The following is a 57,671-nucleotide window of genomic DNA, read 5'->3' as shown; positions in this document are numbered from 1 at the left end:
GCACCCCGGTAAGCTTCTTATCAATTCCACTGTCATTATCAAGTGAAAATGCAATTCCCAGCTCTGACACACTTAATTCTTCCCGAAGCACACCAAAATGTTCCTCATTGGACTGTACAAATACATTCATAGCATTTTCGTGACCTGCTATGGCATCAACATAACCTTTTCTCATACTAGCATATAATTCTTCCATCGTTGACATACTGTACAGCACACCAACCTGCGGCGTATTCGTATTAGATAGTATGTACTCCGGCTTGGAAGTTACCTGCACCGCCACTCTTTTGCCGTTAAGATCAGCAAGGTTTTCTATCCCGCTGTCTTTATTGACAACTACTATCTGACGGCTGTACATATATGGACCAGCCCAGTTGTACTTATCCTCCCTGCCGGTCATTGTAAAACAGCCCCACAGGCAGTCTACCGCTCCCTCTTTAAGATATATGTCTTTGTTATCCCATACAATCTGCTTGAATACTGGCGTATAACCCATACGCCTGCAAGCCTCTCTTGCTATCTCAACATCAATTCCTGTAAAGTTGCCATCACTGTCAAGATAACTGTAAGGCACATAATTATCACTGCCTATTATAAGAGGCTTTAAATCATTACTTGAACTCTTAGAGCCGTTATTATGTATATTACTGCACGCCATAAGCCCTGCTGATACTATGACAGACAATATACATATAACTAATTTTAAATAACTAATTATATTATTACTTTTCATTTTTCCCCCACTCTTTAATAAATACACTCTTAAGTATTTCTGCCTGATGTCTGTATATATCCTTTTATATATTTATCAATGTTTTTAATCATATACTCTACTAATCTTACATAACTTTTATGTATTTAATTATATAGCCTGATGAACTATAAGTCTATGTTTATATATTTTAAAATTTTTAATTTTGATACCTACAATTCTTTAACACCTAACTGGTATTATAAAGTGTTACGATAAAATCCGCAATGCCTTGATTTTACTACAGTTTTGGCAAGTGAGCTTTCCCTTAGACTTTCCCTTATGTTATATCCTTTTCCCTTGTGTTACGACACCTCATAAGGGCAAAAACAAGGGAAGCAAAATCCGGTAACAGCTAATAACATTATATAAATCACATAATCGGCTGGAACTGGTCAAGATGCTTCTACAACTGAAACAGATAAGAGAAAGGACTTTGCAATATGAATATCGTTCATGCAGAATATAATAAATATCACAACATCATAGACATCAATTATTACAATGGCTACATACTTCGGATTGACTGTGGCAAGGCAGAAGATGGATTGATTACTACTCCTAACTCTCAACGAATGTTGGATGCACTGGCGATTGACAATCCACTAGAATATGCCCGTTTGTATCTTGATTCAGAAATGCAAGATTGGGTGAATGCGATGAATATGGAATGGTATAGCACTTGATAAAAGAACATAAAAATGAGAAGAAATCTGTCAAAAGTATTTCTATAAAATACGATATTTCTTTAGCCCTTCCATAAATAATGAAATAGAGCCGATAACTCACAATCGAAATAACGAGTGATTCATCGGCTCTATATTTTATGGTTATGGATATCATGAGTATCGCTTTATATGCAATTGCTATTTTGTTAATTCCCAATATTTATGACCCATAAAGAAGATTGTTAATTCGTTTTGATCTACTTCTATCTCAAAATTCACGCTATTATCTCTCTGTTCCACAAAAATCATATTTGAGGAAGATATGCTATATAATGCATTGCCACAGGTAATACCCAATTCGGGCATATCTTTGTTTACAACAAGTCCTCCATTTTCTTGAAAGGTAAACACTTCCTCTGCATTTGCATTCTTCCATGTACCAATAATATTTTTTTTATTCTGAATGTGCTTTATTTTTCCAACACATACAACGATAAGTATAGCTACACTTACAATTAAAGCAATGCCTACAACACTCTTTGCCAATTTCTTTTTATTCAATTTCTATTATCTCCATTTTTAGTTTCTTTAAGATTGAATGATTCCATATTGCTTAATTCAGTATCTCCATGAATTTCTAACATTGATACGCTTCTCACAGGAAATAGAATAGGAGAGATTCATTCATAAATAATTAAATCATTCATACTTACCTGAATTTGTAATGTTTTTCCATATTTTCTCATAATTATCTACTATAGTTTTTTCTGAGGTCAAAAATGCAAACATAGATATACTTGAATAGAGAGTTTCCGCCGAATCAAAAACCACACAACTTTCATCATGAGTTAGATTTCTCTTTGAATATATTTCCGATACAGGCATAAATGAATTTTCTTCCTCTTTGGTGTATTTATACCCATCAATACATCCTAGATTTTTTAAAAATATTAAATAAGTATCTTCGGTCTTCAGATATTGCCATCCGTTAGTGTAAAATTCTTCACCTCTAACAAATGATACAGGTTCTATAATGTAAATACAGTCACCTACTGAAAGATTAGCAGAATTATCCTTATAGATTTCCTCTATTTTTACCATTGTTTTTGTTGATCGTAAACTCATTTCACGAGAATTTGTTACAGTTATACGAGCTATTAAAGAAGAATCTTTTTCCATATCATCCAATGAGTAATTACTTTCATTGTTAAAGTAAGAAGTTTTCTGCCCTCCTGTATAGAAAATTTCCATAGCTGTATTTTCTGATAAAGCAATATCAGGATCATGAACCCCTGTAGTTGTTTTTATCCCAGTCTTTCCATAGAATAAGGCTGTCACCATACAAATGATTACAACACAGATAGTTAATACAAATTTCTTCATTACATCAACTCCTTAATTTTACCAAATTCCATGCATATCTTCTCATCCGCTAATATTTCAATATCTTCTTTATTATGGCTTGTCAGTATAGTAATGGTATCATTCTTTTTTTCTTCCAATATACGTTCACGAAATAAATCAATGCTATGCTGATCCAATGCGTTAGTTGGCTCATCCAAAAGCAAAATTTTTGGATGTTCCATCAGTGCTTGACAAAGAGCTAGTTTTTGACGCATTCCTAATGAATATTTATTTACTTTTTTCTTTGATTTGGGATCAAGACCAAAGTATATCATTATTTCATATATTTCTTCATCTGATACAATTCCTTTTATATTGGAAAGCATTTTCAAATTTTCAAATCCTGAATACATACTCCAAAAAGAAATATTTTCAATAACAGCTCCTAAATCTGGTAAAACATCCATATCTTTATGTAATGCCTTGTGATTATATTTTATGTATCCTTTGTCTGTATTTATAAAACCTGCAATGGCTCTGAGTAGCATTGTTTTACCTGAACCATTTTTACCATATATTCCATATATTTTACCAGATTCAAATGTATAACTGATATCATCAAGCACTTTTTCACCTTTAATTGACTTTGAAATAGATTTTACATATAAATTCATGGATATCATTCACCTCACAATATTTGTTTTTTTTCGCAAAGAAATTTACCTATCCACACCAAAACAGCGGATGATATAACTGAAATGAGACAGCTTGACTTAAAATTCAATAAATCTATATTGCTTGTAGTCCATTCGTAATTTTCTTCGACATAATATATAATAAGCTTGTTATGCCAATTAAATAAAGGAATATGTAGCAAGGAATAATGCCAAATTTTCCATATAACATTTCCCATTGAAAAATAAAATCCACACACCATTACTGGAATAAAAAATACAATAAATGCAACGATGTATCCTATAATTGAATCTTTCCAAAATGAAAACAAATAACTAATCATTTGCAAATGAAAAATCTCTATCAATAGCATAAAAATAACTTTGAAATCTTCTAAGCCATTAGAGGTATGCTCTACAAAAAGAAAAAACAAATAATCGGAAACAACTACAATACAGTCACGTAATATCATTTTTATTAATATATCCTTATAAATTATGTGTTTTTTCCCATAACGAGGAAGTAGAATTACCATGTTATCATTTGCATCATTAAATAAGTCCATTGTAAGATAACAAATCTCAAGGATAAACAAAATCGCAAAAAATGATAAAGATATAAGGTCAAACGAATGATCTATTAGTATTCCCCCAAAATATATTTGTGAACGTACTCCTTCTGTTATTGTAACCAGACTATTATGAAACCCCAAGTACACATTAGCATAAAAATATCTAATTACAAATGTTATAAGTGATACTAGTAAGCATTTTCCAACATTAACATTCAAAATTTTTTTCTTATATAACTTCATAATTTTTTATTTTTCTCTGTATAATGCCAATACTTAATCCAAAAATAAGCAATATCAGAACAATTTCTCCTATTATATTTCCATGAACATTAGGCATAATATAACCTTGTATAGAGAATTCATTTAGCCCAAAGACAGAAACAATCAAATTAAAAACAATATAGAATATAAACAAAGCACCAGGTATCTTTGCGAAATATAGAACTTTCATTTTGTTATAATATGAAAGAGCATAAGCTAAGATAGCTAATCCCGAGCCAAAAATTCCGTAATTAAAAATGTATATTAGATTATATAAAGTTGGATGTTGCAATCTCACCATATCAAGAAAATTGTCAGCGTTATATGATACCAAACCTATAGCGTAATCAGGTTCTCCCCAAGCACTGTCATATCCATGTATTGGATATGTCAAGTGGCATAATAATAAATTTATGAGCATTGGTATTGTTATTGTCAAAAAGGTTACAATCAGAATGCCAAATAATTTTCCTGCTAAATATTTCTTTTTCCCGATTCTTTGAATAAGTAGGATTGAACTATTGCTTTTTTCTTCTCTTATTAAGGAAAGTGATGCAATAATTGTTGCATAAACAGGCAATAACAGATACATTATATATGGAATATATGCCGCTTCAGTGCCCTGTAATACGAAATTTTCATTTGCTGAACGAATAAATTGATAACTTTTTCCTATATCATTTTTTACACATAAAATATACGAAGCAATATTTAAAATCATTAGAGCAATAAAAACAACTTTATATTCTGCACGATCAATACAATGTTTGATTTCTATAAGAACCATTTTTTTCATAATCTTTACCAAAAGGGCATAAACCCACGAAGAGGTTTATGCCCATCCCTTCTGTTATCTAAAATCTACATTTCCACTTACAAATGCAGTTGATAATTGAGATTGATAATTTTCCATTCCCATACCGACCTGTGTGTTAGTAGAATTATAACCGCTCTTGGTAAAGATTAAATTACAAGATCCTGTTCCAACACCCTGCTTATACTTATTAGATATTTTACTCTTGCTGTTATTGACAGCCCAGAAATTTGCGTAAGAGGTATTGGTAATTGCTGTTACCTCATTTGTGATGTAATCATCGGATGTTGTTTTTGCATGCATAGAGGTAAAGTTATTAGTCTTATTCAGTTTAAGTGCATAAGCGGTGTAAGATGCCGCCTGAGAATATGCTGCTGAAGAAAGAAATACACATCCTGCACAAAACAAACCAATACCTACTTTTGCAATCTTCTGTTTTAAACTTTTTAACATCATAGTCAATTCCTCCCAATCTTATTTTTTTAACTGCGTTGGTACTTTTGGTTCATACAACAAACCACGGCACAATGAATTTGCATTACTTCGAGCAATAGCAGTCACTGCCTGAAGTACGAGACGGGCACTTTTCTGGGGTGCCTTGTTTACTTGCTTATTGTCCATCGTTTTCACCCCCCCCTCCTTAATTGTCTGACAATTACAGACAACTTTATTTGTTTACCATGGTATGTGCTTAATATAACAGAGTATTTAATTTTTTTCAATCCCTCTATGCACGAATGGTAGCCCAACATGCACGAACTGTTCTACATATAGGTATAAAACCGAAAAGATGGCAGATAGGTTAAGCACCTACCTGCCATCTTTAATCTATATATTTCAGAAATAATGATTAATTATTGTCAGTCTCATATATAGATTTATAACGCTCTCGATCAACTGGAATAATCTCATTATCATTAGCATCTTTATATGTAATAAACTCATCGTATTCTGTAACTGATTTTTCCTCTGAGACAGAATTAATAGAATACATATTCGAATCGTTACACATTACATTTGAATTTGGACCAGAAATTAGTAACGAACCATCCTCTTGTGCATATGCCAAAAAGATATAAATGGAATTTTCGGAAGGCAGTGAATCATTCTCAAACAGATAAATAGCATCTTGTTTTTCTGAAATTCCGCCTTGTTTAACAATAGGAATAGGTTTATCTGTAATAAGTTCACCTTTTATATTTTCGAGAACCTGAATAGTATAATTAGTGTAAGGCGAACCGACCTCCTTAGGATTTCCTTTTTCATCTTCAGTCGTTATAACATTTCGATACTCGGTTCCATCGCAACTGACAACCTTTGCTACAAATACGTAATCACAGATACCAACAGCTTCGCGAATGTTATCAGTATCATATACAAAAGATGCGTGCATCTGGTGGATTGGCAAGTTAGATACATTTGTATTCAGTTGACTTGCATTATTTTTGGATGCACATCCTGTAAAAAACATTCCTACGATAAGAACAATAGACAAAATACCATAGATACTTGATTTTTTCATAGCGTTCTCCCTCCCCTAATAATTATTATATGCGGCATCATATGAATCTTTATCATTTTGAGATAATGCCTGCGTACTAGTATGTCCCGTAATTGCTGCATCCATAACATCTGTTGAAGTACTGTGATCCAACCCTAATGCATGTCCCAATTCATGTGTCGCTACATTCTGTTTTTTACTATTACTATAACCGCTCATATAATAGGTATTGAGTTCAATTTTACCACTAGAATATGTCATGCCTGCCCATCCATTCGAAGCATTGACATCGCTTACGTATACATCTTCTACAACAAAAGCACTGTCTTTTCTGATTACTCCAGATTTATATGCATTCCATGTGGCAGCCCCAGTGTTAATATAACTCATGTAAGTGCTGTTTCCGTCATAGTCTAGATGTTTGCCAGAATCAACAAGATCCCATGTTTGTACATAAGCTTGTGCAAATGCCGTAATAGGAAATAGCATTGCTATAGCCATTAAAGTTATAATGCTATACAATAAATGATTTTTTAAAACAGATTTTTTAAAATGCATACTCCTTCACTCCTTTTCAATCATGTAACAACGGTTATCTTCAATTATTCTTAAAGGTTATCTTTATGAAAATTGAAACGCAACACATACTAGTACACATTATATATCCTGTTAATATTCCTAAAGTACGACATCTTATCATCTCCACTCCATATTATAGATTCTCAGAATACTTAAGATGTAGTAGTATACCTTGAATATAACAAAATCTTTATACTTTTCAATACCTCTATGCATGAATGGTAGCTCACTATGCACAAACGGTAGCATATTATGTTGTGTACCTACTTTATTGATGATAAAATATGACGGAGAATGATTAAAGGAAGTGGTAGCTATGCTATATATTGACTCAATATGGGAATATATTGTTAATTTCTTAGAACTGGCATTGTTTATAATATTTATCCATAAAAAATTGCGTATTCGAGCAAATTATAAACATCAAGCAGTTTTGATGTTTCTTTTCGTATCATTTCAGTTTGCTGTGTTATGCACGCTGAATAAAATGGGAATATCATCCTACAGCACTTTGATGTCATCTTGTGTTTTGGACATTGGATATGCAGTATTGTTCTATCGTGATAGTATAATTCGCCGTATCTTTTGGGGCTTTTCGTATTCCATCATTTGCTTAGTTGCAGAACAGATTTCGTTCTTTATTCCCGTTACTCTTTATAAAGGAGCGTCTCTGGAGCTATTATTAGGTGGAACATTACGGAAGCCATATACCATGTTATATTTGGCAATGATAGCTGTTTTTGTCTTGTTATTTCATTCTATTGGAAACAAAGACATATCTCTTTCACCGTTCCAAAAAGTTGCATATATTTTCATCGCAATTTCTGGACTTGCAATCGGGCACTACATATTAAGGCTGACTTTGGAATCTGTTGATAAATTTGGTGATTCATCCTTTTCAGCTAGGCTATCATTGGTTGACTTGTTTTTTATTATTTTATTTTTAGTATTGATGCTATACATATACCAGCTAGGTTATTCAAAAGAAGAAAACATACGATTACTGGAAGAACAAAAGATTTATGAGCTGGAAAGGACTGAGTTCAATAGCTTATCTGAGACAACTGAACGATTACGAAAAATGAAACATGATATGCAGATTTATGTGGATGCAATCAACGTATTAGCAAAAGACAAGAAATGGGATGAACTTATAGCATATACAGAGCAATACCATAACACTCTTGCAACTACGCAAAGTGCCATAGCAACGGGAAATATTGCTATTGACTGCATACTTACCGCAAAACTTGATTATGCTGAAAAACACGGAATTAAGACAGAATATTCTATTATGGCTCCTGAAAATTTTCCGCTTGATTCTGTTGAGCTTTCATCCATACTTGGAAATATATGGAATAATTCCATTGAAGCAGGAGAAAGACTTATAATCTCTGATCCAACCGAGCATCCATACATTTATTTTTATATTAAACCTTACCAGAATATGATACTGATTCACATTGAAAATAATTATGATGGTGTGATAAAAGGTAGCATTGATGGAGACATTTTGAGTGTTAAACAAGGAAAAGAACATGGACTTGGGATAAGACGAGTAAAAGAGCTTGTAGAAAAGGCAGATGGCGTATTGCAGATTACATCTGATAACAAAATTTTTTCCGTACATATTATGATACCGGATAAGGAGAATAACAAACTACTATGAAAATGAAAATAACCATACTTGAAGATTCTGTGATCGAATCAGAACGGCTGAAAAATGGAATAAGAAAATACGGGCAGCAATATGATTGGGATATTGAAATTGACGAATACGAATCGGGCGAAGAATATTTTTCAAAAAATTCTGAAGGCACAACTATACAGGCTTCAGCATTTTTCCTTGACATACAAATGGGGCAAATGAATGGAATTGAGGTTGCTAAACGCCTTCGTGAATCTGGTTATCAAGGTATTATTGTATTTTTAACAGCTTTTAGAGAATATGTATTCCGAGGATATGAAGTCAGAGCTTTAAACTACTTGCTAAAACCCGTCAAGGAAAATACTCTTTTTCTGTGTTTGGATGAAATCGCGAAGGAGTTATCTAATAATACCTACATATACCGAAACAAGCAGGAAATTGTAAGTATTCCCTATGCAGATATATTGACATTTTCGAGCAGATTACATTATGTGGATATATTGACCGTAGACGGCAAATGCTATGAACAAATGTCTACCCTAAATAAGATTATTGTCCATTTGCCAAGTGAATTTATCCGAACCCATCGTTCTTATATTGTAAATATGGCACATATCTATCGTATTACATCAGGAACGATTGAATTGTCAAATCATCTAACTACACAAATCGCACGTTCTTATTCCAAAGACGCGATAAGTGCTTTTGCCAAATATACAACAAGATTTGATACAAGCGGGGATTTTGAATGATTACGAAGTGGGCTACATCTATTGCTAATAAGTTAGCAGAACTATCCGGGGAGGATGTTTCTGCGGATCAATTAGAAATATACATATATGGCTTAGAATGTTTTTTGAATACTTTTATAACCATAGTGTTATTGTTCGTATGGGGAGTTTTATCACATACACTCGGCTATACCCTAATTTGGGTAATTACCTTTTCATTGTTACGACATTATACCGGAGGTGCCCATGCTCCAACGCAGTTAACATGTATCTTAGGCAGCTTTTTTCTCGGTTGTCTTGATAAGTGGGCTATAATCTATTTAAAGCCAACTGTACTAGGATATTTGATACTTGTCCTTATGTGTATATTATTTGCACCTATAAGTAACCATAAAATATGTTTAACCACCAAACAAAAATGGATACATAAACTTATTTCTGTGATAATTGTTAGCATTGGATTTCTGCTGTTTTATAAAATTGGAAACACGAAGATGAATACCACATTGTTTTATTCCTTTTTCTGCGTAATCATTCTTATGATAGTCGAAACAATTAAAAATCTAATGAGACACTTTAAATAGCAGGATGACTTTTCATAAATATTCAAAAAAGATAAAGAATTTGATGGTCTTTATCTTTTTTGAATTTAATTAGATTATCTAGCTCCTCTGTCTGATGGCGAACGATAGTTAAAATCTCTGTCCTGTTCCCGTTTCTGAACTTCTGCCTGTTTTTCTGCCAGCTTTCGATGGATTGAGTTTTCTCCATACTTGGAGTTCCATTCCTTGTTTGCTTTGACATAGGATTCATACTCGGACTTGCCTTGTTTATAGACTTGCAGGAACGCATCTACCGTTGGATATTTGTAATCCTGCACGATATGGGATAATCCCTGCTTCATAATCTTAATCGTTTCTGCGTATTTGTTAGACTGTGCCTGCAATTCCTTTCGTTTCTTTCCTTGGAATAATCCTGTACAGTTCTTCAAATCCTCGTCAATAAGGTCTTTTTTCACTTCCTGCGTATGAATGGCTCTGTTTTGTCGTTTAAGTTTCTCCATAATCTCTTCAAGTCGCATCTCATAATCGTGTGCCAGCTCAGACATTCTTGGTCTTGGCGGAATAACGGTCTTTTCTGCGGTAGTAGTAGCAGGTGCTTTGAATGGTTGGGTCACAGCAGGAATTGTCTGATTGTCTGTCTGTGTAACGGATGGAGCTGGTTGTTTCTCTTGTTTTTCATTTCTTCGCTCCATAAGGTCGGAGATTCTGGCTTTCTGTTGTTCCTGTTTCTGTATCAGCAACTTTATGAGTTCTTTTAACAGCTCGATTGCCCGAAAGATAATCATAAACAAAAGCTCCGGATGATTGCCATACTTGTGAATGGATTCCTTAATCGGAGTTGAAATCTGTTCCTGCTTTACCTTTAAGATTTCCTTTCGCTCCATCCCCGATACCAAAGCGTGATCCACAGTACGATTCCAGTCCTGTATGACCTTATTATTGAGTGTAATCTTATCTGCCTTTGGATTGTTCTTACCGATTTTCTTAGTGGCAAGATAGACATCCCCACGCTTGAATGCAGACAGCTTTTCTTTCTCATCTTTGACAAGTCCGTTGATGACATCGGTATAAAATACCTTGACCTCATCTAAGAAATGTTCCTGCTTAAAGCGAGCGTCCTTGATGGTAAACATCTGTCTTTCGTAGACCTCACCTTTCTTGATCACCTTACACCTTTTACGGATAGTTCCATTCTCGTCTAGGATTTCTTTCTTGGTACGAACATGATTACCTTTCTCATCATAGAACATATTTCTGGTGGCAATCTTTTCTATCGGTTCGTCAAGATAATTTCGTTCTGCAAAGATAAGATGGATATGATAATTCGTCTTTCGTTTGTTATGATGGAGTGCTGCAATACAATCAACACCATACCGACTTTTGAATTTATCCGTCATATATTTTAATAGTCCGTCTGGCGGATAATCCACAAAGGATTCCGGCAGGGCAATGATAAATTCTCTTGCTTCGATACATTTTCCCTCTGTACCGCTTTTCTTAAATTCTGCCTGATTGCACTTGGCAAGTTCTGTCCAAAATTTTCGGTCTGTGGTTTCATATACCGCATAGAGATTTTCCTGTTTTTTGTCACTGGAGATATAATAGATTCTTCCACGAACATTATGGAGCTTTGACATCTGCACAAATGAATTTCTTGGCATAGCGATTTCCTCCTTTCCCAGTTTTGATTTTGGAAAAGAGGACAGATAAGATAGATGAGATGTGAGTAGTAAACTTTCCCTGTGAGCGAGTGCATAGGCACTCGTCTTGCGAACACATCCGCCTTGTGGCGGCTAAGCCTCGCAGAGCGAAATACACAGAGTACAAAACGAAGTTTTGTGCGATGGGTGTATTTCGCTCTCAAACGCCGAGGGCTTGCTTATGAAGTTCACTTTTAGCTGTAACTGTTCCCTCAGCACCTAATTTTGTGCCTTTAATGGCACACTTTTTATGTGCCGTATCCGGCACTCCCTTTTCTTAACAGAAATGCTAGAAGATTGCTATGAAAATCAGCGAAACAATAGACGAATCCGTTAGCACTTTTGCCTTAACAATAGCATTGTTCTATTATTCAGACTTTTTAGCAAAAACCGTAGAAACAGTAGAAGTCTGCTATTAAAATCGAAAAAACAATAGCACGATTCGTTAGCATTTTTGCCCTGACAATAGCATTGTGTTACTTCGCTTACTTTTAAACTGTGTCTGGCAAGGAAGTGGTAGTAAAAGTTCCTATTAAATTTCATTTTTAATAGTGCATTGTTTTATTACATTTTGATTTTAATAGAGCTTTTTACTATTAACTCTTTGAAAATGTACCCCATAGATTGGACACTCAAAATCATAGTAGCGTACACTTTTTGTCATAGGTCGGACAGCTTTTTTCATAGCTACACTTGGTATGACTTCTCACAGCACTTTTTGTAAGTTGGGTGGACTTGTCCTACCAGTCGGCTTCACTTGGGTGGATGGTTGCACCCACTTCATTTTCTGGCTTGGGTGGACTATTCATAACACCTTTTGCATCTTGGGTGGACTTGTCCTACCAACAAGCTATAACTGGGTGGACGATTGCACCCATTCACATCCATCTTGTCCTCATTTTCCAAAAGTTCTGGTTGTATCTGAGGACTTGTCCGTGATATAATCTATTTGCGTGTAGGTATATCATGGCTTTTAGTCAGATACATACCAGAGGGATGGTCTTAGGACTGTCCCTTATTCATTTTTCATTGTTCCCTTGACCGCTTTTACTGCGTGTCTGTCTCGTAAATCCTTCCCCTCATTGAGAATCAGAAACTCGTCTAATCGTTCCCTGCGGATTAAGATTTTTCTTCCCACTCTAAGGATAGGCAGCTTTTCCCATTCCACAAGATTTCTAAGAGTGTTTCTTCCGATACCTGTATAGTCGGCAGCTTCTTCAATGGAGAGAGCAAACTTTAATTCTGTCATTCGATCACCTCATTCCTGCGTAGGATTACAAGTCTTGTATATCAGAGGATGTTCCTTTTTGAAGAAAGGATTAGCCTTTTTTAAAACTTGCGTTACGCAATTCTGATTAAAGTATATATCTTTTATAACGCTATGTCAAGCCTTACGAAATTCTATCATCTTTTATAGAATTGCGTATTGCAATATATCGTGTTATGTGGTATAGTAATGACATACCGAAAAAGGAGGTTCGCAAGTATGTTAAAAGATAAAGAATTGCGAAAGACAATCGGTAGCAGAGCAAAAAGCCGTAGACAGGAGTTAGGATTGAACCAGCCTTATGTCGCTGAAAAAATGGGCGTGACAGCCTCAACCATTCAGAGATACGAAGCAGGAACGATTGATAACACCAAGAAAATGACCTTAGAAGGTCTGGCAGATGCACTTCATGTATCTGTGGAATGGCTGAAAGGTGAGACGGACGAATACGAAACAGACATTACGGATAAAAGAGAATTACAGATTCGTGATGTGATGACTTCCATTCTGAATAAGCTCCCTTATGATATGGAACAGTCCGAAAGTGATTTTTCCAAAGACCTGCTACTACTGATGTTACGGGAATACGAGCTGTTCGTGGATTCGTTCCAGTTCGCTTGTAAGAATTTCAAAGGAAATACAGATAACAAAATGCTCGCCCAGACAATGGGGTTTGAATCCAATAAGGAATACAATGAGATTATGTTCCTTAGAGAAATCACCCACACCGTCAACGCATTGAACGATATGGGCGATATTGTAAGACTGTATTCTAAGAATCCTGAGACAGCGAAAAATCGACTAGCCAATCTTTTATCAGAAAAAGATCCCGATTCGGTATAGATAGGCAGACGGAGCTATGATATACTTACACGCAAGAAGCATTTCACCAGTTCCGATTGCCGATATCGAAAGGAGAAACGATTATGGCAAAAGGTTCTGTAAGGAAGAAAGGCAAGAAATGGTACTACCGCTTTTATGTGGAGGATGCAAGTGGTAACTTGGTTCAGAAAGAATTTGCAGGTACGGAGAGCAAATCAGAGACAGAGAAAATGTTACGCAAGGCTATGGAGGATTATGACGCAAAGAAATTTCTAGCCAAAGCGGACAACCTCACACTCGGACAGATGCTAGATGTATGGGCAGAGGAAGATTTGAAAACGGGTTCACTTAGCAACGGTACAGTCGGTAACTATTTACAGGCAGTAAACAGGATTAAACAACACCCAATCGGAAACAGAAAACTAAAGACAGTCACTTCGGAGCATTTGCAGAAGTTTATGGATTTACTTGCATTTGGCGGTGAGGAAGGAAATTTTAAGTCAAAGGGTTACACCATCGACTATATCCGTTCTTTCCACGCAGTCCTGCAACAGTCCTTCCGATTTGCAGTCTTTCCAAAGCAGTACATCACATTCAATCCAATGCAGTATGTGGTAATGCGTAGGAAAGCCGAGGAAGATGTGGATTTGTTTTCTGATAATGATGAGGATGCAGAGGTTATCAACCCGATTACACCAGAGCAGTATCAAACGCTTATGGAGTATCTGGAAGAAAGAAACAAGCCTGCTGTCCTGCCGGTACAGATAGCGTACTACACAGGTCTTAGACTTGGAGAGGTATGCGGACTGTCTTGGAGTGACATTAACTTTGAGGAACAGTATCTGACAGTACGAAGAAGTGTCCGTTACAACGGAGCAAGGCACAAGACCGAGATTGGTCCGACAAAGCGAAAGAAAGTCCGTATCGTGGATTTCTGTGATACGCTCGCTGACATCTTAAAGAAAGCGAAAAAGGAACAGAGAAAGCAGGTATTCAGTTACGGAGAACTCTATCAGAGGAACTACTACAGGGAAGTTAAGGAAAAGAATCGTATCTACTATGAGCTTTATCATTTGGATGGCACAGAGGACATTCCGCTTGATTACAACGAGATTAACCTTGTATGTATCAGACCGGACGGAGCATACGAAGCCCCTGCAACGGTTGAGACAGCTTTAAGGACAGCAAGGAAACGATTGTCGGAGCTTGATGATAATTTCCACTTCCACACCCTGCGACACACTTATACCACAAACCTGCTCTCAAATGGAGCAGCACCAAAGGATGTACAGGAATTACTTGGACACTCGGATGTAAGTACCACTATGAATGTCTATGCACACGCTAACCGAGAAGGTAAGCGAAACTCAGCCCGACTACTTGATAAGGTGGTTGGAGAATAAAATCGAATAAGAAAAACTTTCCCTTGTAGATACCTCATAAGGGCAAAAACAAGGGAAAAGGATACATATAGAGTGGCAAGGCATACCGCCAAGTCGCATAAAATAAGGAAAGTTGAGATTTTAGTTATACAAACAAGAATTTATTTATATAAAATAAATTGTTCCGTAGCTTATACTATATATTAATATTAAAAACAGCAGGAAGATATTATGAATTTCCAATATCTTCCTGCTGCTTATATACATCAGCTTATATGCTTTATTATTCTATTATAATTGTATGTTACTCATTATTGCTGTTATTAAATATACCTGGCTTTTCTACGTTAACAGTGCTCTTCGCAGTATCTTTATTATCTGCATTCTCCTGCTTATCAGCTTCCAGTGTACCATAAGCTGTTGAAGAAGTATCTGCCTGAGTTCCATATTCTGAAGAACCCAATGATGTATTATCCGCTCCAGATGAAGCTGAATTAGATGATGTATCTCCTATTCCCTTCCATATATCACTCTCTGTAGGTCCGTTAAGTGTAGATGAATAACTTCCGTCTTCATTAAATGTTACACTCTCGGCGACCTTTTCAGAATGTGTAAAACCTGTTGTATCAACTGGTTCTGGAATACCTTTGACCTCGCGGAATATCTTCATAAATTCCTTACCTGTAATTGTTTCGTGATCATAAAGGTAATGGGCAATCTTGTCAAGGACATCTCTGTTCTCTATAAGAAGCTGCTTAGCTTCCTCATAACATTCCTTTAACATATTCTTGACTTCTTCATCAATCTGTGCGGCTGTTTCATCAGAACAGTCAAGTCTTGCATTACCATTAAGATAAGGGTCATCAACTGTTGCCAGATTCATAAGTCCGAATCTGTCTGACATACCATACTGTGTAATCATAGCCTTGGCTATCTTAGTAGCCTTTTCTATATCATTAGCAGCCCCTGTTGTAACTTTGCCAAAGACAATCTCCTCTGCCGCACGTCCAGCAACTAAAGTTACAAGTCTTGCCATAAGCTCATCTTTGTTCTGTAAGTACTTTTCTTCTTCTGGAACCTGCATTACATAACCTAATGAACCCATAGTTCTTGGTACAATAGTAATCTTCTGTACTGGCTCTGAGTCTTTCTTTAAAGCTGTAACAAGTGCGTGTCCTACCTCGTGGTAAGCAACTGTCTGCTTCTCTTCCTTGCTGAGCACCCGGTCTTTCTTCTCTTTACCAGCTATGACAACTTCAACTGCCTCAAATAAATCTTTCTGTGATACATACTTTCTTCCTGCCTTAACTGCAGCGATAGCAGCTTCATTAATCATATTGGCAAGATCTGAACCTACTGCACCACTTGTTGCAAGTCCGATTTCTTCAAAATTAACTGTATCGTCCATAAGCACATCTTTAGAATGTACTTTAAGCGTTTCAATACGTCCCTTAAGGTCTGGCTTGTCAACTATAACTCTTCTGTCAAGACGGCCTGGTCTAAGTAACGCCTTATCAAGAACTTCTGGTCTGTTAGTAGCCGCAAGTATAAATATACCCTTTGATGAATCAAAACCGTCCATCTCTGCTAATAACTGGTTAAGTGTCTGTTCTCTTTCGTCATTACCGCCGCCATATCTTGAATCACGGCTCTTACCAATAGCATCAATCTCATCTATGAATATGATACAAGGTGCCTGCTTGGTAGCTTCTTTAAAAAGGTCTCTTACTCGTGAAGCACCAACACCTACAAACATCTCAACAAAATCTGAACCTGCAAGTGAGAAGAATGGTACATTAGCCTCACCAGCTACTGCCTTTGCAAGAAGTGTCTTACCAGTTCCTGGAGGTCCTACTAAAAGTGCACCCTTTGGAAGCTTGGCACCAATCTTTGAATACTTATCTGGATTATGAAGAAAATCCACTATCTCTGTAAGCGACTCCTTCGCCTCATCCTGTCCTGCTACATCTTTAAATGTAACACCTGTCTTCTTCTGTACATATACCTTAGCGTTATTCTTGCCGACACCCATGCCGCCCATCATACCGCCGCCTTTGGATATTCTTCTATATACAAAGGCAAATATTACATATATGAATAAGAATGGTAATACATATGCAACCAGAAATTCTACTATTGATGAATTAGAATCTGGTATATAACCTGAGAATTCAATACCTTTTCTCTTGAGTAATGGAACAAGTGTGTCATCATTAACATATCCTGTATAGTATGTGTAGCCTAACTTGTTCGCTTCCGGAGTATCCCCTGCACTGTCAACTGGTGTAATAAGAATTCTATCCTGTTCAAGTGCAACGCTCTTTACTTCATCATTATTAACCATCTCTATGAACTCATTATAAGTTATCTCCTTATAAGTAGCATTCTTTACGAGATTGTTAAGCATTGTTATTCCAATAAATGTAATAACCGCAGCAATTATAATAAAGACAATAAGACTGGTGTTCTTAGGCTTTTTATTATTGTTATTATTGCCGCCACCATTATTCCTGTTATTATTATTACCACCACCGTAATTATTACCGTTGTTGTAATTATCCATTCGGCTTCTCCATTCCTAGTTCTTTATACTCTCATCGTCTGATAACTTATCATTAACAGACAATACCCATTATAAAGAAGGAATATTTATAAATCAACCTTTAATAAAAGGTTTCATACTATTTATTTTTTATTAAGATTTAGTTATTCTTTTCCTGATACTCAAGTGCCGCGCCAATAAATCCTCTGAATAATGGATGTGGTCTGTTAGGTCTTGACTTTAATTCTGGGTGAGCCTGTGTTGCTAAGAACCAAGGGTGCTCCTTAATCTCTATCATCTCAACAATTCTTCCGTCTGGTGAAATACCTGAAAGCTGCATACCATTTTCAACAAGAACTTTTCTGTAGTCATTATTTACTTCATATCTGTGTCTATGTCTTTCATTAATAGTTTCTTCGCCATATAATTCATATGCCTTAGAATCCTTGGCAAGCACACAAGGGTATGAACCAAGTCTTAAAGTTCCACCGATATCGTCAATACCTTCCTGATCTGGCATAAGGTGAATTACTGGATGTGTTGTATCTGGCTTTAACTCAACACTGTGCGCATCTTCATATCCAAGAACGTCTCTTGCAAATTCTACGATTGCAAGCTGCATTCCAAGGCACAGACCTAAGAATGGCACGTTATTCTCTCTTGCATATTTTATAGCCTGAATCTTTCCTTCTACACCTCTGTCACCGAATCCACCTGGTACAAGAATACCTGATACATCTGATAATAATTCAGCGGCATTATCCTTAGTAACTGTCTCTGAGTCAATCCATTTGATTGTGACATCAGCAGAATTATATACACCGCCGTGCTTTAATGCCTCAACTACTGAAATATAAGCATCGTGAAGCTGTATATATTTACCTACTAATGCAACTGTAACCTTCTTAGTTGGATTTTTCCAAGCCTTGCACATAGCTCTCCACTCATCTAAATCTGGTTCTGGACAATCAAGCTCTAGACATTCGCAGGCTACCTGTGCAAGATGTTCTTCTTCCATAGCAAGTGGTGCATCGTAAAGTATCTCAACATCAAGATTTTGTAATACGTGTGTCTTTGGCACGTTACAGAATAATGCAATCTTATCCTTAATACCAGGTTCAAGTGGGTGCTCTGTACGGCATACTAAGATATCTGGCTGAATACCCATTCCCTGTAATTCCTTAACACTTGCCTGAGTAGGCTTTGTCTTCATCTCGCCTGAAGCCTTAAGATAAGGAATAAGTGTAACGTGTATAAGAATAGCATTTTCGTGTCCAACTTCGTGCTGGAACTGTCTGATTGCCTCTAAGAATGGCTGTGATTCGATATCACCTACTGTTCCACCAACCTCGATAATTGCAATCTTAGTTTCATCAGTTGAATAATCTCTATAAAAACGGCTCTTTATTTCATTAGTTATATGAGGAATTACCTGAACTGTTCCTCCACCAAAATCGCCACGGCGTTCCTTCTGTAATACAGACCAGTATACCTTACCTGTTGTTACATTAGAATTCTTATTAAGACTTTCATCAATAAATCTTTCATAATGTCCAAGGTCAAGGTCAGTCTCCGCACCATCATCTGTTACGAATACTTCACCGTGCTGGATTGGGTTCATTGTTCCCGGGTCAATGTTAATATATGGGTCGAACTTCTGCATAGTCACCTTAAATCCACGTGCTTTTAATAATCTACCGAGTGAAGCTGCTGTGATTCCTTTACCAAGACCTGAAACTACACCACCTGTTACAAATACATATTTTACAGACATTATTCCTCCTATCCGCCTTTCGGCTTACACATTAATCAACATTCCTACATTATTTTCAACATTATACAGTCATAAATTGCAAATTTCCACATTTTTTTATAATTAAATCTGTATTAATTCTGATACATTTATTTCATTTTATAATCGTTAATAAAATGTCTTTTCTATGGCAGATATGACGTATTCTGACTTAATATTATTAAGCTGGACAATATTAATATTAGTTATCTTATCTTTATTAATATAACCATTAATAATATCCTCCCCTTTATCATTCTTCTCATATCTGAACTCAGTATCTGATATGGTGAGAGCTATTCCCTGTCCTGTATATTTGGAATATGCTTCCTTTAATGTCCATATTCTAAGAAAACGGTTCTCATCTTCGCCAATCCACCGACATTCATTATCAGTAAAAAATCTTCTGGCAACCTTTAAATAATTCTTTCTTGTATGCTCTATATCCACACCAACTGCATTTTCTGATATGGCACATACAACATAATCTCCTGTGTGGGAAAGATTAAAATGTATATTCTTATCCGCATACTCCGGCTTATTATTCGCAGTAAGTTTGATATCATAATCATAAGCCTTATCATATCCGCTGATAAGCTTATTTATATCTATATCATATTCCGAATTACTTTCCCATAAATGTCCTGCGTGGATATTCTCTCTTTCCCGCTTGGAAGCCTCAATTAGATAATTCTTATCTACACAATTCCCAGTTATATAATTATGAGCTATATAATTCCCAGCTTCATAGTCCTTTGTCGCATAATTAAGAAGAAGCCCTGCAACAAGGCTTCTCCTCTTATCTTCCATATATTGATATCTGTCAATCTTCTCCTGCCTGTACTCTGGCACAAGCATTTTCCCAGTGTTAAACATATCCTCGGTTACATCAGATATGTCCGTTATATACAATCTCATATTCTTCCTATGCTGTTGCTGTATCGAACTGGCTCTCATATAAGTTCTTATAAAATCCGCCAGCCGCAAGCAGTTCTTCGTGATTACCCTTTTCTATAATATGTCCGTCTTTCATAACAAGTATAACATCTGCTGACTGTATTGTAGAAAGTCTGTGGGCAACTATAAAGCTTGTTCTTCCTTCCATAAGCTTGTTAAATGCGTTCTGAATTTTTATTTCAGTTCGGGTATCTATAGATGAAGTTGCCTCATCAAGAATAAGCATTGGTGGTCTTGTAAGCATAATTCTTGTTATGCACAAAAGCTGCTTCTGCCCCTGTGAAAGACTTCCTCCGTCCTCACCAATCACTGTATCAAACCCATTAGGAAGACGCTTTATAAATCCGTATGAGTATGAAGCCTTAGCTGCCTCAATAATCTCTTCTTCTGTGGCATCCGGCTTTCCCATAGTGATATTCTCCCTGATAGTTCCTGCCTTAAGCCATGTTTCCTGTAATACCATACCAAAACCGTGTCTTAATGAATATCTTGTCATATCCCTTATATCAACACCTGATACATCTATGCTTCCTGAATTAACATCATAAAACCTCATTAAAAGGTTGATTACTGTTGTCTTACCACAGCCTGTAGGACCTACAATCGCAATCTTCTGTCCCTTCTTAACGTGAAGTGTGAAGTCCTCTATAAGCTTTCTGTCTGGTGTGTATGAGAAGTATACGTTATTAAGGTCTACCCTGCCATCAATATCTGTAACACTAACTGCTGATGGTGCATCTGGAATTTCTGGTTCTTCCTCTATAAGCTCGAACATTCTTCCTGCACACGCAATGGCATTCTGAAGCTCTGTTATAACGCCTGATATTTCATTAAAAGGCTTAGTATACTGTGTAGCATAACTTAAGAAGCTTGATAACTGTCCAACTGTTATGCCTCCGCCTATTGCAGAAAATGCACCTGCAACAGCTACTGCTGCATACACAAGGCTGTTGACAAATCTCGTCGATGGGTTAGTTATTGATGAGAAGAATATAGCTCTTAAAGAATACTTCTGTAATCTTTTATTAATCTCGTCGAATTCTTCTACTGCCCTTTCTTCATAGCCGTATGCCTTTACAACCTTCTGTCCGCCAATCATCTCATCAATAAATGCCGTCTGCTCACCTCTTGTTTCTGATTGGAGCTTGAACATTGAAAATGTCTTCTTAGCAATAAAGCTTGCAACAAATAATGAAACCGGGGTTATAACAACAACTACAAGTGTAATCTTTACATTTATTGTAAGCATAAATATAAGTGTTCCTGCAATTGTAAGCACACCTGAAAAGAACTGTGTAAATCCCATTAAAAGACCATCTGCGAACTGGTCAACATCGGCAATTACACGGCTTACAATATCACCATATGACTGTGCGTCAATATATTTAAGAGGAAGCTTCTGTAACTTTTCCATAGCCTCATCTCTTATATCTCTTGTAACGTGGTAAGTTATCTTATTATTGCATATATTCATTATCCACTGTGACAGTGCTGTTATGGCAACAACAATTCCTATTGTTATAAGCACCTTTGTTATGCCTGCAAAATCAACATTGCCCGGTCCTATAATATGGTCAATTCCTCTACCAACAAGAATTGGCACATACAATGTAGAAGCAACTGTTACAGCAGCCATAAGGATTGATATAACAAGAAATCCACTATATTTCTTTATTCTTTTTAATACTTTGCCAAGCGTAGACTTCTGCGCTTCTCTTTTATCCTTATTATCTTTCATAACTAATCTCCATTCTGACCTATGACTTGAACTGTGAATTATATATTTCCCTGTATACTTCACAATTCTCCAAAAGTTCTGTATGTGTACCTATTCCTGCAACCTCACCATCATCAAGCACGATAATTTTATCTGCGTGCATAAGTGATGCTGAACGCTGTGATACTATAAATACTGTAGGATTATTAGGCATCGTTCTTATAGACTTTCTAAGTGCCGCATCTGTAGCAAAGTCAAGAGCTGATGCACTGTCATCAAGAATAAGGACATCTGGCTTTTTAACAACTGCCCTTGCAATTGTAAGTCTTTGTCTTTGTCCACCTGAAAGGTTCTTACCACCCTGTTCAATCATATAGTCAAGGCGGCCTTTCTTCTTATCAACGAATTCCTTCGCCTGTGCTATTGCAAGTGCATCATCTATCTCTTTATCTGTAGCATCTGCCTTAGCCATCTGGATATTCTTTCTTATGCTTCCTTTGAATAATACTGCCTTCTGCATTACTATTCCGACTTTGTCCCTTAACTGTTCTATATTAATATCTTTAACATTAGTTCCATTTATTAATACTTCGCCACTGGTTGCATCATAAAACCTTGGTATAAGTCCGACAAGACTTGACTTACCTGAACCAGTACCACCTATTATACCGATAGTCTGTCCCCTGTAAGCCTTAAAATTAACGCCGGCAATACTTGTATCACCAGCTCCATTATACTTAAGGGCAACATTCTTAAATTCTACGACAGGAACATTTTCTTTATATGCTGATAAATCCATACTGCCATCCTTCATACTTGGCTGCACTTCAAATATTGACTCAATTCTTCCTGCACAGGCAAGAGCCTTAGTTATATTAATTACAAGATTAGCAAGCTTGATAAGCTCAACAAGTATCTGTGACATATAATTGTAAAGGGCTACAACCTGTCCCTGCGTAAGACCACCTTGATTAACTCTTATCGCACCAACCCATATAAGTGCAATTATTGAAACATTAACAACTGTGTAAGTAAGAGGATTCATAAGACCTGAAATCTTACCTACGAACTTCTGCAGATGATTAAGTTCTTCATTCTTATTCTTAAAACGTGCAAATTCATCGTCCTGCTTATTAAATGCTCTTATTACTCTTACACCTGTAAGATTTTCCCTTGTTATTCCAAGAATTGTATCAAGACCTGCCTGTACCTTCTTATATAAAGGTCTTGTTCCTATCATAATTCCAAATACTATAACGGCAAGGACTGGTATAGCTGCGACAAATATAAGTGCCGCCTTGACATCTATTGTAAATGCCATAATCATAGCACCAAATACAATAAATGGAGAACGTAAGAATAATCTTAATACAAGATTAACACCATTCTGAATCTGGTTAATATCACTTGTCATTCTTGTCATAAGAGTTGACGTTCCAATGTCGTCCATCTCCGTGAACGAAAGTGACTGTATATGCTTGAATAAAGCATGCCTTATTCCTGTAGCACAGCCAACTGCCGCCTTGGCACTGAAATACTGTGCTGTTATTGAACATACAAGACCTATAATCGCAAGGCCTAAAAGCATAAGGCACATTTTTACTATATAAGCTGTGTCCTGCTGTCCGATGCCTCTGTCAATTATAGAAGCAACTACCAATGGAACGAATAACTCAAAGAGTGCTTCAAGCATTTTAAAAAGTGGTGCTAACACACACTCTTTTTTTAATTCTTCCAGATACTTTAGAATCATCTTCATTACTCTTTACCTCACTTGTCCTTATCTTTAAACAGCCAATGGATTATCTTACTCTAAATCTATAAGCTCTGATAAAAGATTCTCATATGCATACGCTCTCTTGCTCATAAAATATTGATTATACACTTCATAATTATAATATGAATGTTCATACTGTCTTGAATACAGATGAGCAAGGTCTACCTTCCGTGTAAATGAAAGTTCTTTGTTATTATACCACCAGTCTGCAATATTCAGCATTTTAATTGCAATTATTCCAACAATACCGCCCTTGACTTTTAAAAGCAGATTATAATCATATACTGAATCAAGAAAATATCTGTACAGATAATACATAAGAAGCTGTTCATATTCAGTTTCATCTTCCTTGTGGTATTCGTCAAATTCCTGAACAACAGCCCTGAACTGCTCTGCACTTGTACATTCCTCAAAGAAATTATTAACTTCCTCTGTGTATATATTCCAATCTTTATTAATAACTTCCATTCCCTCAAAACTTTCAAAGAACTTTCTTATATGCTTATATGTATCTTTCTTTCCAGCAGCAATACGCCTTGCCCTGTTTAACTTATTTTCCCTGTAGTCTTCCTTGGCAAAACGTCCACATACACCTACTATAAGTTCATCTCTTTCTCTATCAAGATAATCCTGTATGTTCCTTGCAAACATCAGTATAAGCACGCATCTTTCCATTATCGTGTAATCTCTGTCCGTGGCTATATTATAAGCTATAATTCTTGCCTGCCTTAACTGTACAAAGGTAAGTGGGTCTATATCATTGTAGCTGTTAATCTGTTCCCTGTTCTTTACCTCTCTGAATTTAAGCTCGCCCTTATATCCTAATATAAGCTCACCTGCTGTCTTACAGGATGGTGCAATTCCAATCTCCCTTGTATTGCCGTATTCATTAATAAATCTTGGAAACTCTGCACACGTTTCACACAGTTTATCCTTACCAAGCTTGATATAAATCTCACACAAATTCTTCTTATTAAGAAATGGACATCTTCCCTCTTTTAGCGTAAATGTACAGCCACCATCTTCAGATGGCACCATAACACTTCTTAACTTATTGCCAAATGACCCAATCACTCTCCTATACTGCTTGTACGACTCTTTATCAACATCAACATCCCAGCCTGCACAGCATGTATCCGTACATTCTCCCGCTATACATTTAAAATTCTTATAATAATCTGGTGTAACTATCTTCATTTAAGCCTGCTCTGCCTTTCTTTTAGTGTACTTCTGCTTTATATATCCTAAGCTATTCATACAATTTAACCCTTTATATTTTCTAATATTCGTATATTTTCTAAACCTGTTGTGTCTTTCTGCCTGTTATAAGTGAATATATTGAAGTTATTGTAAGCACTGCAAATACTGCCACTCCAATAAAAAATGTATAGAACATATAAGGATTATTCTGTAAAAACACTGCAGCTGACGATGTATACACATCATTAAGTGTCACGCTTACTCCAAGTATATTGGCATACTGTGGATATTTCACCATTGTAAGCATTGCAAAATAATACACAGCTATAAGCTCTGGCACACTGCATACAAGTGAAACAGCTATGCTTATTGTCCTTATAATAAATGTATTATTATTCACCAGCTTTCTTGCAAGCACGCTGAATACTACCGAAGCCACCATAAATACCATAAACATAACATAATCATCAACCATCGAAGCTACCCTGTTAAACATATCTTCTCCGGATATTCCCTTATAAGTAATCATCAGCACATAGAAATTATATATCGTCCTTATTCCCATAAAAAATGCACCAATAATAACAACCCTGAATATAATATTTATAATCTTATTATCATTATTCTTCATATAATTCCTCATCTCCTTTAGTAATCACGCTATCTTTATATTTTACATTATTTCTAATATAATTCAATATTTATAATTTTACTTTTTATCATTGAAATATGATACATAATCTGTGTATAATTATAACATTATAATTAAACGAAAGGATTAAAATGATGAACACTAAAAAGCTCTCAACATTCAAACGCCTTTTTATGCTCTCTGTTGTGCTTGTGTTAAGTCTTGCAAGCACATTGACACTTACTGCCTGTGGCAGTAAAATTCCAGAGAACACTGTATTTTCAGTAGATGACCTTGCTGGAAAGTCAGTCGGCGTACAGCTTGGAACTACAGGTGACATATATGTTTCCGATATGGAATCTGATGGTTCAGGAACTAAGGTTGAACGATACAATAAAGGAAATGATGCAATTCAGGCTCTTAAGCAGGGCAAGATTGATGCTGTTGTAATTGATGCACAGCCAGCTAAAGCATTTGTTGCTGCTAACAACGAACTTATGATTCTTGATGAAGAATTTGTTACAGAAGAATATGCTATATGTCTTGCCAAGAACAATTCATCACTAACAGAAAAAGTCAATGAGGCGTTAAATGTCCTTATTGCCAACGGAACAGTTAATACAATTATCAATAATTATATTGGTGAAAATGCCTCTAAAGAGGCATATGTACCTACAAGCTCAGGTTCTAACGGAACTCTTACTATTGCTGTTAACGCTTACTTTGAACCTTATGAATATTACAGCAATGGCAAGGTGTGTGGTATTGATATCGATATTTCCAATGCCATAGCTGATTACCTTAATATGAAGATTGATGTTGAAGATATGGAATTTGATTCAATTATTACTGCTGTATCTTCTGGAAAAGCAGATTTTGGTATATCTGGTATTACTGTTACAGAAGAACGTCTGAAGAATATTGATTTCTCAATCCCTTACACAACTTCAAGCCAGGTTGTTATCGTAAGAAATAATGATATTAAAGCTTCTGGTTCTAGTTTTGCTGATAAATTCAAGAGTGATTTCATTGATGATGCAAGATACCAGTATCTTCTCACAGGTTTAAGAAATACTCTTATTATTGCAATATGTGCCGCACTTATCGGTATTGTAATAGGTTTCCTTATTGCAATCGTACGTTCTAACCACGATAAGACAGGTAAGATGAAGGTGCTTAACTTCCTCTGCAACATTTATCTCACAGTTATACGAGGAACACCTACAATGGTACAGCTGCTTATTATATACTATGTAATATTCAGCTCAGTACATATTAACAAGATTGTTGTTGCACTCCTTGCCTTTGGTATTAACTCTGGTGCTTATGTTGCCGAAATCTTCCGTTCAGGTATTATGTCAATTGACAACGGACAGTTTGAGGCCGCACGAAGCCTTGGTCTTAACTATAGACAGACTATGATTCAGGTAATACTTCCACAGGCATTTAAGAATGTACTTCCAGCACTTGCCAATGAATTTATCGTACTCTTAAAAGAGACATCAATAAGTGGTTATATCGGTCTTAACGACCTTACCCGTGGCGGTGATATTATCCGAAGCATAACTTATGATCCAATGCTTCCACTTTTCGGTGTTGCACTTATATATCTTGTACTTGTTGTGATTCTTTCATCACTTGTAAAGAAACTTGAAAGGAGATTAAGAAGCAATGAACGACACTAATGTAATTCTTGAAGTAAAAAATCTTAAAAAGACATTTGGCGACCACGTTGTACTTAAGGACATTAATACAACTATTACCAAGGGCGAAGTTATTGCCATAATAGGTCCTTCCGGCTGTGGTAAATCTACATTTTTAAGATCACTTAATCTACTTGAAGTTCCTACTTCAGGACATATCATATATGAGGGCAATGACCTCACAGAAAAGGGTGTAAATGTTGATAAATTAAGACAGAGCATTGGAATGGTATTCCAGCATTTTAATCTCTTTCCTAATATGACAATCAAGAAAAATATCACTCTTGCACCTACACAGTTAGGACTTATGAGCAAAGAGGATGCTGACAAGAAAGCCTTAGAGCTTCTTGAACGTGTTGGCCTTTTAGACAAAGCTGACTCTTACCCTGATATGTTATCTGGTGGACAGAAGCAGCGAGTTGCAATAGCAAGAGCTCTTGCTATGAACCCAGAAATTATGTTATTTGATGAACCTACTTCTGCCCTTGACCCTGAGATGGTTGGTGAAGTACTTGCAATTATGAAAGAGCTTGCCGCAGATGGTATGACTATGATGGTAGTTACACACGAGATGGGCTTTGCAAGGGAAGTCGCTACACGCTGTATGTTCATTAATGAAGGTATGATTGAAGAGGACGAAGCTCCTAAGGAATTCTTTGATAACCCAAAGAGTGCACGACTTAAAGATTTCTTATCTAAAGTATTATAATAATAATATCCAAAAGCTTATTTTAATATTTTAAGAATTAAGCTATAATAAATAATAGTAATTAAGGCAGGTGTTAATTATCATATAATCTGATGTATAATTAACACTTGCTTTATTATTTAGTACCTGTACTAAAGATTAATAAATCACATCGAGGAGGAGCTATATGGAACAATTCAAAAAAGACCTGATTACAACAGGCCGTCCCAGCTTTATTCCAGCACTAATATTGGGAATAATCGCTATTATATCAGCAGTTACCGGAATTGCTTTTGAATTCAGCCGTTATGATAATTTCGACCCAACACATAAAGGTCTTGCACAGCTTAACGCTATATATCTTATGGGACCATTCGCCGAGGAAACTACTAATGGAAAAGTAACTGCAAGATATTATATTGCAGAGGACACCAATGGATATTTATGTGTGATAAGCACTAACAAGAATACTTCAGTACCTGTATATGGACAGGATTTTACTGACGGCAATGACATTTACTCTTTCACACCACAGACACTTAAAGGTAACAGAGTTAAAATATCTGCAAAGCTTGCTTCCTACCTAGTTAAATACTTCAAAAACTCAGGTCTTGGTATTACTACTTCTAACTACACTGATTACTTTGGAAGCTATTATCTTGATACTAATTACAACCGGCACCAGCTCTCTATTGTATTTTATATATGTTCCGGCATATTGGCATTTGCAGCTATTATGTTATTCATATCAGGAAACCGTAATGGTGCATTTATCAAGCAGAAAATGGCACAGCTTGAAGCCGATGGTTCTCTCAACGCCTTATATGAGAACTTTGCTACTAATAAACATTTTTTCTCTAATAAGTTAAAACTCGCTGTATCACCTGATTACATTATTGACCTGAATCGTACCACCAATGGATTTAATGTTATTCCATTAGATACTATTACCAATGTTTATGTATGCAATATAGCTGACGGCAAGCTTACAGGCACTAACTATATTGCCCTGGAGGTTGAATTCGGCAACAGAATAACTATTGCTCCTCACGAGGGTGAGCTGACTGAATATAATTATGTAGTCAATAACATAAGACATTTTATTAAAGAAAGACACGGGGAGGCAGATGCATGATAGTTATTTACAGTTATGGTACAATATACAAAAAAGATGCTGATACTGGTGTTTTCCAGTGTCCTAACTGTGGACATATAACTCCACACGGCTTATACAGACGAATTAACCGTGTTTCTATATTCTATATACCTGTTATTAATATAAGGGGTAAAAGCGGCGAAACGTGTGAATATTGCGGATTTGTACGCCCACTAAATATAAGCGATTACAGAAAGGCTAAGAAAGCTGCAAGACAGTAATTAAGCAGATTATTGTTATACACTTGTCCATACTAATACGGCACCGGCAATGTAATATTAAATAAGCACTCTTATACTTGACCTATGTCTCTAGTGCTGTAGATTTAGATTATTGACACAATAAAAAACAGATGATTAATTATGTATCTATACAGCAGACCAGAACTAAATTCCGGTCTGTTACAGGAAAATCACATAATTAACCATCTGTTTTTAAGACTGCATTTTCTTCTTTCCAATAATAAGAAGGACCACACCTGCTGCAATAAAGAATATTGATATAAACTGCGATGTTGAAAGAATACCTATCTCGCCCCTGTAATCATTTCTTAAGAACTCAATAAGAAATCTTCCAATCCCATATAAAATCATATATAAATAGCCAATTCCACCAGCTGGAAGCACAAGCTTTCTACCATCTTTCTTCCTTATTGTATAGCCTATAAAATGTGCAACCGCAATAAGTATTATCATATGAATTATATTAGCTCCTGCTGATATAAGCTGTGTAGGAATAAGCTTTACACCTGCTGGTGCCTGAGAACCCACTGGGAATATCACGCCAAATGCACTGTCTGTCACACGTCCATAGCAACAGCCTGCAAGATAACAACCTATTCTTCCAAAGCCCTGTGCTAATGCTATCTCCGGCATTATAAGATCAAAATACTCAAGGAAATTAATCTTCTTAATCTTACAATAAAGCATACTGCAAAGCACACCTGCTATAATTCCTCCATACACAACAAATCCTGATGAACCTAATACCTCTTTAGGATTTTTAATAAAGCTGTCAAATTCAACTATTATAAATAAAAGTTTTGCTCCAGCAAATCCTGTAAGTCCTGCGATTATCGCTATATCTATAACCGACTCGTCCTTAAGTCCAAGTTTCTTTGCCCTGTATTCACCAAGAATCATAGCAAGTATAAATCCAAGTGCTATCATAAAGCCATAGCCGTGAACGGTCAGCCCTCCTATTTTAAACAAATCTGTCTTCATATATATCCTCTTTTCTTTAAATTCCAAACATCTTTATATTAATAATTATCTTTATATCAGAAGCGTTCCACATTCCAAGCATTTCTATATTAACCATCATCTTTATATCTGAAGCCACTCTACATTCCGAACATCTCTATGGATTTATCAAGTCTTTCCTTGAATTCTTCAAAGAATTTATCTGCTTCGTAACCTTTCATGTAAAATGTTCTGAGATTATACATATTAAGTATCTTAATCTGTTCCTCAGAAAGTCCTGCCAAGGCTCTCTGAACCTTCTTAATATAACTATGCCATTGTATCACATATGAATTATAACTTTCAATATTATCAATTCCTATCCACTTGCGTACTTTTATCTTAGTCAGATTATCTTTATTACATTCACCCTTCTGTAATATATAATAAAAATGCTCATCATCTTCCCAATATCTTCCTAACGGAAACATTCTGCATATGCCAGGCCTGTAATTATGTATTGTACATCTGTTATCAGCTCCAAGAAATGAACAGCCATTACTAACTGTCTGCATTTTAATATTAGGAAGTATACAGCCATCTACCATATTAAGCTCAATATTAGTATCCAGAAGCTGCTCAAATGTCTTTCCTGTGCCAATTCCAAGCCTGTAACAATCATAAGGATCAAGCACTATTGTTCTGCCCATTCCTATGCAGCATATCTTCTTACAGCCCTGGCAAGAATTCGTATCTGTCTTTACCATATCATTTTCTCTATATAATCTTCCATCACTAATATCTTCCAATCCTACATCTCTTAACATTATGTCACGTCAGCACCTTTCCTGTTATTTAAAATTTCATCTATCAAATTAAATTTTCATCTATTAAATTATAATCTCATCTAACATATTATAATCTCATCCGTCAAATATCTTTTTAGCCACTCAGACTTATTCATATTATACTTTAATATCGGATATGTGTCGATACTGCTTTTTTTGCTAAACACGGCTTATAATGCTATTTCATTTTCTATTTAATTATTATATCTGCCTGTTGTATACTGCTTCGTGCACTTAATAATCTGAAAAAGCACGCAGAAATGACAAAAAATACCAAACTTCTTTAAAATACATATTACTTTTTTATAAAAATGTGATACAATATATCACTGTACGATAAACAGTAAGCAATTGATGCAAGATGGGAGATAACAATGAAACACAAGATTATAACATTTGGTGAATTAATGCTCAGACTTTCACCTGACAACAATGAAAGATTTACACAGGCACATTCTTATGAAGCTGTATATGGCGGCGGCGAAGCTAATACTGCTGTATCCCTTGCCAATTTTAATGTTAATGTAAGCTATGTTACTAAGCTTCCAGAACATACTATTGGACAGAGTGCTGTTAATTCTTTAAGACAGTATGGTGTCGGTGTTGAACATATAGTAAGAGGCGGCGAACAGATTGGAATATATTTCCTTGAGAAAAAGACGAGCCAGAGACCTACTAATGTTATATATAACAGAAAAGGTTCAGCATTTGCCCTTGCCAATGTAGATGACTTTGACTGGGATTCAATATTTGCTGATGCTACATGGTTTCATTTTTCAGGAATTACTCCAGCAATAAGTGATAATATGGCACAGATTACTCTTCTTGCCTGCAAGAAAGCTAAGGAAAGAGGAATTACAATAAGCTGTGACCTTAATTACAGAAGCAAGCTCTGGTCTAGTGAAAAGGCTAACAAAGTAATGAGCGAAATATGTAAGTATGTTGATATATGTATCGCTAATGAAGATGATGCAGTTGGAATATTCGGACTTGATGCCTCTAATTCAGATAAAGAGAAGAATTCTTACATTGCAGAAGAACTTATAAAAATGTTCCCTAACTTCAAGATGGTTGCATCTGTATGGAGAACAGAAACTTCAATAACAACATTCAAGCTCCAGTCAATGATATACACAGAAGGAAAGGCTTACTACAGCCAGGAATTCTTTATGAATATTCTTGATTATATTGGTGCTGGTGATGCTTATTGTGCTGGTATTATATATAGTTTTATCAATGACTTTGACCCACAGAAAGCTGTTGAATTCTCTAATGCCGCAAGCTGCTTAAAACATACTGTAAGCGGTGATTACAACCTCGTATCTGTAGACGAAGTTATGAAGCTTGCATTTGCCAAGGCTGGTAATGAGGTTTCCCGTTAATATTAATAAACAATAAATATATATGGGTGTCATTTTAAACTAATGCTCTACAGTATACAGATAATAATCTGTTATTATCTATATATTACGTAATAGTCTATTATGACACCCTTTTTAAATTCTCTCTATATATTTATCTTTATATGGCAATAACTTACTATACCACTTATACAGCCTGAGACTGTCACATCTTACTCTTTACATTAACTACCATTAGCGATATAGCAGCTATTTCTATCCTTGTCATATTCCGTCATCATCACACTTTATTCTTATCCACAGTTATTGCAGTCACTTATGTTGTTCCCTGAATTCGTACACACTGGCATATCTTCCTCACACGTTGGCTGACAGCCTGTTTCGCAATCTTGTTTTAATCTACCTTCACATTTTGGTGGGCTTAAATCAAGAGGCTTGATTGCCAGATTCAAAAGATTGCCGCACACGAATTTCATCTCATTAGAATCTTCCTCTGCCACTATGCTTCCCTTAGGAGTTACAATCTTTCCAGCACTTGCAACCCTGTAGCCAGCAAAATACAAGCTCTGTAATATAATCGAAAGACCTATTGTTATCTCATCATCAGTTGTATCAAGGTTAATTACTTTTGGAATTGCAGAAAGATTAAGTCCCTGCGTTATTCTGTTATTATCCGCTGTAAATCCTGTATAATTAAGTGCCGCACTATACTGTGGTGTAGCCGCTGCATTATAATTGTAAGATATTCCATAAGGTGCAAATATTTCAAGCTCCACTGAAGTTGGATTGACATCTTCATCATAGGTAGCCGAAGTTGTTTCTGGTGGCAGATATACAGCTGTTGGATAAAGTGTTGCCACAAGCCTGCAATTCTCATCATACAGACTTACCGCAAATGTCACTGACAAGTTTGACAATGTAACTGAATAACAGTTCGGTCTGCCCGGTATCTGTGTTATAACTACATTTCCTGTTCCATATTCATAGGATACATCTATTACACTTGCAGTTGCGTTGACAGCCGTTGGATAAGTTGCTGATATATCTGCACCTATTGGAAATTCAGCACAAAGGTTAATACCAATCTGGTCATATATCAATGGCGCATAAAGACTAAGTTCACTCGGTGAACCGCATATCGGATTGGTACATACATCAAAACATCCATTAGGCATATTAGATACAAGATTACTTGCAATCTTTGTTGTACAGCATTTTTTCCTGCACTTACACTTTGCCATTTCAAATCCTTCCTTTAAGTATTCTTACTACATTATATGTTCTAAATACTTTGTTGCTACCATACATTTTAATAAGCTTCACATATCAGATCTACTGATGAACAGAGGGTAATATGTCAAATGTATATTCAGTTGGGAATAACCGCCAGTTAATTATCTATAATGCCGGTTCTAATATATTCTTACGTGTAGCCCATTTTGGTGGGCTTGACCGCCCTATCGTGCTTGCTGCAGACTACTTATGCGGTCTTACAGAGTGTATATATAATTCATCTCTTTATTATTCCTACATCAATCAGAATGGTTCACTTATCTTAAAAAATATTATGGATACCGCTAATGTATTGGCTATAGACTGTAATTATGTACAGGAATATTCTAATCCTAAGCTTGCCATATGTAATGACACCCTGCTTCTTTTCTATCTTAAGCAAAATCCTGTATCTGATAAACCCAGCCTGCACTGTATAACACCTGATGACAATAATGCACTGCCTATCCCACTGCCTGATATTAAAAAGCCTGTGAATTCTTACAGTGTGCTTGCATATAATAATTTTATTTTATTATGTGTTAATGAACACATATACAAAATTGAACAAATCGGACATTTCAAACAATTAGCTATATGCACTGCCGACAATAATAGTACTGATAATAACAACGCTGACAATATTAATTCAAATAATAATAATTCTAATAATAATGATAATTACATTGAACGTGAAAAATCCCTGACCGAAGATTTCAACAAAAAGATTGCCGCATGCCAGGCAAAAATAAATGAGCAGTCAGCCGTCATTGACAGCATAACCACCCAATATAATGAACTTATGGATATTGCCCGCCAGTACCGTGACGAAGCAATTAAATGGAGAAGTAAATTTATATAACTATTCCAATAATTAATTAGCGTAATGTACTTTTAAGAGGCTTAACCCCTTGGCTGGAGCTGTCGCTCCAGCTAAAGAACGATTCTTTGCCTCTAAAAGCTCTTGCATACTGTCTGCCTCTCTTTTACCAAAACCAACCTCTAATAATGTTCCTGATAATATTCTTACCATATATTGAAGAAATCCACTTCCGTGGAAGGTCATATTAAGATACGAACCCTTAAGCGATATATCAATTGAATATATCTCCCTGACTGTAGATTTCTTCATCTTTGGATTACCGCAGAAGCTTGCAAAATCATGAACTCCTACAAGATAAGAAGCTGCTTTCTTCATAGCCTCAACATCTGGCACAGCACCTGTGATATGCACATATTTTCTATTAAATACAGGCTTCTTATCCCCAACATAACAGGTATAACAGTAGGTTTTCCCCATTGCATTATATCTGCTGTGGAAACGTTCTGAAGCTATTCTTACTTCCATTACACATATGTCCTCAGGCAGATATCTGTTCATATAATCACAGATTTCATCTGGTGTCATACTTGTCTGCATATGTGCATTGGCTGCCATTCCTTTGGCGTGGACTCCTGCATCAGTTCTTCCTGCACCTATTACATCTATCTGCTCCCCTGTCATCTGTGACAGAACAGACTCTAACTTGCCTTGTATCGTCATATCTGTATTAGGCTGATGTTCCCAGCCATAATATCTGGTTCCATCATATGCTATTATCATCTTGTAATTATTCTTCACTTATTGCTTAACTCCATTCTTCTTACATATATCATTAAGACAGCACCCATCACAATGAGGCTTGGTTCTTGCACTGCACACTTCCCTGCCGTGTATTACAAATCTATGGCAAAGGTCACTTCCCTCTTCTGGCGGAACTATCTTCCACAGTGCCATCTCAACCTTTTTAGGTTCTTTCTCATCTTTTACAAGTCCAATTCTGTTGCACAGCCTTATACAATGTGTATCTGTCACAATTGCCGGCTTTCCGAATACATCACCCATAATAAGGTTGGCACTTTTTCTTCCAACTCCAGGAAGCTTTAAAAGTTCCTCTAATGTATCTGGCACTTTATTGTTATACACCGTATGAAGCATACGCATACAGCCGCTTATATCCCTTGCCTTACTCTTTGATAAACCGCATGGACGGACTATTTTCTCTATGTCATATACATCTGCATCAGCAAGTGCCTCTATTGATGGATACTTGTCAAATAACTGTGGCACAATAACATTCACTCTCGCATCTGTACACTGTGCTGCAAGCCTTACGCTTACCAGAAGCTTCCACGCATCATCATAATCAAGCGTACAGCCGGCATCAGGATATTCTGTTTTAAGACGTTCTATAACTTCATAAGCAAGCTGCTTTTTAGTCATTGCTCTTCTTTCCCTTTCCTGCAGCTATGTAGAATACCAACAGTGCAAGAATAACAGCTACTGTCATCCATATGCACACAACCTTAGTACCCTGTGGCTTAAACATATCATAATAACCCTTAAAATATATAACTAAATCAATAACAGGAAGAACGTATACCATATAGCCTTTTAACCATTTAGGAAATGATATGCCTTTTCCCATATTAACTTCTGCCACGAAATTGTCATATCCCCAGCCGTTCTTTCTTGTACAGAAAAGCACGAATAAAAGACAGCCAAGAGGAAGTATATTATATGAAACTATAAAATCTTCCAGATCCATTATAGTTGTACCAGCTCCAAGAGGCTGTACCCCTGATAAAACATTATATCCAAGAACTGCTGGCATACAAAGCACTGATATTACAAAAAGATTAACTAATGACGCTCTCTTTCTGCTACAGTTAAATAAATCCATAGTCATTGCAATAATATTTTCATATACTGCTATTACTGTAGATAATGCCGCAAATGCCATAAATATAAAGAATAATACTTCCCATATAACCCCACCCGGCATCTGGTTGAATACATTAGGAAGTGTTATGAATAATAACGATGGACCTGCACCTGGATTAATTCCATAGGCAAAACAGGCTGGTATAATGATAATTCCAGCTGTAAGTGCAACTACTGTATCAAGTATAACTACATTTATTGACTCTCCTGTAAGCTTGCAGTCTCTTGAAAGATAACTTCCGAATATCTCCATAGAACCTATACCAAGTCCAAGAGTAAAAAATGCGTGTGACATAGCTGCAAATACTACATTACCGATACCCTGCTCCTTCATCTTGGAAAAGTCTGGAACAAGATAGAACTTAAGTCCCTCCGAGCTTCCATCAAGCAGAAGGGAATTAACTGCCATTATTATCATAAGTGCAAATAATAATATCATCATTACCTTACTTATCTTCTCAACGCCTTTCTGTAAGCCAAGCGAACATACAAGTATGCTTATTACAACAACTACAAGTGTCCAGAATATCATAACTGATGGTGTTGAGAGCATATTACTGAACTCCCCGCCTATCTGCTCTACATTCTTTCCTGAAAGCTGTCCCGTAAGACTGTATACAAAGTAGTTGAGCATCCAGCCGGCAACCATTGTATAGAACATCATCAAAAGATAATTACCAGCATAAGCTACCCAGCGGAAATGATGCCATCTTGTTCCTTCTGGCGACAACATTTTAAATGCACTTCCAAGGCTCTTATTACTGCCTCGTCCAATTGCATACTCACATATAAGTATAGGAAGCCCAAGTCCAAGCAGACATAATAGATATATAACAATAAATGCCGCTCCTCCGTTCTTTCCACATATGTATGGGAACTTCCATACATTACCTAGTCCGACAGCACACCCCGCCGACACCAGTATAAAGCCTAATCTTGAAGCAAATTTTTCTCTCTTGTCATTCATTGTTATATATACCTTTCTTTTATTATTAAACAGACCCATTATTTTAATGCCTGCTTTAACCTGTAATTACCAAACTTACATATTTAATATGTTACTCCCAGTAACCTAATTCTACACCCTTGGCATATATTGCAATACCTTTTGAATAATAACCATATGAATTAAAATGTGTCCAGTCATATCTTAACTGTTTAGATATTCTTCCTCGTCTGAACCCTTTATAATCACCTACTGTTGGTCTTAATCCTACATCAGTAAGTCCGTTTTCTATAAGATAAGTTCTCATATTAATAAAATGGTCACCATATGCTTCTCTTAATGTCGCTTCCCACGCTGTATCACCAACCCCTATATAAGTTCCGTCCTCATTACGGATTCCCTGAGTTGTATCTGCTATTGATGTTCCCGGATCATCTGTATCACCGACTATTATATAATAATCACAGCCCGAATTCTGTATCATAGCATCATACTGGCTTATAAGCTGTCTGTAATTCTCCCAGCCGCCATTACTTCCTATCTCAAGTATAAGAATATCATTCTTTCTTTCATAGGAGGCCTTGGTATATACCTGTGTGTCCGCATATACGGTTGTAAAAGCATCATAGTTCACTTCTTCATCTGAATAACGGCATATATGAAGTCCCTCTTCTTCTGTACCTGTTATTTTAAACATTTCATCATTGATGTATACAATATCTGACTCCTGTGGCTCTGTATATCCATATGCACTGAAATCAGCCATATATACTTCCCCGCCATTCTCATCGACAATTGTAACATCTACACTGTCATCATATCCAACCTCAAATGTATCCCTGACATACATCTTTATGCCTCCCTGACGAAGTGCAATCTCATAAGATGTCTCACCTGAAACGCCAAGATTATATACCTTAATTCCAGTAAGATACTGTAATGTATCGGGACTTGTCCAGCCTGATATATCAAAAGGCTCATCATCTCCAAATACTATATAAGCCTCACCTGCACCCATTCCAAACATCATCGAATCACCCCAGCACGATATTGTTCTTGGAACTCCATCATATGGGATAACATCTGAGTTAAGTGTTCTTTCAGGCAGCTCATAAGCCTCTGCATCTTCATCAGGATAGTCCTCTTCGATATCCCGGTTATGATTACTTTTCTTATTATCAATGTGCTGTTTAGCAGCCGCAACAACTGATATCGTTAAAATAAGTATCAGCGTTACAGCCATAAATTTTAATAAATTCCTATACTTTTTCTTTAACCTCATTCAATTAACCACTTTCGTTATTATTATGTCCTAAATATATTCCCCCATACTAAATAACAGTTTATAATACGAAAATTGTGAATTAATGCTTATACATTTTCTTAATATTATTCAGAATAATTCCTGCTTACATAATTACCAATCTCAATACGGTCTTCTGGCATACGGCATCCAACGATATGGGTTCCTGCATTGTCAGTACTTCTTATAATTGTTCCTTCAAGAACCCTCCCCTGTTCAACTGGAAAATCTGGTACTTTTACAATTATATTCTCACCCTTACAATCTGCGAATTCTGTTTCTCTTGTCTGGAAAGCGAAGCCGTTGGCACTTATATTTACCATTGTACCCTCATATACATCTGCTCCGCCCTTGAATGTAACTGTACATTTATTATTAACAGGCATTCTTACATACTTTCTTCTGTTGACGATGCTTGGAAGTGAAGCTACTATGAGCCTGCATACATCACTGCCATACTGTGTGGCGGGTGCTGCTGACACAGAAGACCAGTGATAAAGTACATTTGCCGCTACAATATCAAGTTCGTATTTCAATGAGGTATTCTTATAATCTACATCTTTGTTCTTGAAACGTACATATAATACCCCATCTGCCTGTTCAACTATCTCGCCGTGGCTTTCTGTATCAGCTGGCTTTCCTGATATAATCTGTCTTATGGTACAATACATACCCTGCTTGATATCCTGAACACCCATAAAGCCGCCAACTCCAAGCTTTTCCATCATTGCACCAACAACATTTTCTATCTTATCAACATTGCGGGCTGACTCTTCATATTTGCTGAGCATTATCTTAGTGCTTTCGTCTGCGTTGCCTATGCAGTCAGTAATGTCTTTCATAACATTTTCAATCTCGTGCATATTGTCAACCATATTACGGTTAGAGCTTTCAACTTCCTGCATTGCTGAATCTACGACACCAATGTGTTCACCTATCTGTGTAGAGTCCTTAGCTATTCCTGACACGCTGTCATTAACCTGTACAACCTTGGTCTGTGTTGTCTGTATAAGTTCAAGTATTGTCGTTATTGACTTTAACATTCTGTTAGATGTATTTTCCAGATGTCCTAACGCTGTCATAATTCTATCTGATGATTCTTCTGTTTCTGTACTTAAATTTCTTATCTCATCTGCTACTACCGCAAAGCCTTTTCCTGCTTCGCCAGCTCTTGCCGCCTCAATTGAAGCATTAAGTGCTAACAGGTTAGTCTGTGAGTTAATCTCTCCAATTGTACCTGTCTCTGTCTTAACTTTACTGAATTCCTGCTGGAATTCTCTAAGTATATTATCTACCTCACCTGATAATTCAGCCATAGTCTTAGTACTTTCAACTACATCTGCAAGCTCTTTTGAACTTGTATCTGTATGTTCCACTGACTCACTGACAAGCTGCACAACTTCATTGATAAGTGAAGCTACATTTTCTACCTGATTATTAATCTGCGTAGTCATCTGTGTTGAAGAATATGTCTTATCATGAAGTATATCATTATTATGCGAAAGCTCTTTCATACTTGATACAACGAAATTAGCTCCCTGCTTGTTCTCTTCTTCCAGCTCTCTTACAACTGTAATTCCGTCAACTATCATATTACTTGAATCTTTAACCTGCTCAACTGTCTTGACAACTCTGTCAAGGTCAGCCTTAATTGAATCTGTAAGTGCTCCGTCTGAAAGATTAAGATGATTAATTGATAATACATAACATACATAGCAAAGGATTATACACGATATCTGTAATGAATAATTATCAATATCTGCCAACGCATTCATACCTGACATAAATTTAATAATTGTACTTAATATAACTATGGCAATATTACCAATTCCACAGCTCACTATGAACTTTCTGTCCTTGAACAGAATAGTCATGCTTGCTACTGGAAATATATATGCAAATGTAAGCAGTGATGTGCTTGTACATACTATATATCCATAAAACAAACCATATCCAACACCTAATATATGCTTGTATCCATCAGCTGATTTTCCTTTTATCTTAGTATATATAACACCAATTATATATGGGACCCAGCCTATAATAAGAAATGGAATTATAAACTTCCGATCATATGTACCTTTAGTCATATTTGACAAATACTGCATTGTAAGCAGGATATTTAATATAAGCCATATATTTCCTGCTTTAGTATTAGCTCTGGCTTTGAATTTTTCAGCATCATATCCCATATTGTATCCTCCGTTCTTTCGTTACATAACATTATGTATAGTATATATCTTTACGCATAATTATTCAAGGAAAACGTATTTTACTGTCGAATTCTGCACCATATTTTAAAAAAAGCCAGCTATAGGGTAACATAACTCTCCCTATAGCTGACTTTTATCTTTATTCTATCGTAAGTTTACATATTAATATTCTCACTATTACATATGCGTCTATTATCTTACTTACATACTTTCGTATGTTTCTGTACCTGAAATATTACTATAATACTATGATGTCGGGGTCTAAAGCCCCCGACTTTGATACCTACGAATTGTTCCGTGCTACGCACTCCCACAATTCTCCCCAATATTCGCATATCGTGGGATTATCATCCCACTTTTATGCTCATATCGGGGCGGGTCCCAAGGTCTTTCACCCACCTATGAGCAAGCTCATATGGGTTTATACCTTTTGACCCTGGTATCATACTATATTACCATAATATTAAGCTTCTGATGCTTCGCCATCCTCATCAGTATCAGTATCTGTCTCGGCATATGTCTGCTCTGTTACGCTTACAATAACCTTCTCTAATACATCAGGTGATATTGATACATCTTTGTCCTTAGCAATATCAAGGTCTCCTACCTTAATACTGTCGCCTGGCTTAAGTTCTCCTATATCAACGCTTACCTTTTCAACAAGCGCTGATTTAGCTGCCTTATAAGGAATTTCCTCCATATGCTGTTCAACAACACCCTGTACCTTGTCATGATTAACTAATACTATCTCTGCAACTGAGTGAACCTTTTCTCCTTCTGTAAGCACCTGGAAATCAATCTCTAATGTCTGTCTCTTGATTGGGTCGTAATCAACTTCCTTTACAAGAACATCATAATCTGTTGTATCGATTGTAAGCTTTGCCTCACTACCTTTGTTGCAGACTGATAAGAAACGCTCTGCTTCTTTCTTCTCAATCTTTACCGGTATTGATTCTGCAAGGCTTCTTCCAAATACATTGCCAGTTACATAACCTTCCCTTCTTAATTTCTTTGCCTTGTCATCCATGCTTCTTTTTTCAGCTTTTAAAGTATTCATTTATCTTTTCCTCCAAAAATCTGATTTGCTTAGCAAGCCTTCAACAAAGAGGTTCTGTTAAGTTTATCTATTCTTTATTACGATTTGTATTATAGTCCTTTGCAATTAAACAGATTAACCAAATTTTCAAGTTTTTTTTGTGCAATCATTACATATTTTCATTATAGTATTTTAACACAATAACTTTACATATTCAGATTTTAAATTATTTTATTACGAACATTGCGTGCCGGTATACCGATTTTATATTTATTTTATTGATTTTAATATAATAATCGTCTATTATATATCAGTAAATTGTATTTTTTATGTTTTTTTTAATTTATTTTAAAAGTCCATTTATAAATTTATTATCGTAACTTTTTATTCAGGCATTTATACAACGGAGGAATCTATGCAGCTTATGTCATCATTGCAGCTTGAGGCTTATAATTACATTAAGAATTTAATTCTTACTCACCAGCTCGATGTCAACACACTTTACTCAGAAACTAAATTATCCAAAGAACTCGGCATATCAAGAACACCTATGAGAGAGGCTCTGCAATGCTTAAGCCAGGATGGTTATATCACAGTTATCCCAAGCAAAGGCTTTCGCATAAGACAATTAAGCCAGAAAGATATGAGGGAAACCATCCAGATAAGATGTGCTATCGAAGGATTTTGTACGCAATGCCTAGCTAAAGAATATCAGACCGCTAAAGGTCAGAATACAATACAGAAACTTGGTGAAATTCTCAAACACCAGAAAGAATCACTTGCTCTTGATGATAACTACGAAAGTTTTATTAATTACGACCATAAGTTTCACCTGCTCTTAGTTAATTACATTGAGAATGAGGAGATTAATCATATGTTCCAAAAGCTTATGTATCTTATCCGACTTACAACACAGTCGGCACTTGAGGTTGAAGGCCGTATTAATGGAACAATAGATGAACATTCTGAATACTTTGAGAACCTGAAAACTGGCAATGGCAATGAGGCATACAGAATCCTTATCGACCATCTTATGATGCCTCTTAATATCGTCAGGACAGAACTTTAATTTATGGAGAATATAGTCAAACAAAACCGCTTGCAACTAATGTTTATCATTAATTACAAGCGGTCTTTTTATATACTCATAAAGTATTTAATTAAATTGACAATCGTCTGTTATATCCAGAATTATTAATTATAACTGAGGACCAGCAGCTACTAAAGCCTTACCAGCTTCGTTGCCTGTATACTTAACGAAGTTCTTGTTAAATCTTTCAGCAAGATCCTTAGCCTTTGTCTCCCATTCAGAAACATCAGCATATGTATCTCTAGGATCAAGGATACCTGAATCAACACCTGGAAGTTCTGTAGGTACTTCAAAGTTGAACATAGGAATTGTCTTTGTAGGAGCTGTCTTAATAGCACCTGAAAGGATAGCATCGATGATACCACGAGTATCCTTAATAGAAATTCTCTTACCTGTTCCGTTCCAGCCTGTGTTAACTAAGTAAGCCTTAGCTCCGCTCTTTTCCATCTTCTTAACAAGCTCAGCAGCATACTTTGTAGGATGAAGCTCAAGGAATGCCTGTCCGAAGCAAGCTGAGAATGTAGGTGTAGGCTCTGTGATACCTCTTTCTGTACCAGCAAGCTTAGCAGTAAATCCTGAAAGGAAGTAGTACTGTGTCTGCTCTGGAGTAAGAATAGATACTGGAGGAAGTACACCAAATGCATCAGCTGAAAGGAAGATAACATTCTTAGCAGCTGGAGCTGAAGATATAGGTCTTACAATATTCTTAATATGGTCAATTGGATAAGATACACGAGTATTCTCTGTTACGCTCTTATCAGCAAAGTCAATCTTACCATTCTCATCAAGAGTAACGTTCTCAAGAAGAGCATTTCTCTTAATAGCATTGTAGATATCTGGCTCTGAATCCTTATCAAGGTTGATAACCTTAGCGTAGCATCCACCTTCAAAGTTGAATACACCATTGTCATCCCAGCCGTGTTCATCATCACCGATAAGAAGTCTCTTAGGATCTGTAGAAAGAGTTGTCTTACCAGTTCCTGAAAGACCAAAGAAGATAGCTGTGTTCTCACCATTCATATCTGTGTTAGCTGAGCAGTGCATTGAAGCCATTCCCTTAAGTGGAAGGTAGTAGTTCATCATAGAGAACATACCCTTCTTCATCTCTCCACCATACCATGTGTTGATGATTACCTGCTCGTGGCTTGTGATGTTGAATGCTACACATGTCTCTGAGTTAAGACCTAATTCTGCGTAATTCTCAACCTTAGCCTTAGAAGCGTTATATACTACGAAATCTGGCTCGAAGTTCTCAAGTTCTTCTGCTGTTGGCTTAATGAACATGTTAGTTACGAAATGTGCCTGCCATGCTACTTCTACGATAAAACGAACAGCCATTCTTGTATCCTTATTAGCACCACAGAATGCATCTACTACGAAAAGTCTCTTGTTGCAGAGTTCTTTCTTAGCAATATCCTTAACCTTAGCCCATACATCTTCTGACATTGGGTGGTTATCATTCTTGTACTCATCTGAAGTCCACCATACTGTGTCCTTAGAATTCTCATCTACTACAATGTACTTATCCTTAGGAGAACGACCTGTATAGATACCTGTCATAACATTAACAGCACCAAGTTCGCTTTCCTTTCCTACTTCGTAACCCTCGTTAGAAGCCTTTGTTTCTTCTTCGAATAATAATTCATAAGAAGGATTGTGAATAATCTCTGTAGCGCCTGTAATACCATACTTGCTTAAATCAACGTTTGCCATTTTACATTAAACCTCTTTTCTTAAATTGTAGCACCAATAGGGCTTGTATGCCCTTTGGCAGATTACAGAAAATGGATTTAACCAAATTCTTCTGTTAGTATACATAATCAGCCTGCAAAAAGCAACCTTTTAATTGTTAAGTTTTTAACTTTTTATATCAATAATTCCTAATATTTATGTTAAATTCCAATTAAATATCATTACTATTTTACATATAACCGTATTTATACATATATCTGTATTATATATGCCGTATTCCTACACATATGTGTATTATTATCTATATCTATATTCTTACACATAACCGTATTTCTTGCGGTTTATTATTATGAATATAAGGCTTACGAACAATGCCAGAAGTTCTGCCGCTATAACAGCCATCCATATTCCATTAATTCCAAGTATAAGCGGAAGTATCATAATCATCGCTATCTGGAATACGAACATTCTAAGAAATGATACTGCCGCCGATACCGCACCATTATTAAGTGCAGTAAAGAATGACGAAGTAAATATATTAAGTCCATTGAAAAGATATGCTACTGAATATATTCTTATAGCAAGCGTTGTAAGCTCAAGCAGTTCATTATCATAGCTTACTAATATTATCAATGTCCTAAGCATTATTATACATTTTACGCCTTAATGCCATACTTCTCCTCAAAATCCCCGACAGTAACCGGCTTTGAGAAGTAATAACCCTGAAACCAGTCACAATTCATCTTGGCAAGCATAGAAAGCTGGTCAACATTCTCAACACCCTCCGTTATTACGTCCATTCCTATATCGTGTGAAAGACTTATAATCGACCTTAATATCTGCTCTCCACGCTCCTCGTGGCTTGACTTCTTAAGGAATACCCTGTCTATCTTGATAACATCAGCACACACATCTTTAAGGAAATTAAAAGAAGAATATCCGCTTCCAAAATCATCTATCTCTATTATAAATCCCTCATCGTGAAGTCTTTCTATAGTCTTATGTGCCGCCTGCTTATCCTCTGATAACGCTGTTTCTGTTATCTCAATGTGAAGCTTATCTGTATCTATACCATACTTACTTACAAGATTTTTGAAAGTCTGGTATACATCAATATGATAGAAATCCTTTGCTGATATATTAACCGATATATAATAATTATAACCAGAGTCTTTCCATATCTTAAGCTGCTTAGCAGCTTCCTCCCATATGTAGTTATCCAGCCTGTATATAAGTCCTGCATCTTCAAAGCACTCTATAAATGCACCTGGCATAATAAGTCCCATATTAGGATGATTCCATCTTATAAGTGCCTCTGCTCCAAGCATATTGCCATCCTTATCCGTCTGTGGCTGTAAATACATACAGAACTGGTTCTCATTAAGTGCTGTCTCGAACTCACCTATAAGCTGCTGTTTAAATATGTCATTCCTATATGAATTCTCATCATAATAAAGAATATAATTGCTCATATTACCTTTACTCTTCATAATCACAAGAGATACCTTGTCTACCATCTGTCTTATCGTTTCATTGACATCTTTTATGTAATATACTCCAAGATATATATGAAGCCTAAAATTCTTGTTGGAATACCTGTCACTAAGCAGCTTTATCATATCAGAAAATTCTTTCTCAGACAGATACTCCTTAGGAATAACCATAGCAATTATGTCACCATTAAGTCTTCCAAGAACTGAATTACCTTTCATCTTCTGCCTGATAATATTAACTTCATCTATTAATATCTTATCTGCAATATTCTCACCATATATTTCATTAATAAGCTTAAAACTCTTAATATCTGATAATATAAGGCAATACTCTGTATCAGTATGCTCCTTTATGAGCTTCTGTGCATTCTTGTAAAACCCATACCTGTTATACGCCTTGGTAAGTGAATCGTAATTAAGCCTGTATTCAAGCTTGGCATATACAGCGGCATTCTCTCTTGTAGTACCAAGATAACTCCCCAGTGCCGCAAGTAGTCTGATTACGTCCTTTGCATCCTTTATATTAGGATTATCAACACCTATAAACCCTTTTAATGTATTGCTTAATATTATTGGAAACACTATAAGTGTATGTATATTCTGAGGCTTTAATATTTCATATTCAACAGGCATAGTCTCTTTTACATTTTCCAAATCTTCAATAAATATACTCTCACCACTTGAAAGCTTTGGTATCCAATACGGCATATCCTCTGCTCTCAAATTCTGAAGTTGATTAATCTGTGGTTCAATACCTTCATTACACCACTCATATGTGTTATAATAACAACCGTCTTTTTCATCAACTATATATGCTCTGTCAGCTTTCGTAAAATGTCCGATTTTTTCAAGAAGATTATTTATTGCTACCTGACATTCCCGTACATTTCTTACCTTTCCAAGTTCTGCCATCTGTGTAAGAATAAAATGTTCTGCCTCAAGTTCTGATTTTAATATTTGATTTTCGTATTGCAAACTTCCATTTTCCATATATTACCCCATTAATTATCAGCTAGTATATCCTTACAAAGTTAATCAACTGCCAGCTTAACAACTTGTTAATTCATAGCCAGCCTGATACCTTCTTCAAGTCTTTTAAGTCCGTCCATAAGCACTACCTTAGGACACGCAATATTTAATCTTAAAAATTGATTTCCATTACCGCCATACGCATTGCCTGCTGACAGATATAACCCTGTCCTGTTTCTTATGTATGCCGCTAATTCACTGCTATTATCAGTAATTGCTGAACAATCCAGCCATAAAAGATATGTTGCCTCTGATTGCACAACCTTTATTGATGTAATATTGTCATTGACATACTCGTTAACTATTCTTTTATTATTATAAATGTAACCTCTCAATTCATCAAGCCATTTATCGCCATAATTATAAGCTGCTTCTGCTGCCCATACCGCAAATGCGTTAGGCTCTGCAACCTCATCAGTATTAAGTGCTCTCCACACCTTATGCCTTAAATTCTTATGTGGCACAATGACAGCTGCTGTCTGTAGTCCTGCAATATTAAATGTCTTAGTAGGTGCAACACAGGTTATGCTTATATCCCTGCATACATCTGATACAGAAGCAAATGGGATATATTCCTTTCCAGGGTCTGTAAGATCACAGTGAATTTCATCAGATACCACTGTTACATAATACCTTGCACACAGCTCCCCTATCCTTGATAAATCTTCCCTGCTCCATATCTTTCCTGATGGATTTTGTGGATTGCATAATATCATAAGACTTGTCTGTGGATCAGCCAGCTTATTCTTTAGGTCTTCCCAGTCAATGCTATATTCACCATTCTCATACTTTAATGGGTTCTCAAGAACCCTTCTTCCATTATTGATTATCGAATTAAAAAATATATTATAAACAGGTGTCTGTATAACAACATTCTCGTTAGGTGTTGTAAGCTTTCTTACTATGCTTGACACTGCTGGTATAACTCCTGTGCTAAACACAATCCAGTCTTTATCAATGTCCCAGTTATGTCTTCTTGACCACCAGCCTGCTACAGCCTCATTCCAGCTTTCCGGTATTATTGAATATCCAAATACTCCGTGCGCCGCTCTCTTATTAACAGCCTCAATTATCTCTGGTGCTGTCTTAAAATCCATATCAGCAACCCACATAGGAAGTTCATTTTCTGCAACATCCCATTTCAAGGACTGCGTATTAGTTCTGTCTATTGGTGTATCAAAATCATACTTATCAGTACATTCCATCGCCTTATCTCTCCATCACTATTATTCTGACATATTCTATCTATTCTGCCATCTTACTTCACCCTTAGTAATAATTGGATATCTTATAAGCTCTGTTCCGTCCAGATTTTCCTTGTGCATATCTACTGCTGTTATCTGATGATTATCATATGTTGTGTAATAATATATTCCCTTTGCCGCATTGCAGCAGGATGTATAAATAGTAATCTCATACTTTCCGTCAGTTACCTCACAACAGCCTCTCTGCTGTTCTACCGAACCTAGTATATGAAAGAACTGGCTTACACTTTCTTCCTCTGTATCGCTTGAAATTGCGTTAAGTCTTGTAAATGCTGCTCTTATAAAACGTGACTGGCTTGATAAATCTCCCGGAAGTCCCATAGCTCCCATTCCACGGCTGTAAGCATTTAACTTAAGCTTGTCTGCAAATGTATTATCTGGCTGTCTGCTTGAAAGCCCTGCATAATTATTAAGTGCAAACATCTGCATATCAAATGGAGGATTGTTAGTAAGCACTCCGACCGGATTGTCATATATATGAAGTCCGTCTTTCATAGACTCAACTGTGATTGCTTCATCTTTATCTGCAATTATCCAGTGAAGCTGTGCCGCTGGAAGCTGGCTGCTGAATGGTGTTCCTGTAAGATTAATTCCATCAAGCTTAGCTCTTGCTTCGCTGACTGTCGCACACTGGCTTAATATCCAAGGTATGAACTCAAACTGTGCTATATCCTTCTCACCACATACTGATGCTTTATATGCCGCATTGCCAACAAAGTTAAGTCCAGCCATTCCAAGACCTTTTTCATTAACCGCATCATAATAAAGTGGGTATCCTTCTGACACAAATGCCATACCAATTATTGCATAATGGCTTTTAAGCTGTCCTATATGCCTGAAATCAAATATATAATTCCTTGGTGTAACTGTTATCTCTTCACCATATGAGAACTCATAATCAAGAGTTCTTCCAAAATAGAAATCTTTAGTCTTATAAGTAACTGCTGTACACATATATTAAGCCTCCTCTTTTATTCGCAATTTATATATTTTATTGTATACCAATTATATTATCTTCACTCTCCATATAATTACAATTAATATTTTTATATAATATTGTAAATTGTATTTTTAATTATACAACCATTATTCTTCAAAATAAAGCAATTATACAAATCCAATAATTAAATTTACATAAACCATATTATTGACTTTACCTCAAATCTGTAATGATGACATGCTGTTTCATAAGATACCTTATATGTCTGATTACATTTAATGATGATGTGTCGCCTTTTTATAGATTATATACGATATAAATGCAGTTACCAACTCAGTAACTCCAAATGACCACCACACTCCATTAACCTCATATATCCTTGAAAGAATAAATGCAACTGGAATTATAATAACTGCATATCTGAATACTGATATTACAAGTGATGGAAGTCCTTTTCCCAATCCTTCCAGTGCACCAGAGGCTGTTACAGATACTGACGATACGATAAAGCCTGCACTGATTATTCTAAGTGCCTTGGCACCGGCACTAATTGTATTTGCATTAGTTGTGAATAAGCCTATAAGCTTATCTGGTATTTCAAGGCATATAGCTGTTCCAGCACACATAATTATTAATACTATTATTGTGGCTGTCGAATATATTTTCTTAACCCTCTTATGCTCTCCTGCACCATAATTATATCCGATTAATGGTCTCATTCCCTGAACAACTCCATTGGCAGGCAGATAAAGAAATGTCTGTAACTTGTAATATACACCAAGCACGAATACATATGTCTGTGAAAATGCTGCTAGTATTACATTAAGTGCTGATATTAACAGTGAAGGAAGTGCCATATTAAGACTGGCTGGTATGCCGACCGAATACATTTTCAGACATAATGTTTTCTCTGGCTTCATACATTTTCTTGTAAAACGAACTGGCATAGGTCGTAGTATATATATGATAACATACACAAGAAGGCTTACTGTCTGTCCTATTCCTGTGGCAATTGCCGCTCCTCTTATTCCAAGATCAGGGAATATTCCTACTCCGAATATAAGCATCGGGTCAAGCAGGATATTAGTTATACAGCCACCAAGCATTGCCGTCATTGATGCTGTCATTCTTCCAACTGCCTGAAATGTCTTTTCAAACACCAGCTGCCATGCAAGTATTGTTGAAAATGCAAATGCTATATATGAGTATTGAAGTCCTAATTCTACAATACTGCTGTCATTAGTAAACATACAAAGGAATGGCTTTATAAGCATAATACATCCTGCTGTCATTACTATTCCGTGTATTGTCGCAAGTAATATCCCCTGACTTGCGGCTTTGTCTGCCTGTACCTTATCCTGTGCACCCATATAAAATGATATTACTGAATTTATTCCTATTCCAAAACCTATCATTACCGAATTAATAAAGTTCTGCATTGGAAACACAAGCGATATAGCAGTCATCGCGTCTTCGCTTATCTGTGCTACGAAGAAGCTGTCTACAATGTTGTAGAGTGAATTTACAAGCATTGATATAACCATTGGAAGTGCCATAGTTATCAGAAGTTTTAATACGTTTTCTTTCTTCATATAAGTCTGATCCATACTTATCTCCTTATCTTATTGGGGTAAATCCCCTATTTCATAAAAATGAATGTGCTAAACACATTCCTGTGCCTAGTGCGGTCGCCTGCGACCAATTACATCTTCGCACGAGTGTGCATTATTGGCACATAGTGCCTTTTGTGCAATAAGGAATTACGATAGAATTCCCTATTACACAAAAATAGCCACATAGCTGTGATTAACAGCTATGTGGCGAAAAATAGATTCAACTAGAAAAATCCACATATATTTTATAAATTAATTGTAGCTGACAGCCTTTGTTATTATCATACTCAAGGCTATGGTATTATAACATTATGTATTTTTAAATGTCAAACCACTTTAATATGTTTCTTGCAAGTTCTTTATGTCCCTGTTCGCTTAGGTGTTCCCTGTCTATTTCGCTTGGCTGTGCTGCATCTGAGGCTGATAAGAAATCTATTGATTCTTTTTCTGCAATTTTGCTGTATACACCTGCAAGCTTCTTAGATACTTCAACAGAAGCTTCTGAGAACTCAGGGTCGTAGTCCTGCTCCCACACACCTTTTCCAAGATGTATCGGTGATACAAGAAGTATTCTGCTGTGTGGAAGGCAGCTCTTTACCTGATTAATTAATCTCTCCACACCCTGTCCGATAACTTCTGCCGAAGCGTTGTATACTGTCTTGCAGTCATTAGTTCCTAACATTATAATCACATCTGTTACTGGATTGTGCGACTCTAATATTGTTGGAAGGAGTTTGAATGAATTGCGGCCATCTCTTAATGGGTCGTCAAATACTGTTGTTCTTCCGCACAATCCTTCCTCTATCACACGATATTCATTATTAAAATGTCTGTTAAGTTCATTATCTAAAATACTTGTCCATCTTACGCCCCAAGGGTAACGCTGGTTAGTCTTAGGGATAAGTCCCCAGGTGTTGGAATCTCCAAAACATAGTATCTGCTTCATATGGTATGCCTCCAATATTATATAAATTTATTGCTTTTGAATTGCATTACACTCTCAAATTGCATTACAGTGGTGCTCTAATTCAATGTTATGACAACGGACATTAGAAAAGCATTGTTATATAGTGAGGCGTGCTGGATTGTTATAAGCAACAAAGACACGTTTGCACTAAGTGTCGCTCGCAGCGGTACTAAAGTGCTAAAGAACAGCACTTAAGGACCGGCGGCTCCCCATTGTCTTTTTATGCTTATATCAATCCAGCACTTGACGGTAGGGTTGCGATGGCTTTTCTAATTGGGCGTTGTTACAAAATTCAAATAAGTTATCAACTTGTAATTGCTATTTACATATATTTATTGTATGTTTGTAGGATTATTATATGTTATTATTGGGGGATTGTAAAATTGATATATTTTATGCCTTGTTATAGTTTTTAACTATAGCAAGGCATTTTTAAACACTGACCATATAAAAAGATATTTTTATTGGGTTAATCTGTAAAGTCCTGCCACTGGGACTTTTCGATTGGGCTTGTTACTATACATTCGGGGGCTGGGGACAATATGTGCCTTACCACCTTAAAGATTTGACCGGCATCACACAGGAGGCTGTCGGCATCTGCGAATTTTACTCTGGTCATTGCATTACATTCTAATAATGCCTGGTCAAGCTTTACAAAGTCTTCTGATATATGTGGCTGGATAGCATTGTAATGCTTTCTTACATATACTGTCTTTATAGATTTATCTGGCATAATTATCTGTAGTTTCATTGGTTTGTCTGACAGTCTGTTAGGTATGTTAAGCACTTCTTCAACGCTGTGAATGTATGTATTACGCTCATTGCCAACTCCTATAAGAAGTATCTTTCCACCACAGTCTTTTAAGCGGTCATAACAGCCGCCCGGTGTACAAGGTGTGTTATTGTATTCTTCACCTGCAAGATATTCTTTGGCACTTACACCTATTCCTGCCATACTGTGTGTTGGGTGAAGTGAACGTATTACCCCATCTCTTTTAAGAAACAGATTAGTAAGTATCCCAACACAGGACGGCGTAACCGCTGGGTCGTATACTGGATTGTCCTCGTTAATATTTTTCCATGTATGGGTTGGAAGCAGTAAAAGTCCGTCCTTAAAATATTCTATTAAGGCATCAATCACTGTATCTGCCCTGCCTTCTACTTCCCCTATGGATTTCATTGAAGAATGAACAAGTATTGTTTCTTTTCCTGTAAGCCCCATAGCCTTTAAATATTCTTTTAAATCTTCCTTTGTATACATACTAACCCTCACTTCTTGTAATTTAATCCATCATTGATTATATATTGGATAATCATTCTTTGTTTCTTACCTTTTTTCTTACAAATACAAGACATATTGCCTGCATTACAATTGTTATAAACCACGAAGCTGGATACGATATGAATAACTCATACAGACTTCTATGGCTTGGGAATACACCATATATCCACACAAGTCTTGTCCCAACTGTACCTACAATTGAAAGGACCATAGGAACTGCTGAATAACCTACTCCGCGCATAGCTCCTGGAAGCATATCCATAATGCCACACAGAAAATATGGTATTGTCGATATTGAAAGTATCTCCATACCACACTCTATAACCTCACTCTGGTTCGTGTATATACCAAGTATCTGGCGTCCTAAAATGTATGAACCACCACCGATAACTACTGACACTATAACCGAAAGTATCATACAGTCAATTAACACCTTATCCATTCGCTTGAATTTTCTAACGCCATAATTCTGGCTCGTAAAGCTCATACACGCCTGTGTTATTGAGTTGACAGACACATAAAGAAAGCCAAGTATATTATTAGCGGCTGTATAACCTGCCATTGCTATCTCGCCAAATGAATTAACTGATGATTGAAGCAATACATTTGAAAAGTTAATAACAGTACTCTGTATTCCTGCTGGAAGTCCTACACTTAGTATCTGTAAAAGGTAATATTTTCTTATTCTTAAATCCCTTATTCTTAACTTGTAATCTGACTCTGTTGTCATAAGGCATCTTATTACAAGAATACACGATATAAGCTGTGAAGTAACTGTTCCTATAGCAACACCTGCAACACCCATTTTAAATATTATCACAAGCACAAGGTCTAAAACCGCATTGGTAGAACCTGCTATTATAAGATACATAAGTGGTCTTTTCGTGTCACCTACTGCCCTTAATATTGCCGCTCCATAGTTATAAAGCATAAAAAATGGCATACCACAAAAATACAGTCTTAAATACAGTGCTGCCTGTCCAATTACATCATCTGGTGTGTCAATAAGGACAAGTGCCTCTCTTGCGGCAGCAATGCCAATAATGGACATAACAACACCACTTATTGCCGCAAGTGCTATGGCTGTATGGACTGTCTCCGACATTTCTTTAGCTTTGCCTGTTGCATAAAATCTTGCCGCAAGTACATTTGCTCCTAGTGAAACACCTATAAAAAGATTGGTAAACGTACTAATCAGTGCCGTTGTGGAGCCTACCGCGGCAAGTGCAGTACTGCCTGTGAATCTTCCAACAACAATTATATCTACAGCATTAAACATAAGCTGTAACATACCTGAAAGCATTAACGGAAGTGCAAAGGAAATTAGCTTATCCATTAATGTACCATTACACATATCTATTTCATATTTATTATTTTTCACAACTTTATCCTCTTTCTATATATAAACAAGAATGTGCAACGCACATTCTAACACCGAGCACAGCCGCTTACGACATACTACAGCTTCGAGCGAGTGTGCATCATCGGCACATAACATCTGTTAATAATCAGAAAGACATTACTACATTTTATTAGCAGAACTTCTGTTTATTAATGACTACATCCTTAATCGTGTCTGGACGACCGTTTAAAGGTTCAATCTTAGCGAATTCCTTACAGTCTGTACACACAATGCCATCCATATCAATATTTCTGAAGTATGGAACATCTTCTTCATTATCCATAGCTATTGTTTCATTACGGTTAAGCAGGTTGAGTACATAACCCATAGTAAGTATAACTGCCTCACCCTTTATATTAACCATATCGATATTGCGTATTGTGATATTCTCAACAACACCGCCTCTGCCTAGTGCACTCTTTATTCTTACACCTACATCCGTACCTATAAATGTGCAGTTCTCAACAAGTATATCCTTAACACCTCTTGACATTTCACTTCCGATTACGAAACCACCATGTCCTTCATTAACAACACAATCGTGTATATATATATTACTGCAAGGTCCATCTATTGTTCTTGCTATTGCATTCTTGCCTGCTTTGATACATATTGCATCATCACCTGTCTCAAATACACTGTGGTGAATATGGACATTAGTACAAGACTCTACATCAATGCCATCACCATTCTGTGCATAATAAGGATTGCGTACCTTAATATTGTCAATTGTGACATTCTCACAGAAAAATGGATGTATATTCCAGGCTGGTGAATTCATAAATGTTACACCACTTAAAAGTACGTTAGTACAATGACGCAGGCTCACCATTACTGGTCTGTAGAAATCATAATAATCTCTTGCTTCTTCTAAAGCTTCATCTTTATCTGACTGGATATTCTTCTCATTACCAAGAAGGCTTGATTTAGTAGGCATCCATATCTGTGTTTCTTTAGTTTCAAATACGTTATCACTCTTTTTTAGAAGCTGTTCCCACTGTTTATCTGTTACCTTGAACTTCTTAACCGGACGCCATTCATCACCACTTCCGTCAACCATACCCATACCTGTAATTGCAACATTTACCGCATTCTCTGCTGTAATAGGTGATACAGTTCTTATGCATGGCTGTCCCTCATAATTAGTTATAATTAAAGGATAATCTTCTTTGGATTTTATGAACTTAAGAAGTCCCTGACTTTCAATTCTTATGCTTACATCTGATAAAAGACGTATTGGTGCACTTGCCCATATTCCTTTAGGAATTACAATTGTACCACCACCATTTTCTGAAAGTTCTTTTACCTTATCATTAATTACTCTGGCATTATGTCTTCCTGTTTCAATATCAAGCTTTCCGCTTATTGCTCCACAATCACTTAATAATACCTCAAGTCTTTTAAACTGGGGAACAGTTACCTTATAATCTTCTCTATACATTCTTTCTCCATTCTGCCTGTTTCTGGCTTTAACATTTTGACTGCATAAACACTGATTGCATACTATTATATACAATTGTTTACTATTATTTATTGTTATTTCGTGCTATATTTAATATTAACATTTACAATTCAAGTAATCAATGAAAGGATAATATTCATCGATGCAAAATATCAAATCGAATATGTCTTTAATTAATAAAAGCATATATTTTGTTATTGCCGGACTTGCAGTTATATGTACCGCCATATTCTTTAGCACCAGAATAACAGGATTATGCCTTAATAATGAAACAACTGCTTCTATATATAATGATTTTAATATACAGTATAATGAACATAATTATACAACCGAACTTCCAATAAAATTAAAAGAAAAAACAAGACACATAACAATTAAAAAGCATATCAAAGCTGACGAACTTGCTGGTGATTATATAGCATTTTACGCTTATAATTCTGCAATAAATGTATACATCAATGATGTGCAGGTATACAGCGAATAAGATATTATGGACACAATAGGTATGGCACGCCCTTCTCACTGGTACTTTATAAAAGTGCCACAAAGTGACTTTACACTTACAATAACTATGGCTTCACAGCTTAATATAAAGAACCTTCTTGAGCTTCACAGCGGAACTAAAAGTGCTCTTATATATTATCTTTTTGCCAGACACTCATTTCCTGCTATAACAGGTGTACTTGCTTTACTTTGTGGCATTATAATATTTTTTGCTTCACTTTTTATTAAAACTGAACTGTGCATAAGACTGCGCTGGTTAAGTATTATAACTGCTATTGCTGGTATCTGGTCTATGTGTAATTCAACAATATTGCAGATATTTATAAGCCGTGGCTCATTCACATCATATATAGGCTATGCCTGTTATTTTCTGTTTCCATTGACCATAACAGGTTACCTGCTTACTTACGAAACATTCGCCGATGAAAAATATTTCAAATTCTTATACTGGATTGAATTTGGCTCAATCATAATAATTACTATGTTACAGTTAAGCCATATTATTATATTATCCAATGTATTATGGATAGTACATATTGAATTAATTACAACATTTATAATGACA

Annotated in this window: 54 protein-coding genes (2 of these 54 running past the window's edge); 16 read left to right on the top strand and 38 right to left on the bottom strand. The window is 36.1% G+C overall.

Annotation, left to right across the window (positions count from 1 at the left end; genetic code table 11):
* Positions 1 to 733: the 5' portion of a transporter substrate-binding domain-containing protein gene (locus WMO42_RS05630; RefSeq protein ID WP_349191771.1), read on the bottom strand. It extends 86 nt beyond the left edge of the window; the window shows 733 of its 819 coding nt (coding positions 1-733); it begins with the start codon at positions 731 to 733; its stop codon lies off the left edge, out of view.
* Positions 734 to 1,194: 461 nt separating this feature from the next.
* Between WMO42_RS05630 and WMO42_RS05625 the strand changes: the two genes are divergently transcribed.
* Entirely contained in the window at positions 1,195 to 1,437 is a 243-nt protein-coding gene (locus WMO42_RS05625) for a DUF6061 family protein (protein ID WP_008397019.1), read from the top strand.
* A 180-nt stretch (positions 1,438 to 1,617) separates the two neighbouring features.
* Here the strand turns inward: WMO42_RS05625 and WMO42_RS05620 are convergent, their stop codons facing one another.
* From WMO42_RS05620 to WMO42_RS05580, 9 genes are all read right to left on the bottom strand, one after another.
* Positions 1,618 to 1,980: a hypothetical protein gene (locus tag WMO42_RS05620; protein WP_008397018.1), complete on the bottom strand. Its 363-nt coding sequence runs from the start codon at positions 1,978 to 1,980 to the stop codon at positions 1,618 to 1,620.
* Between the two features lie 138 nt (positions 1,981 to 2,118).
* Positions 2,119 to 2,802: a hypothetical protein gene (locus tag WMO42_RS05615; RefSeq protein ID WP_008397017.1), complete on the bottom strand. Its 684-nt coding sequence runs from the start codon at positions 2,800 to 2,802 to the stop codon at positions 2,119 to 2,121.
* Entirely contained in the window at positions 2,802 to 3,437 is a 636-nt protein-coding gene (locus WMO42_RS05610; protein ID WP_015559483.1) for an ABC transporter ATP-binding protein, read from the bottom strand. The genes WMO42_RS05615 and WMO42_RS05610 overlap by 1 nt, the downstream gene beginning before the upstream one ends.
* Positions 3,438 to 3,451: 14 nt before the next feature.
* Entirely contained in the window at positions 3,452 to 4,252 is an 801-nt protein-coding gene (locus WMO42_RS05605; protein WP_008397014.1) for a hypothetical protein, read from the bottom strand.
* On the bottom strand, positions 4,239 to 5,069 hold the full coding sequence (locus WMO42_RS05600) for an ABC transporter permease subunit (protein ID WP_008397012.1): 831 nt from the start codon (positions 5,067 to 5,069) through the stop codon (positions 4,239 to 4,241). Before WMO42_RS05600 ends, WMO42_RS05605 begins: the two co-directional genes overlap by 14 nt.
* Positions 5,070 to 5,123: 54 nt before the next feature.
* Entirely contained in the window at positions 5,124 to 5,543 is a 420-nt protein-coding gene (locus WMO42_RS05595) for a hypothetical protein (RefSeq protein ID WP_008397010.1), read from the bottom strand.
* An 18-nt stretch (positions 5,544 to 5,561) separates the two neighbouring features.
* A complete protein-coding gene (locus tag WMO42_RS05590) occupies positions 5,562 to 5,708 on the bottom strand; it encodes a cyclic lactone autoinducer peptide (RefSeq protein ID WP_015568874.1) in 147 nt (48 codons plus the stop codon).
* Positions 5,709 to 5,937: 229 nt separating this feature from the next.
* Positions 5,938 to 6,609 (bottom strand): hypothetical protein, encoded by a 672-nt coding sequence (locus WMO42_RS05585; RefSeq protein WP_008397007.1) that lies wholly within the window; start codon positions 6,607 to 6,609, stop codon positions 5,938 to 5,940.
* Positions 6,610 to 6,624: 15 nt separating this feature from the next.
* On the bottom strand, positions 6,625 to 7,146 hold the full coding sequence (locus WMO42_RS05580; RefSeq protein ID WP_008397006.1) for a M57 family metalloprotease: 522 nt from the start codon (positions 7,144 to 7,146) through the stop codon (positions 6,625 to 6,627).
* A gap of 337 nt (positions 7,147 to 7,483) precedes the next feature.
* Between WMO42_RS05580 and WMO42_RS05575 the strand changes: the two genes are divergently transcribed.
* The 3 genes from WMO42_RS05575 to WMO42_RS05565 are packed head-to-tail and all read left to right on the top strand — an operon-like array spanning position 7,484 to position 10,130.
* Positions 7,484 to 8,836 carry an ATP-binding protein gene (locus WMO42_RS05575; RefSeq protein WP_008397004.1) on the top strand — a complete coding sequence of 451 codons (1,353 nt, stop codon included), beginning with the start codon at positions 7,484 to 7,486 and terminating at the stop codon, positions 8,834 to 8,836.
* Positions 8,833 to 9,567, top strand: coding sequence for a LytTR family DNA-binding domain-containing protein (locus WMO42_RS05570; RefSeq protein ID WP_349191769.1), 735 nt, complete (start codon positions 8,833 to 8,835; stop codon positions 9,565 to 9,567). The genes WMO42_RS05575 and WMO42_RS05570 overlap by 4 nt, the downstream gene beginning before the upstream one ends.
* On the top strand, positions 9,564 to 10,130 hold the full coding sequence (locus WMO42_RS05565) for an accessory gene regulator B family protein (RefSeq protein ID WP_008397001.1): 567 nt from the start codon (positions 9,564 to 9,566) through the stop codon (positions 10,128 to 10,130). The genes WMO42_RS05570 and WMO42_RS05565 overlap by 4 nt, the downstream gene beginning before the upstream one ends.
* A gap of 74 nt (positions 10,131 to 10,204) precedes the next feature.
* Here WMO42_RS05565 and WMO42_RS05560 read toward each other — a convergent pair whose 3' ends face one another.
* A complete protein-coding gene (locus WMO42_RS05560; protein ID WP_015559481.1) occupies positions 10,205 to 11,770 on the bottom strand; it encodes a MobA/MobL family in 1,566 nt (521 codons plus the stop codon).
* Between the two features lie 1,054 nt (positions 11,771 to 12,824).
* Entirely contained in the window at positions 12,825 to 13,058 is a 234-nt protein-coding gene (locus WMO42_RS05555) for a helix-turn-helix domain-containing protein (RefSeq protein ID WP_008396997.1), read from the bottom strand.
* A gap of 237 nt (positions 13,059 to 13,295) precedes the next feature.
* On the opposite strand from WMO42_RS05555, the gene WMO42_RS05550 reads away from it, so the two are divergent.
* Positions 13,296 to 13,919 carry a helix-turn-helix domain-containing protein gene (locus WMO42_RS05550; protein WP_008396996.1) on the top strand — a complete coding sequence of 208 codons (624 nt, stop codon included), beginning with the start codon at positions 13,296 to 13,298 and terminating at the stop codon, positions 13,917 to 13,919.
* Between the two features lie 83 nt (positions 13,920 to 14,002).
* A complete protein-coding gene (locus tag WMO42_RS05545; protein WP_055164152.1) occupies positions 14,003 to 15,301 on the top strand; it encodes a tyrosine-type recombinase/integrase in 1,299 nt (432 codons plus the stop codon).
* Between the two features lie 283 nt (positions 15,302 to 15,584).
* Here WMO42_RS05545 and ftsH read toward each other — a convergent pair whose 3' ends face one another.
* The 7 genes from ftsH to WMO42_RS05510 form a co-directional block, all read right to left on the bottom strand.
* A complete protein-coding gene (gene ftsH / locus WMO42_RS05540; RefSeq protein WP_022501967.1) occupies positions 15,585 to 17,843 on the bottom strand; it encodes an ATP-dependent zinc metalloprotease FtsH in 2,259 nt (752 codons plus the stop codon).
* Positions 17,844 to 17,982: 139 nt separating this feature from the next.
* The gene (locus WMO42_RS05535) at positions 17,983 to 19,596 is read right to left on the bottom strand and encodes a CTP synthase (protein ID WP_022501968.1); all 1,614 of its coding nucleotides are present in this window, start codon (positions 19,594 to 19,596) and stop codon (positions 17,983 to 17,985) included.
* 147 nt (positions 19,597 to 19,743) lie between these two features.
* Positions 19,744 to 20,532: a 4'-phosphopantetheinyl transferase superfamily protein gene (locus WMO42_RS05530; protein WP_349191768.1), complete on the bottom strand. Its 789-nt coding sequence runs from the start codon at positions 20,530 to 20,532 to the stop codon at positions 19,744 to 19,746.
* Positions 20,533 to 20,539: 7 nt separating this feature from the next.
* Positions 20,540 to 22,309: an ABC transporter ATP-binding protein gene (locus tag WMO42_RS05525; RefSeq protein ID WP_116444066.1), complete on the bottom strand. Its 1,770-nt coding sequence runs from the start codon at positions 22,307 to 22,309 to the stop codon at positions 20,540 to 20,542.
* Between the two features lie 19 nt (positions 22,310 to 22,328).
* A complete protein-coding gene (locus tag WMO42_RS05520; protein WP_055173984.1) occupies positions 22,329 to 24,047 on the bottom strand; it encodes an ABC transporter ATP-binding protein in 1,719 nt (572 codons plus the stop codon).
* Positions 24,048 to 24,095: 48 nt separating this feature from the next.
* Positions 24,096 to 25,262 (bottom strand): flagellin lysine-N-methylase, encoded by a 1,167-nt coding sequence (gene fliB, locus WMO42_RS05515; protein ID WP_349191766.1) that lies wholly within the window; start codon positions 25,260 to 25,262, stop codon positions 24,096 to 24,098.
* A 100-nt stretch (positions 25,263 to 25,362) separates the two neighbouring features.
* Positions 25,363 to 25,896, bottom strand: a complete 534-nt coding sequence (locus WMO42_RS05510) for a hypothetical protein (RefSeq protein WP_022501973.1) — start codon at positions 25,894 to 25,896, stop codon at positions 25,363 to 25,365.
* 152 nt (positions 25,897 to 26,048) lie between these two features.
* Here WMO42_RS05510 and WMO42_RS05505 point away from each other — a divergent pair, with 152 nt between their 5' ends.
* The 4 genes from WMO42_RS05505 (at position 26,049) to WMO42_RS05490 (ending at position 29,664) form a co-directional block, all read left to right on the top strand.
* The gene (locus WMO42_RS05505; protein ID WP_349191765.1) at positions 26,049 to 27,581 is read left to right on the top strand and encodes an ABC transporter permease subunit; all 1,533 of its coding nucleotides are present in this window, start codon (positions 26,049 to 26,051) and stop codon (positions 27,579 to 27,581) included.
* Positions 27,568 to 28,308, top strand: coding sequence for an amino acid ABC transporter ATP-binding protein (locus WMO42_RS05500; protein ID WP_022501975.1), 741 nt, complete (start codon positions 27,568 to 27,570; stop codon positions 28,306 to 28,308). The genes WMO42_RS05505 and WMO42_RS05500 overlap by 14 nt, the downstream gene beginning before the upstream one ends.
* Before the next feature lie 166 nt (positions 28,309 to 28,474).
* Positions 28,475 to 29,422: a DUF6709 family protein gene (locus tag WMO42_RS05495; protein WP_055306248.1), complete on the top strand. Its 948-nt coding sequence runs from the start codon at positions 28,475 to 28,477 to the stop codon at positions 29,420 to 29,422.
* Positions 29,419 to 29,664: a hypothetical protein gene (locus WMO42_RS05490; RefSeq protein ID WP_022501977.1), complete on the top strand. Its 246-nt coding sequence runs from the start codon at positions 29,419 to 29,421 to the stop codon at positions 29,662 to 29,664. Before WMO42_RS05495 ends, WMO42_RS05490 begins: the two co-directional genes overlap by 4 nt.
* 213 nt (positions 29,665 to 29,877) lie before the next feature.
* Here the strand turns inward: WMO42_RS05490 and WMO42_RS05485 are convergent, their stop codons facing one another.
* Both WMO42_RS05485 and WMO42_RS05480 read right to left on the bottom strand, forming a co-directional pair.
* The gene (locus WMO42_RS05485; protein ID WP_055306249.1) at positions 29,878 to 30,666 is read right to left on the bottom strand and encodes a prolipoprotein diacylglyceryl transferase; all 789 of its coding nucleotides are present in this window, start codon (positions 30,664 to 30,666) and stop codon (positions 29,878 to 29,880) included.
* Between the two features lie 119 nt (positions 30,667 to 30,785).
* Positions 30,786 to 31,433, bottom strand: a complete 648-nt coding sequence (locus WMO42_RS05480) for a YkgJ family cysteine cluster protein (protein WP_242854081.1) — start codon at positions 31,431 to 31,433, stop codon at positions 30,786 to 30,788.
* Between the two features lie 413 nt (positions 31,434 to 31,846).
* Here WMO42_RS05480 and WMO42_RS05475 point away from each other — a divergent pair, with 413 nt between their 5' ends.
* Positions 31,847 to 32,854 carry a sugar kinase gene (locus tag WMO42_RS05475; protein ID WP_055306250.1) on the top strand — a complete coding sequence of 336 codons (1,008 nt, stop codon included), beginning with the start codon at positions 31,847 to 31,849 and terminating at the stop codon, positions 32,852 to 32,854.
* Positions 32,855 to 33,126: 272 nt separating this feature from the next.
* Here the strand turns inward: WMO42_RS05475 and WMO42_RS05470 are convergent, their stop codons facing one another.
* Complete coding sequence (locus WMO42_RS05470; RefSeq protein WP_055173982.1) at positions 33,127 to 34,074, bottom strand: hypothetical protein; 948 nt, start codon at positions 34,072 to 34,074, stop codon at positions 33,127 to 33,129.
* A 113-nt stretch (positions 34,075 to 34,187) separates the two neighbouring features.
* On the opposite strand from WMO42_RS05470, the gene WMO42_RS05465 reads away from it, so the two are divergent.
* Positions 34,188 to 34,967 carry a hypothetical protein gene (locus WMO42_RS05465; protein ID WP_055306251.1) on the top strand — a complete coding sequence of 260 codons (780 nt, stop codon included), beginning with the start codon at positions 34,188 to 34,190 and terminating at the stop codon, positions 34,965 to 34,967.
* A gap of 12 nt (positions 34,968 to 34,979) precedes the next feature.
* Here the strand turns inward: WMO42_RS05465 and truA are convergent, their stop codons facing one another.
* The 5 genes from truA to WMO42_RS05440 all read right to left on the bottom strand — a co-directional run bounded on the left by truA (position 34,980) and on the right by WMO42_RS05440 (position 41,310).
* The gene (gene truA, locus WMO42_RS05460; protein WP_055306252.1) at positions 34,980 to 35,726 is read right to left on the bottom strand and encodes a tRNA pseudouridine(38-40) synthase TruA; all 747 of its coding nucleotides are present in this window, start codon (positions 35,724 to 35,726) and stop codon (positions 34,980 to 34,982) included.
* Positions 35,727 to 36,368 (bottom strand): endonuclease III, encoded by a 642-nt coding sequence (gene nth / locus WMO42_RS05455; protein ID WP_022501984.1) that lies wholly within the window; start codon positions 36,366 to 36,368, stop codon positions 35,727 to 35,729. It abuts the gene before it with no gap.
* Positions 36,361 to 37,875 (bottom strand): sodium-dependent transporter, encoded by a 1,515-nt coding sequence (locus WMO42_RS05450; RefSeq protein ID WP_349191764.1) that lies wholly within the window; start codon positions 37,873 to 37,875, stop codon positions 36,361 to 36,363. The genes nth and WMO42_RS05450 overlap by 8 nt, the downstream gene beginning before the upstream one ends.
* A 52-nt stretch (positions 37,876 to 37,927) precedes the next feature.
* The gene (locus WMO42_RS05445) at positions 37,928 to 39,097 is read right to left on the bottom strand and encodes a hypothetical protein (RefSeq protein WP_242858615.1); all 1,170 of its coding nucleotides are present in this window, start codon (positions 39,095 to 39,097) and stop codon (positions 37,928 to 37,930) included.
* A gap of 107 nt (positions 39,098 to 39,204) precedes the next feature.
* Positions 39,205 to 41,310, bottom strand: coding sequence for a methyl-accepting chemotaxis protein (locus tag WMO42_RS05440; protein ID WP_116444069.1), 2,106 nt, complete (start codon positions 41,308 to 41,310; stop codon positions 39,205 to 39,207).
* A 269-nt stretch (positions 41,311 to 41,579) separates the two neighbouring features.
* On the opposite strand from WMO42_RS05440, the gene WMO42_RS05435 reads away from it, so the two are divergent.
* Positions 41,580 to 41,765, top strand: a complete 186-nt coding sequence (locus tag WMO42_RS05435; RefSeq protein WP_082421501.1) for a hypothetical protein — start codon at positions 41,580 to 41,582, stop codon at positions 41,763 to 41,765.
* Between the two features lie 29 nt (positions 41,766 to 41,794).
* On the opposite strand, the gene WMO42_RS05430 is transcribed toward WMO42_RS05435, so the two are convergent.
* Complete coding sequence (locus tag WMO42_RS05430) at positions 41,795 to 42,388, bottom strand: 50S ribosomal protein L25/general stress protein Ctc (RefSeq protein ID WP_090140189.1); 594 nt, start codon at positions 42,386 to 42,388, stop codon at positions 41,795 to 41,797.
* A gap of 394 nt (positions 42,389 to 42,782) precedes the next feature.
* Here WMO42_RS05430 and WMO42_RS05425 point away from each other — a divergent pair, with 394 nt between their 5' ends.
* Positions 42,783 to 43,436: a GntR family transcriptional regulator gene (locus WMO42_RS05425; protein WP_022501989.1), complete on the top strand. Its 654-nt coding sequence runs from the start codon at positions 42,783 to 42,785 to the stop codon at positions 43,434 to 43,436.
* 129 nt (positions 43,437 to 43,565) lie between these two features.
* Here the strand turns inward: WMO42_RS05425 and pckA are convergent, their stop codons facing one another.
* From pckA to WMO42_RS05375, 10 genes are all read right to left on the bottom strand, one after another.
* Entirely contained in the window at positions 43,566 to 45,170 is a 1,605-nt protein-coding gene (gene pckA / locus WMO42_RS05420; protein WP_055173975.1) for a phosphoenolpyruvate carboxykinase (ATP), read from the bottom strand.
* Between the two features lie 294 nt (positions 45,171 to 45,464).
* Positions 45,465 to 45,794 (bottom strand): hypothetical protein, encoded by a 330-nt coding sequence (locus tag WMO42_RS05415; protein ID WP_349191762.1) that lies wholly within the window; start codon positions 45,792 to 45,794, stop codon positions 45,465 to 45,467.
* Positions 45,795 to 45,805: 11 nt separating this feature from the next.
* The gene (locus WMO42_RS05410; RefSeq protein WP_349191761.1) at positions 45,806 to 47,632 is read right to left on the bottom strand and encodes a GGDEF domain-containing phosphodiesterase; all 1,827 of its coding nucleotides are present in this window, start codon (positions 47,630 to 47,632) and stop codon (positions 45,806 to 45,808) included.
* Positions 47,633 to 47,700: 68 nt separating this feature from the next.
* Positions 47,701 to 48,876 carry a MalY/PatB family protein gene (locus WMO42_RS05405; RefSeq protein ID WP_349191760.1) on the bottom strand — a complete coding sequence of 392 codons (1,176 nt, stop codon included), beginning with the start codon at positions 48,874 to 48,876 and terminating at the stop codon, positions 47,701 to 47,703.
* Positions 48,877 to 48,912: 36 nt separating this feature from the next.
* A complete protein-coding gene (gene bsh / locus WMO42_RS05400) occupies positions 48,913 to 49,890 on the bottom strand; it encodes a choloylglycine hydrolase (protein ID WP_090140201.1) in 978 nt (325 codons plus the stop codon).
* Between the two features lie 261 nt (positions 49,891 to 50,151).
* Complete coding sequence (locus tag WMO42_RS05395; protein WP_349153415.1) at positions 50,152 to 51,483, bottom strand: MATE family efflux transporter; 1,332 nt, start codon at positions 51,481 to 51,483, stop codon at positions 50,152 to 50,154.
* 325 nt (positions 51,484 to 51,808) lie between these two features.
* Complete coding sequence (locus WMO42_RS05390) at positions 51,809 to 52,435, bottom strand: SGNH/GDSL hydrolase family protein (protein ID WP_055173968.1); 627 nt, start codon at positions 52,433 to 52,435, stop codon at positions 51,809 to 51,811.
* 490 nt (positions 52,436 to 52,925) lie between these two features.
* On the bottom strand, positions 52,926 to 53,717 hold the full coding sequence (locus WMO42_RS05385; RefSeq protein ID WP_349191758.1) for an AAC(3) family N-acetyltransferase: 792 nt from the start codon (positions 53,715 to 53,717) through the stop codon (positions 52,926 to 52,928).
* A gap of 52 nt (positions 53,718 to 53,769) precedes the next feature.
* The gene (locus WMO42_RS05380; protein WP_349191792.1) at positions 53,770 to 55,092 is read right to left on the bottom strand and encodes an MATE family efflux transporter; all 1,323 of its coding nucleotides are present in this window, start codon (positions 55,090 to 55,092) and stop codon (positions 53,770 to 53,772) included.
* 178 nt (positions 55,093 to 55,270) lie between these two features.
* The gene (locus WMO42_RS05375) at positions 55,271 to 56,581 is read right to left on the bottom strand and encodes a glycoside hydrolase family 28 protein (protein WP_090140208.1); all 1,311 of its coding nucleotides are present in this window, start codon (positions 56,579 to 56,581) and stop codon (positions 55,271 to 55,273) included.
* A gap of 163 nt (positions 56,582 to 56,744) precedes the next feature.
* Here WMO42_RS05375 and WMO42_RS05370 point away from each other — a divergent pair, with 163 nt between their 5' ends.
* Positions 56,745 to 57,086, top strand: coding sequence for a hypothetical protein (locus tag WMO42_RS05370; protein WP_318295644.1), 342 nt, complete (start codon positions 56,745 to 56,747; stop codon positions 57,084 to 57,086).
* A 21-nt stretch (positions 57,087 to 57,107) separates the two neighbouring features.
* Positions 57,108 to 57,671, top strand: partial view of a GGDEF domain-containing protein gene (locus WMO42_RS05365; RefSeq protein WP_318295645.1) — the 5' end (the start) only. It continues 714 nt past the right edge of the window; 564 of the gene's 1,278 nt are visible here — the first part of the coding sequence; its start codon is at positions 57,108 to 57,110; the stop codon falls past the right edge of the window.

Source organism: Lachnospira sp. CLA-JM-H23 (genome assembly GCF_040096425.1).
Classification (GTDB): Bacteria; Bacillota; Clostridia; order Lachnospirales; family Lachnospiraceae; genus Lachnospira; species Lachnospira rogosae.
The sequence above is the reverse complement of the archived record's forward strand: the minus strand, read 5'-3'. Positions and strand labels throughout refer to the sequence as shown.

What these genes read in the sequence shown, in the direction of transcription:
- ftsH (WP_022501967.1), bottom strand. Translation starts at nt 17,843, where the DNA reads ATGGATAATTACAACAACGGTAATAATTACGGTGGTGGTAATAATAAT.
- WMO42_RS05485 (WP_055306249.1), bottom strand. Translation starts at nt 30,666, where the DNA reads ATGAAGACAGATTTGTTTAAAATAGGAGGGCTGACCGTTCACGGCTAT.
- WMO42_RS05415 (WP_349191762.1), bottom strand. Translation starts at nt 45,794, where the DNA reads ATGCTTAGGACATTGATAATATTAGTAAGCTATGATAATGAACTGCTT.
- WMO42_RS05510 (WP_022501973.1), bottom strand. Translation starts at nt 25,896, where the DNA reads ATGAAGAATAATGATAATAAGATTATAAATATTATATTCAGGGTTGTT.
- WMO42_RS05610 (WP_015559483.1), bottom strand. Translation starts at nt 3,437, where the DNA reads ATGAATTTATATGTAAAATCTATTTCAAAGTCAATTAAAGGTGAAAAA.
- WMO42_RS05450 (WP_349191764.1), bottom strand. Translation starts at nt 37,875, where the DNA reads ATGGGTCTGTTTAATAATAAAAGAAAGGTATATATAACAATGAATGAC.
- WMO42_RS05435 (WP_082421501.1), top strand. Translation starts at nt 41,580, where the DNA reads ATGATGTCGGGGTCTAAAGCCCCCGACTTTGATACCTACGAATTGTTC.
- WMO42_RS05580 (WP_008397006.1), bottom strand. Translation starts at nt 7,146, where the DNA reads ATGCATTTTAAAAAATCTGTTTTAAAAAATCATTTATTGTATAGCATT.
- WMO42_RS05625 (WP_008397019.1), top strand. Translation starts at nt 1,195, where the DNA reads ATGAATATCGTTCATGCAGAATATAATAAATATCACAACATCATAGAC.
- WMO42_RS05615 (WP_008397017.1), bottom strand. Translation starts at nt 2,802, where the DNA reads ATGAAGAAATTTGTATTAACTATCTGTGTTGTAATCATTTGTATGGTG.
- WMO42_RS05495 (WP_055306248.1), top strand. Translation starts at nt 28,475, where the DNA reads ATGGAACAATTCAAAAAAGACCTGATTACAACAGGCCGTCCCAGCTTT.
- WMO42_RS05440 (WP_116444069.1), bottom strand. Translation starts at nt 41,310, where the DNA reads ATGGGATATGATGCTGAAAAATTCAAAGCCAGAGCTAATACTAAAGCA.
- WMO42_RS05505 (WP_349191765.1), top strand. Translation starts at nt 26,049, where the DNA reads ATGATGAACACTAAAAAGCTCTCAACATTCAAACGCCTTTTTATGCTC.
- WMO42_RS05605 (WP_008397014.1), bottom strand. Translation starts at nt 4,252, where the DNA reads ATGAAGTTATATAAGAAAAAAATTTTGAATGTTAATGTTGGAAAATGC.
- WMO42_RS05555 (WP_008396997.1), bottom strand. Translation starts at nt 13,058, where the DNA reads ATGACAGAATTAAAGTTTGCTCTCTCCATTGAAGAAGCTGCCGACTAT.
- WMO42_RS05405 (WP_349191760.1), bottom strand. Translation starts at nt 48,876, where the DNA reads ATGGAATGTACTGATAAGTATGATTTTGATACACCAATAGACAGAACT.
- WMO42_RS05385 (WP_349191758.1), bottom strand. Translation starts at nt 53,717, where the DNA reads ATGTATACAAAGGAAGATTTAAAAGAATATTTAAAGGCTATGGGGCTT.
- WMO42_RS05570 (WP_349191769.1), top strand. Translation starts at nt 8,833, where the DNA reads ATGAAAATGAAAATAACCATACTTGAAGATTCTGTGATCGAATCAGAA.
- WMO42_RS05410 (WP_349191761.1), bottom strand. Translation starts at nt 47,632, where the DNA reads ATGGAAAATGGAAGTTTGCAATACGAAAATCAAATATTAAAATCAGAA.
- WMO42_RS05590 (WP_015568874.1), bottom strand. Translation starts at nt 5,708, where the DNA reads ATGGACAATAAGCAAGTAAACAAGGCACCCCAGAAAAGTGCCCGTCTC.
- WMO42_RS05375 (WP_090140208.1), bottom strand. Translation starts at nt 56,581, where the DNA reads ATGTATAGAGAAGATTATAAGGTAACTGTTCCCCAGTTTAAAAGACTT.
- WMO42_RS05585 (WP_008397007.1), bottom strand. Translation starts at nt 6,609, where the DNA reads ATGAAAAAATCAAGTATCTATGGTATTTTGTCTATTGTTCTTATCGTA.
- WMO42_RS05475 (WP_055306250.1), top strand. Translation starts at nt 31,847, where the DNA reads ATGAAACACAAGATTATAACATTTGGTGAATTAATGCTCAGACTTTCA.
- WMO42_RS05525 (WP_116444066.1), bottom strand. Translation starts at nt 22,309, where the DNA reads ATGAAAGATAATAAGGATAAAAGAGAAGCGCAGAAGTCTACGCTTGGC.
- WMO42_RS05380 (WP_349191792.1), bottom strand. Translation starts at nt 55,092, where the DNA reads ATGTGTAATGGTACATTAATGGATAAGCTAATTTCCTTTGCACTTCCG.
- WMO42_RS05490 (WP_022501977.1), top strand. Translation starts at nt 29,419, where the DNA reads ATGATAGTTATTTACAGTTATGGTACAATATACAAAAAAGATGCTGAT.
- WMO42_RS05560 (WP_015559481.1), bottom strand. Translation starts at nt 11,770, where the DNA reads ATGCCAAGAAATTCATTTGTGCAGATGTCAAAGCTCCATAATGTTCGT.
- pckA (WP_055173975.1), bottom strand. Translation starts at nt 45,170, where the DNA reads ATGGCAAACGTTGATTTAAGCAAGTATGGTATTACAGGCGCTACAGAG.
- bsh (WP_090140201.1), bottom strand. Translation starts at nt 49,890, where the DNA reads ATGTGTACAGCAGTTACTTATAAGACTAAAGATTTCTATTTTGGAAGA.
- WMO42_RS05595 (WP_008397010.1), bottom strand. Translation starts at nt 5,543, where the DNA reads ATGATGTTAAAAAGTTTAAAACAGAAGATTGCAAAAGTAGGTATTGGT.
- fliB (WP_349191766.1), bottom strand. Translation starts at nt 25,262, where the DNA reads ATGAAGATAGTTACACCAGATTATTATAAGAATTTTAAATGTATAGCG.
- WMO42_RS05575 (WP_008397004.1), top strand. Translation starts at nt 7,484, where the DNA reads ATGCTATATATTGACTCAATATGGGAATATATTGTTAATTTCTTAGAA.
- nth (WP_022501984.1), bottom strand. Translation starts at nt 36,368, where the DNA reads ATGACTAAAAAGCAGCTTGCTTATGAAGTTATAGAACGTCTTAAAACA.
- WMO42_RS05600 (WP_008397012.1), bottom strand. Translation starts at nt 5,069, where the DNA reads ATGAAAAAAATGGTTCTTATAGAAATCAAACATTGTATTGATCGTGCA.
- WMO42_RS05565 (WP_008397001.1), top strand. Translation starts at nt 9,564, where the DNA reads ATGATTACGAAGTGGGCTACATCTATTGCTAATAAGTTAGCAGAACTA.
- WMO42_RS05550 (WP_008396996.1), top strand. Translation starts at nt 13,296, where the DNA reads ATGTTAAAAGATAAAGAATTGCGAAAGACAATCGGTAGCAGAGCAAAA.
- WMO42_RS05370 (WP_318295644.1), top strand. Translation starts at nt 56,745, where the DNA reads ATGCAAAATATCAAATCGAATATGTCTTTAATTAATAAAAGCATATAT.
- WMO42_RS05445 (WP_242858615.1), bottom strand. Translation starts at nt 39,097, where the DNA reads ATGAGGTTAAAGAAAAAGTATAGGAATTTATTAAAATTTATGGCTGTA.
- WMO42_RS05535 (WP_022501968.1), bottom strand. Translation starts at nt 19,596, where the DNA reads ATGTCTGTAAAATATGTATTTGTAACAGGTGGTGTAGTTTCAGGTCTT.
- WMO42_RS05425 (WP_022501989.1), top strand. Translation starts at nt 42,783, where the DNA reads ATGCAGCTTATGTCATCATTGCAGCTTGAGGCTTATAATTACATTAAG.
- WMO42_RS05530 (WP_349191768.1), bottom strand. Translation starts at nt 20,532, where the DNA reads ATGAGATTGTATATAACGGACATATCTGATGTAACCGAGGATATGTTT.
- WMO42_RS05430 (WP_090140189.1), bottom strand. Translation starts at nt 42,388, where the DNA reads ATGAATACTTTAAAAGCTGAAAAAAGAAGCATGGATGACAAGGCAAAG.
- WMO42_RS05395 (WP_349153415.1), bottom strand. Translation starts at nt 51,483, where the DNA reads ATGGATCAGACTTATATGAAGAAAGAAAACGTATTAAAACTTCTGATA.
- WMO42_RS05500 (WP_022501975.1), top strand. Translation starts at nt 27,568, where the DNA reads ATGAACGACACTAATGTAATTCTTGAAGTAAAAAATCTTAAAAAGACA.
- WMO42_RS05465 (WP_055306251.1), top strand. Translation starts at nt 34,188, where the DNA reads ATGTCAAATGTATATTCAGTTGGGAATAACCGCCAGTTAATTATCTAT.
- WMO42_RS05470 (WP_055173982.1), bottom strand. Translation starts at nt 34,074, where the DNA reads ATGGCAAAGTGTAAGTGCAGGAAAAAATGCTGTACAACAAAGATTGCA.
- WMO42_RS05520 (WP_055173984.1), bottom strand. Translation starts at nt 24,047, where the DNA reads ATGAAGATGATTCTAAAGTATCTGGAAGAATTAAAAAAAGAGTGTGTG.
- WMO42_RS05390 (WP_055173968.1), bottom strand. Translation starts at nt 52,435, where the DNA reads ATGAAGCAGATACTATGTTTTGGAGATTCCAACACCTGGGGACTTATC.
- WMO42_RS05545 (WP_055164152.1), top strand. Translation starts at nt 14,003, where the DNA reads ATGGCAAAAGGTTCTGTAAGGAAGAAAGGCAAGAAATGGTACTACCGC.